Origin of the sequence: Amycolatopsis sp. NPDC004079 (assembly GCF_040610415.1) — a bacterium.
GTDB classification, from domain to species: Bacteria; Actinomycetota; Actinomycetes; order Mycobacteriales; family Pseudonocardiaceae; genus Amycolatopsis; species Amycolatopsis halotolerans.
This window is the reverse complement of sequence record NZ_JBEXMH010000026.1, coordinates 54,890-111,443: the sequence shown is the minus strand read 5'-3', so window position 1 is coordinate 111,443 and position 56,554 is coordinate 54,890. Positions and strand designations below refer to the sequence as shown.

Here is a 56,554-nt window from a genome sequence, read left to right as displayed (position 1 = left end):
CCGCGGCGTCCCCGAGAACTTCTTCCGCAAGGTCGCGGCGCCGACCACGAAGTAAATGGCCCCGGGGATGACCGCGTAGACCAGGATCGTCTCGACAACGTTCACGCCGGTGAGCGTATCGGATGCCTTCCGGAGCCACCGCGCGACACCGCGAGCGGCCGTGACCGTTCGTCGTCGCTGAGGCGCCGTCCGCCGCTTGGCCCGCCGTCGCTGGAACGTTGGGGCGAAGGGCTGCGGGCCGAAAGATGGCAACTCGCCGTACAGGCGGCCGTACCGGGCGATACCGGCTTGTCGGAACCTTGAAATCCTCGTAGCTTTTTCACCTGTACGGGCCTTGCGCCCGCCTCCCCCGCCCCAGCCCGTTACGCACCGGTTCCAGGAGGACACCTCATGCAGAGCGTCCAGCCCCCCGCTCAGGCGATCGCCGAGACCATTTCGTCACCCAGCGAGACCGGATTCGTGCCCGGAACGCGGGTCACGTCCGGCACCAGGGTTACGCGGGGCACTCGGGTCACCCGCGGAACCCGGGTCACCGCGGGCACTCGCGTGACAATGGGTACCCGGGTCACCATGGGAACTCGAGTCACCAGGGGCACCCGCGTCACCCGCGGGACCCGCGTCACGGCCGGAACTCGCGTCACGATGGGCACCCGCGTCACGCGCGGGACCCGGGTCACGCGCGGCACTCGCGTCACGGCAGGCACCCGCGTCACCTGCGGCACGCGGGTCACGCGCGGCACTCGCGTCACGCGCGGCACCCGGGTCACGATGGGCACCCGCGTCACCTGCCAGGCCGACTACAGCCTCGCCGCCTGAGCAAACAGGCGCGGCCAGCACCGGATCAGGGACGTCGAGCACGATCCATCGGCTCGCCCCGGCCGCCGCACAGGCAGCCGGGGCGCCGACGTGTCCAGGTCCAGGCGGCTAGGCCGCCGACCCGAGATACGGCCGCCACAGCGGATCGGCCTCTTTGGAATGCGCCAGCAGCCGCCAGTGCGGGCCGTGCGGAGCGCGCGGCACCACGCGCAGGCGCCAGCCGATCTCCGACAGCAGCCGATCCGCCTTGCGGTGGTTGCATTTCGCGCAGCAGGCGACGCAGTTGGTCCAGCTGTGCGGACCGCCCTTGCTGCGCGGGACGACGTGGTCGATCGTCTCGGCCCGGCCGCCGCAGTAGGCGCAGCGGTGCCGGTCTCGGTGCATCAGCCCGGCCCGGGTGAGCGGCACCTGCGCCCGGTAGGGCACCCGCACGTACGTGCTGAGCCGGATCACCGAGGGAACGGGCAGCGACACCGTCGCGGCGTGCAGTTCGACGCCGCCCGGATCGCCGTGGACGACCTCCGCCTTTCCGCACATGACGAGCACCACCGCGCGCCGCATGGGCACCGCGGTCAGCGGCTCGAAAGTGGCGTTGAGCAGGAGGACCCGGCGCCGCCCCCATGCCGGGGCGACCGGATCGCGGGCTCTACGCTGTCCGGGCGGACGGGAAGCTCCCCCTGGACGGGTCCCTGGCCCGGACGGGACGGAGCCGCCGGATGCGGACCCTCCCGGGCAGGCACGCAGGATCGCCTCCGGCGGCAGCTCGGCCATGGCTTGGCCGGCGCCGCCGAGGGGGACGGGTTGTCGGTCTGGCACTCGACCACCTCCACCGGTGCAGGCATAGTCGACCACACATCAGGGCCCCGGCGCACGCGTGTTCTGTGACGTGTCACATACCCGCGATCCCGCGGCCACCCCGCGGCCGCCTGCGCGCCGCCGGGGCGAAGAAACGAGAAGGGACAATCTCCACCAGTGAATGCCGTGCTCAGCGCTCCACCCGCCTGCATCTCCGAGACCGGGTCTTGGTGCGCCCAGGTCTATTCGGTCACGCACAACGAGTGGCTCGCCGCGTCGGCGGGCTGGCTCCTCACGAAGCCGCTGAAGATCATCATGATCCTCGTCATCGCCTTCCTGGTGCGATATCTCACCAAGCGGCTGATCGACCGGGTCACCACGCTTCCGGCCTCGGGCAGCGGCGGCAAGATCCCGGCGCTGTTGAGACCGCTGCGCGAACGCGCGCCGGACATGCTCGGCACCGCGGTGACCGAACGCCGCAGGCAGCGCGCCAAGACGATCGGCTCGGTGCTGAAGTCCGGCTCCACGTTCCTGATCTACGGCCTCGCGTTCATCCTCGTGCTGGGCGAACTGGGCATCGACCTGGCCCCGATCATCGCGTCCGCCGGGATCGTCGGCGTCGCGCTCGGGTTCGGCGCGCAGAACCTGGTCAAGGACTTCCTTTCCGGGATGTTCATGATGATCGAGGACCAGTACGGCGTCGGCGACGTCGTGGACATCGGCGAGGCGACCGGCACCGTCGAGGCGGTCGGCCTGCGCATCACCACGCTGCGCGACCTGAAGGGCACCGTCTGGTACGTCCGCAACGGCGAGGTGCTGCGCGTCGGCAACTCCAGCCAGGGCTTCGCCTACGCCGTGGTGGACGTCCCGCTGAGCTACTCCGCGGACGTCGACAAGGCGACCGAGGTGCTCAGCGGCGCGGCCACGAAGGCGGTCGAATCGGACGCGCTCTCGGCGAACGTGCTGGAGCCGCCGGAGCTGCTCGGCGTCGAACAGGTCACGCCGGAGGGAATCCTGTTGCGCCTGACGGTCAAGGTGCGACCGGGCAAGCAGTGGGCGGTGCAGCGGAAGCTGCGCGGGCAGCTGCTCGGCGCGCTCGAAGAGGCCGGTTTCGAACCGCCGCTCGGCCGGCTCCTGTCGTCCATGCAGGACAAGCAGTCGGGCGCGCAGCGCAGCTGAGGCAGGGCAAGATGGAGGTGTGTCTGTGAGCGAGCCGGAACCGGCGAACCTGTACGAGGCGGTGGGCGGCGAACCGACCTTCCGCCGGATCATCAAGCGGTTCTACGAGGAAGTGGCCCGCGACGAGGTGCTGCGCCCGCTCTACCCGGAGGAGGACCTCGGCCCGGCGGAGGAGCGGTTCCGGCTGTTCCTCATCCAGTACTGGGGCGGTCCGCACACCTACTCCGACCAGCGCGGCCACCCCCGCCTGCGGATGCGGCACGCGCCGTTCAAGATCGGCCCGATCGAACGCGACGCGTGGCTGCGCTGCATCCGGATCGCGATCGACGAGGAGAACCTCCCCGAACCGTACCTCGGCCAGCTGTGGGCGTACCTGGAAATGGCCGCGCACAGCATGATGAACAGCTTCGTCTGATGAGACGCAAGGTCGCGGGACGGCGGCCGGACCGCCCGCGGCCGTCGTGGTGGTCGGACGCGGTGTTCTACGAGATCTACGTGCGGTCGTTCGCCGATTCGGGCGAGGACGGCATCGGCGATCTCGAGGGCATCCGCAGCAAGCTCGGCTACCTGGAGCTGCTGGGCGTCGACGCGCTGTGGCTGACGCCGTTCTACCCGTCGCCGATGGCCGATCACGGCTACGACGTGGCGGACCCGCGCGGCGTCGACCCGATGTTCGGCACCCTCGGCGACTTCGACGTGCTGCTCACCGAGGCGCACCGGCGCGGCATCCGGGTCACCGTCGACGTGGTGCCCAACCACACGAGCAACCAGCACGCGTGGTTCAAGTCCGCGCTGGCCGCCGGACCGGGCAGCCCGGAGCGGGAGCGCTACCACTTCCGCGCCGGCCGCGGTCCCGGCGGGGCCGAACCGCCCAACAACTGGGTCAGCGTGTTCGGCGGCCCGGCGTGGACGCGGGTGCCGGACGGGCAGTGGTACCTGCACCTGTTCGCGCCGCAGCAGCCGGACCTGAACTGGGCCAACCCGGACGTCCGCGCCGACCTCGAACGCACCCTGCGGTTCTGGCTCGACCGGGGCGTCGACGGGTTCCGGATCGACGTCGCGCACGGGATGGCCAAGCCCGCCGGACTGCCCGACATGGATCCCGGCACGCCCGCGCACGGCGGCGGCGCGCTCGGCGATCCGCGGTTCGACGACGACGGCGTGCACGAGGTGCACCAGCTGATCCGCAAGGTGCTCGACGAATACCCGGACGCGATGGCCGTCGGCGAGATCTGGGTGCAGGACGAGGAACGGCTGGCGCGCTACCTGCGGCCGGAAGAACTTCATCTGGCGTTCAACTTCCGCCTGGTGCTCACGCATTTCGACGCGGACGCGATGCGCACGTCGATCGAACGTTCGCTGGCGGTGCCGCGCGCGGCGGGCGCCCCGGCGACCTGGACGCTGTCCAACCACGACGTCTGGCGCGCGGCGAGCCGCTACGGCGGCGGCGCGGCCGGGGTCCGCCGGGCGCGCGCGATGGCGCTGGTGGAACTCGCCCTGCCCGGCGCGGTGTACCTGTACCAGGGCGAAGAGCTGGGCCTGCCGAACGCCGAGCTGCCGCTGGAGGCGATGACCGACCCGCGCGCCCGCTCACAGGGCCCGGAGTTCAGCCGCGACGGGGAGCGCGTGCCGCTGCCTTGGGAGGGCACGCTCCCGCCGTACGGGTTTTCGCGCACCGCGCAGACCTGGCTGCCGATGCCCGCGGACTGGGCTCCGCTCACCGTGGAACGGCAGCTCGAAGACCCGGAATCGACGCTGTCGCTGTACCGGCGCGCGGTGGAGCTGCGGAAACACCATCCGGCGTTCCGCGGCGGCGACGAACTGGAGTGGTACGGCGCACCCGCGGGCTGCTTCGCGTTCCGTCGCGGCCGGGGCGGGTTGGTCTGCGCGCTGAACACCTCGGCCAGCTCGATCGCCCTTCCGCCGGGCGAAGTGCTGCTGACCAGCAGCCCGCTGGTCGACGGCAGGCTCGCGCCGGACTCGGCGGCCTGGCTCGGGTAGCCCGCCGCGCTACCGTCGCGCGGGTCCGTGAGGGGAACCTTCACGGACTCTGAGTCCCTCAGGGTTCCCCTCACGACCCGCGCACGGGCGAAGATTCCAGCAGCGGCTCAGGCGGATCAGACCCGAGCGCCCGCCTCCAGGCCGAGCATGGCGAGCAATCCCCGCAGGTCGTCGACGTCGTGCGCGTGTTCGGCGACGGTGCGGGCGGCGTGTTCCTGCTGGACGCGCAGGTCTTGTTCGGCGGAGACCCGGGCGCGGGCGAATTCACTGGTTTCGGCGGACAGCGGACGTCGTTCCGAGCGCATGTCGCTCCTCGTCGAGGTGGAAGGGGCCACCGGCGGCACCGCGGGGGCAGGTCCGCCGGGGACGGCGCCGGCTCGAGCGCCGGCGCACGGTGAGACTTCTCGACGCTGCTGACGCTACTCCCCGCCCCCGACCTGCCCGCGAGCCCGTCCCCCTTCGCGCGTCGCGGCGTCCACAGTGGACCCGCGGAGCGGCAGCCCTGGTGAGACCGGCTCCGGCGTGCTTTACTGATTGCGGTCGTGTTTTGTGTTCGTGCGGTGGGTACGTCCCGCAGCCACGCTCGCAAGATGTAGCGGGCGTGGTGTTTCTCTTTTCGGAAGGCACACCGTCGGTTGCCGGCCCGGGTGTCGAGGTGGCATCCGCTGTTTAGTCCGATGGAGATAGTTTTTATGACGCAAGGCACCGTGAAGTGGTTCAACGCCGAAAAGGGCTTCGGGTTCATCAGCCCGGACGACGGCAGCGCCGACGTCTTCGTGCACTACTCGGAGATCCAGGGCAACGGGTTCCGCAGCCTTGAGGAAAACGCGCGCGTGGAGTTCGAGGTCGGCCAGGGCCAGAAGGGCCCGCAGGCCACCGGCGTCCGCGCCATCTGAGTTCCGCTGGTGTTTCCCCTGGTGCGGAAGGCTTTCCGCACCAGGGGGACCCTCGCCGGAGCGGACTTTCCGCCCACGGCAACCGATTTCGATCCACCCCCTGGTGCGCGCCGGTGAATTCACCCGGCCGCGCAAGGTCTTCCGCTTCCCGGGAACCCGGGCCGAAGATCACCCGTTGACCAGAGCAGGTCGCGACTGGCCTTGAGGCCCTCCCCTGCCTGGCCAGTTCGCAACGCACGGCGCATCCCCTGTCCGGCGGCTCCCCCCTTGCCCCGGACACCCGCCGCGGCACCGGCCTCGGCCCCGCAGAGCGCGGCGGCCGGACCAGCTCGAGTAGGAGCGTTACCCATCGACACCCAGAGCACCGTCCAGCGTCCCCCGAAACAGCCCCAGCCCATGCTCGACGGCCGCAAGACCGGCACCGAGGCATTCCTGGTGAAGCTCTTCGCCGTCGTCCCCCTCCTCGCGGTCGCCGCCGCGGTGCCGCTGGCCTGGGGCTGGGGCCTCAGCTGGCTGGACGTGGGCCTCGCCGCCGCGTTCTACTGCGTGAGCGGCCTCGGCATCACCGTCGGCTTCCACCGGTACTTCACGCACGGCGCGTTCCGCGCCCGCCGCGGGCTGCGGATCGCGCTCGCCGTCGCGGGCAGCATGGCCATGCAGGGACCGGTGATCGACTGGGTCGCCGACCACCGCCGCCACCACGCGTACTCCGACCGCGACGGCGACCCGCATTCGCCGTGGCGCTTCGGCTCGACGCCCGCCGCGCTCGCGAAGGGCTTCTGGCACGCGCACATGGGCTGGCTGTTCGGCCGCGACCGGACGAACCCGCGCCGCTTCGCCCCGGACCTGCTCGACGACGCCGACCTGAAGCGGATCGACCGGCTCTTCCCGGTGCTGACCCTCGCGACCCTGCTGGGGCCCGCGCTGCTGGGCGGGCTGATCACGATGACCTGGTGGGGCGCGCTGACCGCGTTCTTCTGGGCCGGGCTGGTCCGGGTCGCCGCGCTGCACCACGTGACCTGGTCGGTCAACTCGCTGTGCCACCTGATCGGCGAGCGCCCGTTCGAGGCGCGCGACCGTTCGGCGAACTTCTGGCCGCTGGCGATCGCGTCCTTCGGCGAGTCCTGGCACAACTCCCACCACGCCGACCCGACCGGAGCCCGGCACGGCGTCGGCCGCGGACAGCTGGACATCTCCGCGCGGCTGATCTGGATGTTCGAGAAGTTCCGCTGGGCCTCGCACGTGCGCTGGCCCCGCGCCGAACGGCTCGCCCGCAAGCTCAAGGCCGCCTGAGCCCGCCGAGGCGAGGTTCGCGGTCTGTGAGGGAATCAGAGTCCCCCGCACGGACCTCAAGTCAAGACAGCAGTGACTCCTCAGGCCCTGCGGACCCGCTCCTCGAGCCGGGTCCGCAGGTCACCGTGGCTCGACACCGCGAGCACCGGCCCCGGAGTCCCGGCCTTCTCGGCCGAGCTCACCACGTCCGCGACGAACCGGCGTACCCGTTCCGGCGCGGGTGTCACGTCGCCGCCCAGCTGGGCTACCTGCTGCGGGGACTCGGCCGGCGTCGTCTCCACCGCCACCGACCAGCCGTGCCGCATGGTCCACAGCAGCATCAGGTCCCGGCCGGGGAACCGCGGGGACCGGCCGCTCAGCGCGACGTACGCGGTGATCGTGTCGGTGACCTCGCACGACGTGCACTCCACCGAAACTCCGACCGCGGCGGCGACCTCGCGCACATAGGCGGCCAGTGCCTGCCGCAGCACCTGCGGGTCGTCGGCGGTGGGCAGGGACATCGGGCGTTCCGGGCCGGACAGGAGCATGGGTCTCCTCTTCCGCCGCCGCTTCCGCTTCGCGCAGAAAGCGAACCGGGGTCGTCGAATCGCGCGAAGGCCGGCGGTCGCGATGATCGGGGTCGCACCGGATCGGGCATCCGGCAGCTGGACCGGACTCCGACTCTACCCGCTGGGACAACCCCGGAGCCGAGATCAACCCGTCTGGCCGCCGCCCAAGTCGCTCGATTGGCCGCCGCTGTCGGCGAAATCCGCGATCGACGTCGCGATCCACGCGGTGGACAGTCCTGCTTGGACACACGGCGCGGCCTCGCCCCGGTTCCCAGAAGCCAAGATCAACCGCCGACATCGCCCGTCTGGCCGCCGTCAGCCGAGTCCGCGATCGAGGTGGCCACCCAAGCGGCGAACAACCCCGCCTGCACATAGGGCGCGGCCTCGCCGACCGCGCGCACTACCGATCGGGCACGGCCAGGCCCAGGCTCCGCCTCCGGAGCGGGATCAGCGTCCGCAGGCCGGTCGGTGCGCCACGGCGTCTCCTCGGCCCGGACCTCGGCGAGGAAGTCCGCGGTCGGGTCGCCGTCGGGTTCGGTCATCCGTTCACGATGACACCCCCAGGCGGCGCCCGCCAGCAGAGTCGCCTCAGAACAGCAACGGCAGCAACGCTTGGCGCCGCTTGAGCACCGCGCCGTAGCGGGCGTCGAGGCGCAGCCACGAATCGGTGGCGGTCACGCGGACCACGTCGCCGTCGATCGACGAATCGAACAAACCCATGCCGGACAACGCGAACAGGCACCGCATCTGGACCTTCACCTCGAGGTCTCCCCCGGTGACGGTGAGCACCGCCTGGTCCATCAGCGAAGCGGGCGGCGTGCCGTTCGGCCCGGCGTTGTCGCGGGCGAGCGCGACGCCGCGGTCAGCCAGCTCCGACACCACGCCGACCGGCAGCTCGTCGACCTTCTGCCAGCGGTCCGACACCGGAAGCTCGGCGTGCCACAGCAAATCGCGCGCCGGACCCGGGTCCATCACTTCGCCGCCCGCGACGGCGAGCGCCGCGAGCAGTTCGTTGCCGGACACCGTGACGTCCGAGGGCGTCACCGTCCCCGCCACCGCGCGGGTCGCGAGGACCTCGAACGGCGTGGCCGTCCACGCCTCGACGACGTCGTCGCCCCGGCGGCGCAGCCGGACGGCGGTCGTGCCGTCCAGCCGCACCGCGCGGGCGACGAACGCGCTCAGCGTCTCCCGGTCGCCCGGATCGGGGATCCGCAGCTCAGGCATCGGCCAGCACCCGCTTGAGGAATTCCGATTCCTCGTCGCTGAACCGGCGCGGCCGGAGCTCGACCGTGTTGTACGGGGCCAGCACGGTCTCCGCGGTGACCGCGACCGGATCGGCCGCGTCCGGGCCGGTCCGCACGACGTACCCGAGCGTCACCGTCGAGGCTTTCAGCTCGGCGAGCGTGATCTCCACGCGCACCGAGCGGCCGGGCGTCGCGACGATCGGCGCGCGGTAGTGCACGGCGAGCTTCACGACCACGACGCCCTTCGGCAGCTCGGTGAGCCCCGCGCGCTCGGCTTCGCCGAACAGCACGGGCACCCGGGCCTCTTCGAGCAGCGTCACCACGTTGGCGTGGTTGACGTGCCCGTACACGTCCATGTCCGACCATCGCGGCTGGACGTGGGAAACGAATGTCACCGCACCGTGCTCCGGATCTGGCGCGCGGCCACGGACAGCGTCGCGAGGTCGAGCCGCCCGGAACGGGTGATCTCGTCCAGCGCCACGCGCGCCCGCGAAAGCCGCGACGCGTTGGCCTTCTCCCATTGCTCGATCTGCTCGTCGACGGACAGGTCCTGGTCGCTGTGCCGCAGTGCGTCGAGCGCGATCGCGCGCAGGGAACCGTACACGTCGTCGCGCAGCGAGAGCCGGGCGAGGGCGTGCCAGCGGTTGCCGCGTTCCAGAGCGCTGATCTCGGTGAGCATCTTGTCGATGTCCAGGTGGTCCGACAGCGCGTAGTACAGCTCGGCGGTGTCGGCCGGGGTGTGCGTCGCGTCGAGCCCGACCTGCTGCTCGGCCAGCTCCGCCACCTCGACCACGTCGAGCAGGCCGTAGCTGTGCAGCAGCAGCGCGATCCGGCGGGCGAGACCGGCGGGCACGCCTTCCTCGACCATCCCGGCCGCGTCCTGCTCCACCGACTCCAGTTCGCGTCCGCGCAGCAGCTCGCCCAGCTTCGGGCCGAGCTCCGCGAGGACCGGGCCGAACCGGTTGATCTCGGCCAGCGGCGCGAGCGGCTGCGGGCGGTTGGTGAGGAACCAGCGCGCGGCCCGGTCGAGCAGCCGCCGCGTCTCCAGCACCATCCGGTCCGCGACCGCGGTCGGCACCACGTTGTCCAGCGCGTCGATCTCGGCCCACAGCTTCGGCAGGTCGTAGACGTGCGTGACCACCGCGTACGCGCGCACCGCGTCGGTGGCGGTCGCGTTCATCTCCTCCATCAGGCGGTAGACGAACGAGATGCCGCCGCCGTCGACCAGCTCGTTGGTGATCAGCGTGGTGATGATCTGGCGGCGCAGCGGGTGCTGCGTGATCGCCGCGGCGAACGGCTCCCGCAGCGGAGCCGGGAAGTACTCCGGCAGCCTGCGCGTGAACACCTCGGATTCGGGCAGGTCGGAGGCGAGCAGCTCGTCCTTGAGGTCGAGCTTCACGTGCGCGAGCAGCGTCGCCAGCTCCGGCGAGGTCAGGCCTTCGCCCGCCTTCTCCAGCGCGCGGAACTGCGACGGGCTCGGCAACGCCTCCAGCTTCCGGTCGAACGCGCCCTTCGCGACCAGCGCGGACACCTGCCGCGCGTGCACCGACACCATCGGCCCGGCGTGCGCCCGGCTGACGCCGAGCACCGCGTTCTGCCGGTAGTTGTCCGCGAGCACGAGCGAGCCGACCTCGTCGGTCATCTCGCCGAGCAGCTCGTTGCGCCGCGCGTGCTGCAGTTCGCCGCCCGCCACCAGGTGATCCAGCAGGATCTTGATGTTGACCTCGTGGTCGGAGCAGTCGACGCCGGCCGAGTTGTCGAGCGCGTCGGTGTTGATCTTGCCGCCGCTGCGGGCGAACTCGATCCGGCCGAGCTGGGTCAGGCCCAGGTTGCCGCCCTCGCCGACGACCTGCACGCGCAGCTGGTTGCCGTTGACGCGGATCGCGTCGTTGGCCTTGTCGCCCGCCGCGGCCTGGCTTTCGCTCTCGGCCTTGACGTAGGTGCCGATGCCGCCGTTCCACAGCAGTTCGACCGGGGCCAGCAGGATCGCCTGGATCAGGTCCATCGGCGCGAGCTTGGTGACGCCCTCGTCGAGGCCGAGCGCCGCGCGGACCTGCGGGGTGATCGGGATGGTCTTGGCCGAGCGCGGGTAGATCCCGCCGCCCTCGCTGATCAGCGAACGGTCGTAGTCGTCCCACGAACTGCGCGGCAGGTCGAACAGCCGACGCCGTTCCGCGAAGGTCGAAGCGGCGTCCGGGTTCGGGTCGAGGAAGACGTGCATGTGGTTGAACGCCGCGACCAGCCGGATGTGCTCGGACAGCAGCATCCCGTTGCCGAAGACGTCGCCCATCATGTCGCCGATGCCGACGACCGTGAAGTCCTCGGTCTGGGTGTCCTTGCCCAGCTCGCGGAAGTGCCGCTTCACGCTCTCCCACGCGCCCTTGGCGGTGATGCCCATGGCCTTGTGGTCGTAGCCGACCGAACCGCCGGAGGCGAACGCGTCGCCGAGCCAGAATCCGTACTGCGCCGAGACCTCGTTGGCGATGTCGGAGAACTTCGCGGTGCCCTTGTCCGCCGCGACGACCAGGTAGCTGTCGTCGGCGTCGTGGCGCACCACGTCCGGCGCGGGCACGGTCTCGCCCTCGACGCGGTTGTCGGTGAGGTCCAGCAGACCGGAGATGAACATCCGGTAGCAGGAAATGCCCTCGGTGAGCTGGGCGTCGCGGTCGACCCCGGCGTCGCCGGTGGCCCGCGGCGGACGCTTCACGACGAAGCCGCCCTTCGCGCCGACCGGCACGATCACCGCGTTCTTCACCGCCTGCGCCTTGACCAGGCCCAGGATCTCGGTGCGGAAGTCCTCCTGCCGGTCCGACCAGCGCAGGCCGCCTCGGGCGACCTCGCCGAACCGCAGGTGCACGCCCTCGACGCGCGGCGAGTACACGAAGATCTCGTACTTCGGGCGCGGCTCGGGCAGCTCCGGCACGCCGCTCGGGTCGAGCTTGAGCGCCAGGTACGGCCGAGGGTTCCCGTTGGCGTCGCGCACGTGGTAGTTCGTGCGCAGGGTCGCGTTGATGACCGCGAGCAGCCGGCGCAGGATCCGGTCCTCGTCGAGGCTCGTGACCTCGTCGACCATCGAGGAGATCTCGGCGGTCAGCGATTCCGCGTGCGTCTTCCGGTCCACATCGGACAGTTGCGGATCGCAGCGGGTTTCGAAGAGCCGCAACAGTTTCGTCGAGACCTCGGTGTGCTTGACGAGCGTGTTCTGGATGTAGGCCTGGGAGAACGGGCTGCGCGCCTGCTGCAGGTACCGCGAGTAGGCCCGCAGCACCGCCGCCTGGCGCCAGGTCAGCCCGGCGCGCAGCACGAGCGCGTTGAGGCCGTCGACCTCCGCCTCGCCCTGCCACGCCGCGTGGAACGCGTCCTGGAACCGCTCGCGCAGCTCGTGCGCGGCCGTTTCGTCGGCGTTTTCGAGGCCCTTCTTGTCCACGCGCAGGCCGAAGTCGTAGATCCAGCTGGCCCCGCCGTCCTCGCGGAACAGCTCGTACGGCCGCTCGTCCACCACCTCGACGCCCATCGCCTGCAGCACCGGCAGCACCTTGGACAGGGTGACGCCCTCGCCGCGCAGGTAGAGCTTGAACCGCCGCTCGCCGGGTTCGGCGTCCGCGGGCAGGTAGAACGACAGCGCGAGGTCGCCCTCGTCCGCGAGGGTGTCGAGCTTGGCCAGGTCGGCCAGCGCCTCCTCGGCGGTGAAATCTTCCTTGTACGCCTCGGGGAACACCGCGCCGAAGCGCTGCCCGCGGTCGACCGCGGACTCCTCGCCCATCATGCCGATCGGGCCGCCGTCGCCGGCGCGCTCGCGGCGTTCGGCGATGATCGCCTCGACCAGCCGGTCGTCCCAGCTGCGCACGACGGTGTTGAGCCGCTCCTGGATCCGCAGCGTGTCCGGCTCGACCGCGTTCGACGGGTCGGTGTGCACCATGAAGTGCACCTGTGCGAGCAGCGTCTCGCCGACGCGCGCGCTGTACTCCAGTTGCGTGCCTTCGAGTTCTTCCAGCAGCACTTCCTGCATCGCCAGCCGCGAGCGCGTGGTGTAGCGGTCGCGCGGCAGGTAGACGAGGCAGGAGTAGAAGCGGCCGTACGGGTCGCGGCGCAGGAACAACCGCAGCCTGCGGCGGTCCGAAAGCGTGATCGCGCCGGTGGTGGTGGAGTACAGCGAATCGGTGTCCGCGGAGAACAGGTCCGCGCGCGGCCAGTTCTGCAGGACCTCCAGCATCCGCTGGCCGGAGAACGACTCCATCGGGAACCCGGCGCGGTGGATCACCGCGCGCACGCGCTGGCCGACCACCGGGATGTCGAGCACGTTCTCGTGCAGCGCGGTGGTGGTGAACATGCCGAGGAACCGGTGCTCGCCGGTGACCTTGCCGTGTTCGTCGAACGTCTTCACGCCGACGTAATACGGATAAACCGGACGGTGCACCGTGCTCGGCGCGCTGGCCTGGGTGAGCACGAGCAGCGACGGCGCGAGCGCGTCGACCGAGCTGTCCGGACCCGCGGTGAGGCTGCGCGCGGCCAGGCTGTCCTGGCGCAGCACGCCCAGGCCGGACGCGAGAACCGCGCGCAGGGCGGGCTCGTCGCTGTCCGGCTGCGGGCTGTCGACCAGCTCGTACTTGCGGTAGCCGAGGAAGGTGAAGTGGCCGTCGGCGAGCCAGCGCAGCAAGCGCGCGCCCTCGACGACCTCGCCCCCGCCGCCGGGCAGCTTCGGCGGGTTCTGTTCGAGGGTTTCCGCGAGCGAGCAGGCGGTCTGCGCCATCTTGTCGGCGTCCTCGACGACCTCGCGCACGTCGCCGAGCACCGACGACAGCCGGTTGTCCAGCTCGCGCGCCCGCTGCGGGTCGGTGACGAGGTCGATTTCCACCAGCATCCACGACTCCGCGGACGCGCCGGCGGGCGGATCGGCCGGGTCGGCGTCGAGGTGCAGGCCCTCCAGCTCGCCGGTCAGGCCGCGGCTCACCACGACGATCGGGTGCACGATGCGCTGCACCTGCACGCCGTCGCGGGCGAACTCCGCGGTGACGCTGTCCACCAGGTAGGGCATGTCGTCGGTGACGACCTGCACGACAGTCGCGTCGCGCGTCCAGCCGTCCTCGGCGGTGGTCGGGTTCAGCAGGCGGACCGCCGGGCGTCCGGGCATGCGCTTGTCCGCCAGCTGCAGGTGCGAACGCACCGCGCCGACGAGCGCGACCGGATCGTCGCCGACGATCTCGTCGGCCGGGATGTGCCGGTAGTACAAGCGGATCAGATCCGCGATCTCCGGCGCCTGCGCCGCGGCGGTGTCGATCAGCTCGTCCCGGATCTGTTCCGGGCTGGCCGTGCGGCGGGCGGCGCCGGCTTCGGTGCCGACATCGGGCGGGGACGAGACTCCCGTCGAGCTCATTGAGCAACTCTCCAGTGTGCGAGACCGAGATGCGTCCGTCACCACAACGTGCCGGACATCCCTCACCCTAATCCGCCCCGAGGCGCCCCCGTGCGCGGCTGGGAAAGACTTAAGGTTCGTTTCCGGGGTCCCCGGCGGCGGCGTCGCGCGGGATCGGTTCAGCTACCGACGGGTTCGGCGCGGGCGGCTTTCGGCAAAAGGCTTGGCACGAGGCCGGAGGACGTGTTTCGGCGGCGCGGCGGTGGCTTCGGGATCGGTTCAGTGCTCGTATCGCCCGCGGCGGGAACGGAAAAGGTTGCCTCCCCCTCCTGCGAGAATTCCCACCCGTACGGGCTAATTCTTCCGTTGCGGAGGACGGAGGCCGGTGGGCTGGGAGGAGCAACCGGGTTTCCAGGATGGGGCAAGTCCGGGGCGCGCGCAGATCGGCGGGTCCGGGTGGCTTGTGCCGCATGATCTCGGCGCGTCCAGCCAGTGACTGGGAAAACCGCTTGGCACAGCGCGAAAATCGGCGGGCGACCGAAGCCGGGGCGGGCCGCATGTGCTCACCTCCGCGGAAGTCCGTGAGGGGAACCCTGCGGGATTCTGATTCCCTCAGGGTTCCCCTCACGGACCTTTCGCGACAACAGAGCCACGCACCCGCCTCGCCAGCCGGTGCACCCCACATGCCTGGCCCAGCACCGCCGCGCACCGCACTACTGAGAAACCCCAATGTGGCGTTGGGTGCGTGTGGCGCACCGAATGCCACATTGGGTGCATGTGACGCACCCAATGTGGCATTGGGGCGCAAGCAGGGTCAGGACAGGGCGGCGAGGGAGTCGAGCAGGATTTGCAGGCCTTCGCCTGCTTCGGCTTCGGTGAGGGTCATGGGCGGTCCGATGCGCAGGACGTTTTTGTGCAGGCCGCCCTTTCCGATGAGCAGGCCGCGCTTTTTTGTTTCTTCCAGCATTTGTTTCGCGGCGACGGTATTCGGCGTCGTGGTGCCGGGTTCGATCAGTTCGACGCCGATCATCAAACCCTTGCCGCGTACCTCGCCGACAAAGGGGCTGTTCGCCGCGCGCAGGCCCCGCATCAGCTGGTCGCCGCGGGCTTTGCAGTTCGCTTGCAGGTCGTGGTCGTCGATGTAGTCCAGGACGGCCAGCGCGCCCTGCATGGACACCGGGTTGCCGCCGAAGGTCGAGAAGGACTCTGCTGTGAAGCAGTCCATGACGTCGCCTCGGGCGACCACGCCGCCTACTGCCAGGCCGTTCCCCAGGCCCTTCGCGAAGGTCATCATGTCCGGCACCACGTCGTGGGCCTGGATGCCCCAGTAGTGGTCGCCGGTGCGGCCCCAGCCGGTCTGGACCTCGTCGGAGACGAACAGGATGCCGTGGTCGTCCAGGACTTCCTTCATCGCCTTGAACAGGCCGTCCGGCGGGGAGCTGAAGCCGCCGACGCCCTGGATCGGCTCGGCGATCAGGCAGGCGACATCGCCCGCGGTGGCGGTCTCCAGGAGTTCGACCAGGTCGGCGACGCAGGCGTCGATGTAGGCCGCGTCGGGGAGGTCCCGGAAGGGGCTGCGGTAGCGGTAACCGCCGTGGACGTAGTTCACCTTGATCGGGCTCAGGGACGACGCGGACCAGCCGCGGTTGCCGGTGATCGCGACCGTGCCGAACGAACGGCCGTGATAGGAGTTCCGCATCGCCAGTACCTGGTTGCTGCGGCGGTACTGGGTGGCGAGCATCAGCGCGGTGTCGTTGGCCTCGCTGCCGGAGTTGGTGAAGAACACCTTGGCGTCCGGGATGCCGGACCGTTCCGCGATCCGCTCGGCCAGCTCCACCTGCGAGCGGATCAGGTACAGCGTCGAGGTGTGCAGGACGCCGGTGTCCAGTTGCTTGCGGACGGCGTCGCTGATCGCGGAGATGTCGTAGCCCATGGCGTTGGTGAGCACGCCGGCGAAGAAGTCGAGGTAGGTGCGGCCGGCGGAATCGGTGAGACGGCGATCCTGCGCGTGCACGATTTCGATCGGCTCGTCGTACAGCAGGGACATCCAGGACGGGAGCACCGCGCGGTGGCGCGAGAGCAGGTCGTCGGTCATGTGAGTTCCCTCCGCTCCGGGTTCTAGCGAGTATGGGGAGCGCGGGAAACGGGCGACAACGATCAGACTGTCGGGTTGTCTTCGGGGCGCCGCACAGTGTGTACGGGAAACCGCGTCGAAGTCGTGGCTGGCCTGCGACTACCCTTCGGTGCGTGATTGACCCCAGGACTCTGCGCGAAGACCCGGAAGCCGTGCGCGCGTCGCAGCGTGCCCGTGGCGAGGACGAGGGAGTGGTCGACAAGCTGCTCGACCTCGACACGCGCCGCCGCTCTGCGATCGCCACCGCCGACAAGCTGCGGGCCGAGCAGAAGTCCGTGTCCAAGCAGGTGCCGAAGGCCTCCCCGGAGGAGAAGCCCGCCCTGCTCGCCCGTGCCAAGGACCTGTCGGCGCAGGTCAAGGCCGCTGAGATCGAGCAGAACGAGGCCTCGGAGGAGTTCGACCAGCTCTTCCGCATCCTGCCGAACCTGGTGCACCCGGACGCGCCGATCGGCGGCGAGGACGACTTCGAGGTGCTGAAGACCGTCGGCGAGGTGCCGTCGTTCGACTTCGCCCCGCGCGACCACCTCGAGCTGATGGAAGGCCTCGGCGCGCTCGACATGGAGCGCGGCGCGAAGGTGTCGGGCTCGCGGTTCTACTTCCTCTCCGGCGTCGGCGCGCAGCTGCAGCTGGCTCTGCTGAACATGGCCGTGGCGCGCGCGATGGCGAACGGCTTCACGCCGATGATCACGCCGTCGCTGGTCCGCCCGGAGATCATGGCGGGCACCGGCTTCCTCGGCGCGCACTCGTCGGAGGTGTACCGGCTGCGCGACGACGACCTGTACCTCGTCGGCACGTCGGAGGTCCCGCTCGCGGGTTACCACTCGGACGAGATCCTCGACCTCGGCGCCGGTCCGCGCCGCTACGCCGGCTGGTCGTCCTGCTACCGCCGCGAGGCCGGGTCGTACGGCAAGGACACCCGCGGCATCATCCGCGTGCACCAGTTCGACAAGGTCGAGATGTTCGTCTTCGCGAAGCCCGAGGACGCCGAGTCCGAGCACGAGCGGCTGCTGGGCTGGGAAGAGGACATGCTGGCCGCGATCGAGGTCCCGTACCGGGTCATCGACACCGCGACCGGCGACCTCGGCACGTCCGCCTACCGCAAGTACGACTGCGAGGCGTGGGTCCCGACGCAGGAGACCTACCGCGAGCTGACGTCGACGTCCAACTGCACCACGTTCCAGGCCCGCCGGCTGTCGGTCCGCTACCGCGACGACAACGGCAAACCGCAGACGGCCGCCACGCTGAACGGCACGCTGGCGACCACGCGCTGGATCGTCGCGATCGTGGAGAACCACCAGCAGCCCGACGGTTCGGTCCGGGTGCCGGTGGCGCTGCGTCCGTTCCTCGGCGGGCTCGAGGTGCTGGAGCCGGTCAAGCGCTGAACTTCGCGAAGGCGAGACAACCTCAGATGGAATCCCACAGAGCCCTGGTCCCTGCTCTGCGCAAGGCGGGTCCACTGGCCACAGTGGACTACGCCTTGGCTTTCGCGGTGCTCGCGACCGCGGGCTGCCTGCTCTTCACCGCGGAGAAGGGGACGCACGCGTCGTTCCGGTTCGGGCTGATCTCGATCGGCGGCGCGGCGTTCTGCCTCGTCGTCAACGGGGTCATGCTGGTCCGGGGGAGGGACCGGCGGCCGATGTTCCGGTCCGCGGACGCGCAGTTCCTCGCGACGCTCCGCCAAGGCGCGCTGCGAATCTGGCTCTTCGGGCTGCTGCTCGCGGCGATCGGCTCCGGCGTCGTGCTGCTGGTGCCGAACTCGCATCCGCTCCGGCCGCAGGTGAGCGGAACCACGATGGCCATCGCGATCGGCGCCGCAGCAGTGGTCGTGGTGACGTCCGGGGTGTCCGCGCTCGTCGTGCGGCGCGCGGTGCCGAAGCCGCCGGGTTGATCCTTCCCGTTCCGCAGGTGCCGAACCGCACTGGTCAGTAGGGTGCGGTTCGGAGGAGGCAGCTGATGAGGTTCAAAGGAGCGGCGGTCGCCCTGGCGGCGGTCGCGATGCTGCTCGCCGGGTGCACGCAGCAGGTGAGCGGCGTGGCTTCGCCGGTGCCGGGGCAGGGGCCGGTCACGCCGGTCGTCGACCCGTGCGCGCTGCTCGACGCGAAGCAGCTCGCCGGGCTCGGCTACAAACCGCCGGGCAGGTCGGTGAAGGCCAGCAAGGCGCAGCGCGCGCCCGCGATGTGCCTGTGGACCGCGACGGATACCGAGCACACGATCGTCATGTCCGTCGGCTGGTCGGTGGACCTGAGCCTCGACGACTACCTCCAGGGCGCGATCAAGAAGGCCGACCCGGTGCAGCTCGGCGGTTTTCCGTGGACGCGCTACGCCGGGTTCATGGGCGGCAGCTGCGACCTGTACACGACGCTCGGGCCGAAGTCGTTCGCCTTCGTGAGCGTGTCCTTTTCGGACGAAGCGCAGGCGTGCGAGCGCGCGAAGAAGGTGATCCCGCAGGCGGCCGCGCATCTGCCGGGCGGGCAGCCCGCGCCGCCGATCGCGCCGAGCACCCCGCCGGAAGGCACCGCGCCGACCGGGCCGCTCGCGTCGGTCAATCCGTGTCAGCTGCTGAAGCCGGAGCAGGCGCAGCAGCTGAAGATGGCGCCGAACGGCGAACTGGACAGCTCCAAGGTCATCTCGCCGAACGTGACCTACTGCCTGTGGAAGGACACCGACGGCGACGGCGGGCAGAAGCCGTTCGAGGTCTGGGTCGGCCCGGACGTGCCGCTGAAACGCTGGCCCGGCATGGACGTCGCGCCGACCGAGCAGATCGACGCGAACGGCCGGAAGTGGTCGCTGTTCCCGAACTTCAACGATTCCGGCGGCGTGATCTGCGCGGCCGGGCTCGCGGTTTCGGACACCGCCTCGATCCAGATCGTCAGCGGGCAGCTGGCGGACAAGAACAAGGCGTGCGACGTGATCAAGGCCGGAATCCCGATGGTGTCGGGGAATCTTCCTGGCTGAACCGTCTACATGGGACGGTTCAGTCGGTGACCTGGTCGGCGATGTACTTCGCGATCTCCAGCGCGCTCGTCGCCGCCGGGCTCGGCGCGTTGAGCACGTGCACCTGGTCCTTTGTGGACTCGATGAGGAAGTCGTCCACCAGGGAACCGTCCGGCCGCAGCGCCTGCGCCCGCACGCCGGAACCGTGGCGCACGATGTCGTCCTCGGTGACCGCGGGCACGAGCTGCGCGAGGCTGGCGGCGAAGCGTTTCTTCGAGAAGGACCGCAGCACCTCTTCGAGGCCGGTCGGGTAGGCGTACTTGCGCGCGAGCTTCCACGCGCCGGGGAAGCGGGCGACGTCGGCGAGATCCTTGACCGACACGTCCGCCCAGCGGTAACCCTCGCGGCGCAGCGCGAGCACGGCGTTCGGGCCGGCGTGGACGCTGCCGTCGAGCATGCGGGTCAGGTGCACGCCGAGGAACGGCAGCGTCGGGTCCGGCACCGGGTAGATCAGGCCGCGCACGAGGTGGCGACGCTCCGGCTTCAGCTCGTAGTACTCGCCGCGGAACGGCACGATGCGCGCGCTCGGCGTGAGACCGGCCAATTCGGCGACGCGGTCCGCGTGCAGGCCGGCGCAGTTGACCAGCGCGTCCGCGTGCAGCACCTCGGAACCGGTGGCCACCTCGACGCCGCCGCCGCGAGCCGGGCGGATGCCCAGCGCGGGCGTGTTCAGCCGCAGGTCCGCGTCCGCCTCGTCGAGCAGCCGCACGAGCGCCGCGCACACCGCCGGGAAGTCGATGATCCCGGTCGACTCGACGCGCAGCGCGGCGACGCAGGACACCTCCGGCTCGTACTCGCGCGCCTCCGCGGGGGTGATCCGCTTGGCGGGCACGCCGTTGGCCTCGGCCCGCTCGGCGAGCGTGTCCAGGGCGGGGATCTCCTCCTCCCGCGTGGCCACGACGAGCTTGCCGCACACCTGCACGGGCACCCCGTACTGCCGGGCGAAATCCACAATGGACCGGTTGCCGCCGACCGACATCCGCGCCTTGAACGAGCCCGGCTTGTAGTAGAGCCCGGCGTGCACGACATTGGAGTTGTGCCCGGTCTGGTGCGCAGCCCAGCGAGCTTCCTTTTCGAGCACCGTCACGTCCTGACCGCGCTGGGACAGCTCCCACGCGACCGACAGCCCGACGATTCCCCCACCGATCACAACTACGTTCCGCACGGCAGGGAAGGCTACGCGCTCCGGTGCGGCGCTGCGTACCCCCCGACGGCGTGGTACCCGTTCACTGAACCGGGGACAATCCGGCCAACGCGAGCCGTTGATGCGGTTCGAGCTGCTTACCGGCGGTGTAAGCGGCGGTGAACCCGTCGGCTCCGAGCGCCTTCTCCGCGGCTGCGGTGACCTGCGCGACATCGTGCCGACCGGGCACGGCGGCCCCGCGCACCGCGGCTGCCGCGCCGAGCAGCGCGGCGGCGTCGGCGAACCGGCCCTCCTCGGCGAAGACCCCGGCGACGCCCTCGAACGCGGTGGCCAGCGACCCGTGGTCGTGCCAACGATGCGCGGTCTCGACCCCCAGCCGCATCCGGCGACGGGCGTCCTCCGGGCGGTGCTCGGCCACGTCGATCCAGCCGAGCGCGATCGACGCGAGTGCCCGCACCATGGCGGCCGAGAACGAGTCCGCGGCGCATTCGGCAAGCGCTTGCTCGGCGAGCGCCCGTGCGCCGGCCAGATCGCCAGAGCGGCGGGCGAGGCCGGACAAGCCGACGTGACCGCTGCCTCGCGTCTCGGGCATGCCGGTGCGGTGGGCCAGCTCAACGGTTCGCTCGTAGTCCGCTTTCGCACCGTCGAGATCGCCGCGCAGCGCTCGGCTGTCGCCGCGACGGCACAGCAGGTCCGCGTAGTCGTCGGTCGCGCCGAGCGTCTGCATGAGCGACAGGGACTCGGTCATCGCGGCGAGCGCTTCCTCGTGACGGCCGCGCAAAACCAGCAGCTGCGAAAGGTGGTCGAGCGCCATCGACAGCCCCCAGCGTTCGCCGAGCGCCCGATAACGCGCTTCGCCTTCTCGCAGGCCGCGTTCGGCTTCGTCGAGTTCCCCGGCGAGCACCGAGCGCAGACCGTCGCCCATCGGCACGAGTGCGGTGAGCCACGGGTCGGGGTGGTTTTCGAGCCCGGACAGCCGAAGCCGCGCGTCGTCGTCCTCCGGCGGTCCGAGCACGACGCCGGACAGCATGAGCATCATCGGATGCTCCGGGGTCCAGGAACTGTCCACTAGGTACTGCTCCACATAGGACCGATAGTTCGCCGTCTCGGCGGCTTCGGGGGCACCGGCCATCGCGGTCAGCAGGCACATGAGGAATTGCTCGCGGTGTCCTTCCGGCGGTGCCGCTTGGCAGTGGCGCACGATTTCCATCGACAGCGCCGCGCCTTCGTAACGTCGTCCGCGCAGCCACCAATACATCGACAGCGCGGTGGCGATCCGCAGGGCAGTCGACGGATCCGCCGCGGCCGACCATCGGAGCGCGGCCACGATGTTGTCGTACTCGGCGTCGATTTTCCGCAGCCAGTCGAGCTGTTCCGCGGTACGCAGCTTCGGGTCGGCTTCTTCGGCGAGCCGCAGGAACGCTTGTGCGTGCGCGTGCCGGAAGCGTTCGGTCTCGCCTGCGGCGTCGAGCTTTTCCGCGCAGAACGCGCGGATCGTCTCCAGCATTCGGTAGCGCCCGCTCGAAGGTTCGACGAGCGACTTGTCGGCGAGTTCGGGGAGCAGGTCGATCGGGACATCGCACACCTGCTCGGCGTACGCGAGCGTCGCGCCGCCGGTGAAGACGGTCAGCCGGCGGGCGAGGCGGCGTTCGTCGTCATCGAGGAGGTCCCAGCTCCACTCCACGACACCGCGGAGCGACCGGTGCCGTTCGTCGGCGGTGCGGCTGCCTCGGGCGAGGAGTTGGAAGCGGTCGTCGAGTCGCGCGGCGATGTCGGCGACGGGCAGCGTGCGCACTCGGGCGGCGGCCAGTTCCAGGGCGAGCGGGAGGCCGTCGAGCGCGGTGCAGATGCGCACGACGTCGGCCGCGGTTTCGTCGGTCAGCCGGAATGCGGGGTCGCTGGCCCGAGCGCGGTCGAGGAACAGTCGTACCGCGGGATAGGTCTCCACGGTGGGTGCGCCGGGCGGCGGGACGGCGAGGCGGGGGATCGGCGCGAGCTGTTCGCCGGTGATGCCGAGCGGTTCCCGGCTCGTCGCGAGGACGCGCAGCCCGGGGCAGGCGGGCAGCAGTTGCGCGACCAGCCGTGCTGCGGCGGCGATGACGTGCTCGCAGTTGTCCAGCACCAGCAACGTCGCCTGGTCGCGCAATGCCGACACAAGCCGTTCGACGGGATCCTGGCGACCGCGAGCACCCTCCCGCAGACCGAGCGCGCTGAGGACGGCCTGCGGAACGTCGTCGGCGACGTGCGGGGCCAGCTCCACGAAGACGCACGGACCCGCGTCCGCCGCGGCTTCGATGGCCAACCGGGTCTTCCCGGTCCCGCCCGGACCGAGCAGCGTGACGAGCCGAGCCTGCCGCAGGAGATCCGCGACCCGCTTCAGTTCGTCGTCCCGGCCGACGAAGCTCGTGAGCTGTGCGGGCAACGGCGTCGCGGCGTTCGCGGACTCGCCGCGCAAGGCGGCCAGATGCGCTTCGGTGAGGTCTGGACCAGGGTCCGCGCCCAGTTCGTCGGCGAGCGTGCGGCGGGCGTCCTCGAACGCGGCCAGTGCTTCGGCGGTCCGACCGGCCGCGTGCAGTGCCCGCACCAACTGGGCCTGCGACCGTTCGCGCAGGGGGTTCTCGGCGACGGCGGTACGCAGTTCGTCGAGGACGTCCGCAGCGCGGCCGAGCGAGATTTCCGCGTCGACCCGGTCGGCTGCTGCTTCGGCGCGCAGCTCGCCCAGCCGGGTGGTTTGCATCTCAGCGGCCGGGACGTCCGCGAACGCCGGTCCGCGCCACAACGCCAGCGCCTCGCCGAGCAGATCGCTGGCCCGCGTCGGGTCGCCCGCGGCCAGCTCTCGACGGCCTTCACCGGCCAGTCGTTCGAACCGGTGGGCGTCCACTTCGTCCGGTTCGATCCGGAGGCGGTACCCCGCCGAGGTGAGTTCGATCGGCAGTTTCAGCGCGCTCCGCAGCCGCGAGACCTGCGATTGGAGCGCGTTCGCCGCGCCGTCCGGCGGGTCCTCGCCGTAGAGCCCGTCGATGAGCCGCTCGGCGGACACGAACCGCCCGGCGTCCGCCGCGAGCAAGGCCAGCAGTGCCCGGCCTCGCGGGCCGCCGACGGCGACCGTCCCGCCCGCGCCGTCCCACGCGACGACGGCCCCCAATACCCCGATCCGCATTCCGCGAGCCTATGCCCGGATCGGGTGTTTACCCGTGGGTTCTGTCCCCGAAACAGGCGTCGAGCGCGACTTCTATACACTTTGGCGCGACCCCGCGCAATGCGGGACACCCCGATGCACAGGAGATCTACAGTGGGCGAACCCGTCCTGCTCGGGAAGCCGACCGTCGGCGACGAAGAGCTCGCAGCCGTCGCCGAAGTGTTCCGTTCCGGCTGGCTCGCCGGCGCGGGCCCGGCCTGCCGTCGTTTCGAGGAGCGGTTCGCGAAGCTCACCGGCACCGCGCACGCTCTGACCACCAGCAACTGCGGCTCCGCCCTGTTCCTGGGCCTGAAGGTGCTCGGCGTCCAGCCCGGCGACGAGGTGATCGTCGGCGACTACACCTTCCCGGCGACCGGCCACGCCGTGCTGCAGGCCGGCGCGAAGCCGGTCTTCGCCGACATCCGCCCGGACATCTTCAGCGCCGACCCGGCCGCGATCGAAGCGCTCATCACGCCGCGCACGGTGGGCATCCTCGCCGTCGACGTCGCGGGCCAGCCCGGCGACTTCGACGAGTACCGCGCGATCGCCGACAAGCACGGCCTGTGGCTGTTCGAGGACGCCGCCTGCTCCGCTGGCGCGACCTACCGCAACCGCCCGGCGGGCAGCCTCGCCGACCTGGCCGCGTTCTCCTTCCACGGCCGCAAGGGCATCACCGCGGGCGAGGGCGGCGCGCTGGTCTCGAACCGCGAGGACCTGATCGCGCACGCGCGCAAGATCCACACCTACGGCATCGAGCCGGCGTTCACCCGCGAGGGTTCGCAGGAACTGCCGATCCCGACGTTCCACGAGCTCGGCTGGAACTTCCGGCTCTCAGACATCCAGGCCGCGATCATGGGCGTGCAGCTCGACCGGCTGCCCGACCTGCTCTCCGCCCGCCGCTCGGTCGCCAAGCGCTACCACGAGGCGTTCGAGGATGTGGACGCGCTGACCGTGCCGGTCGAGGCTCCGGACCGCGAGCACCCGTGGCAGGCGTACTTGATGACGGTGGCCCCGGAGATCAGCCGCGACGCGCTGGCCCTGCGGATCCGCGAACAGGGCGTGCAGTGCAACTTCGGCACCTACGCCTCCCACTTGCAGCCGGTGTACGGCGAGCAGCAGCCGCTGCCCGTCTCCGCCGACGCTTTCCGCCGCCAGCTGGCGATCCCGATGCACGCGGAACTCACCGACAGCGAAGTCGAGCGCGTGGTCGCCACCGTGCGCGAAGCCGTGTCCGCTCTTTCCTGACCCGCCGACCCTCCTGAGGAGAACCCATGTCCGACAAGAAAGTTTTCTTCACCGGCGCCGGCGGTTTCATCGCCTCGCACGTGATCCCGATCCTGCTGGAAAAGGATTACACGATCCGGATCTTCGACAACATGACCCGCGGCGACCGTGACCGCGTCAACGAGTTCGTCGCCACCGGCAAGGTCGAACTGGTCGAGAAGGACGTGCGCTACGGCGTCGGCGTCCGCGAGGCCATCCGCGGCTGCACGCACGCGATCCACTTCGCCACGGTGTCGATCAACAAGTCGGTCGCGGACCCGGGCGAGTCGATCGACATCAACATGGTCGGCAACAACAACGTCTTCTCGGCCGCGGCCGACGAGGGCGTCGAGCGCCTGGTGTTCGCCTCCACCGCCTCGGTGTACGGCGAGCCGGAGCGGCTGCCGATGCACGAGGACGACAAGCTGAACCCGCTCACCCCGTACTGCATCTCGAAGCGCGCGGGCGAGGACATGCTGGGCTTCTACGAGCGCACCAAGGGCCTTTCCTGGAACGCGCTGCGCTTCTTCAACGTGTACGGCCCCGGCCAGAAGATCGAGGCGTACTACACCTCGGTCATCAACCACTTCATCCAGCGCCTGCGCGCCGGCCAGCCGCCGATCATCGACGGCGCGGGCGACCAGTCGATGGACTTCGTGCACGTCACCGACCTCGCCAAGGGCGTTGTCGCGGCGCTGGAGTCGGAGCAGTCGAACCTGCCGATCAACATCGGCACCGGCATCGACACCTCGATCGCCACGCTGGCGAAGATCCTGATCGAGGCCGTCGGCGTCGACGTCGAGCCGGTGTTCAACAAGCGCGACGTCCTCGTCTCCCGCCGCGCCGCGGACATCACCCGCGCCCGCGAGGTGCTCGGCTGGGAGCCGACCATCACCGTCGAAGAGGGCATGCGCGCCTTGGTGCGGGACTCCGAGTGAGTACTTCCGTCGGCGCGTCTTCCGAGGGGAATGCGTAATGAGCACTGCGGGCCCGGCAGAAGGAAAGCCCATGCGGATCGTGGTGGTGAACAACTTCTTCCCGCCGCGAGTGGGCGGAAGCGCGCACATGTCGGCTTCGCTGGCCGCCGAGTACGCGGCCGCCGGGAACGAAGTGCTGGCGATCACCGCTGCCTACGGTGACGCGCCGGCGGAAGAGGAGCGCGACGGATACCGCGTCGTGCGCCTGCCCGCAGTGAAAATGCCGCAGCTCGGCCTGTCGATCGACTTCGACATGACGTTCGCGTCGATGCGGCCGGGCAACTGGCGGCGGCTGTGGAAGCTGCTGAACGAGTTCAAACCGGACGCGGTGCACCTGCACGGGCAGTTCTTCGACCTGTCCTGGATGGTCGGCATCTACGCGCGCCGGCACAAGCTGCCCGTTCTGCTGACCATCCACACGCTGCTGATCAGCGAGAACAAAATGTACGGCCGGGTGTTCCGCGCGCTCGACGCGATGCTGGTCAACCCGGTGCTGAAGTACCTGCGCCCGCGCTACATCATCCTCGACAAGCAGGGCGTGGACTACTGCGTCCAGCGCTACGGCACGAGCGACGACAACTCCGAGTACTTCCCGATCGCGGTGGACACCGGGCATTTCGCGAAGCCGGTGACCAAGGACGTGCGCGCGGAACTGGAAATCGGGGACGCGCCGCTGATCGTGTCGCTCGGGCACGTGATCCCGCTGCGCGACCGGCTGCCGCTGATCGAGGCGCTGCCCGCGATCCTGGAGCGGCACCCCGGACTGCGCGTGGTGGTCGTCGGGCGGGTGTATCACGACGCTTTCCAGCAGCGGGCCAAGGAACTGGGCGTTTCCGACGCGCTGATCGTCACCGGCGCGGTGCCGAAGGCGGACGTGCCCGCGTACTTCGCGGCCGCGGACATCGTCACGCACGACCTCAACGGCGGCTGCGGCACCGCGTCGCTCGAGGCGATGCTGTCCGGAACCGCGACCATCGCGTCGGTCACCGAGGACAACTACCCCGGCATCGAACTGCACAACGGCGAGAACATCCTGCTGGTGCGGCCCAACGATTCCGAGGCGGTCGCGACCACCGTGCTGTCCCTTTTGGACGATCCGAAGGAACGCGCGCGGATCGCGGAGCGGGAGGCGTCGATGGTCCGGGACAACTTCGGACTGGACGTAGTGACCGAGGAACACCTGCGGGTGCTCACGAAACTGGTGGCGGACAACTGATGTTCTTCGACGACGAGCGCAGCAACCGGCTGCGCCCGATGATCCTGAACGACCTCGTCACGCAGTACATGAACGACGCCGAGCGGGCCAAGTTCTTCGGTCTGCCGGAGTCGTGCCGCGTGCGGGAACGGGCCAAGATCGTCAGCCCGGACAACCTCGCGATGGGCGAACACTGCTGGGTCGGCGAGGGCGCGGTCCTCGACGCGAGCGGCGGGCTGGAAATCGGCGAACACACCAGCATCGGGCTGAATACCTTGGTGTTCACGCATTCGAGCTGGCTCGCGAACATGGCGCTGGAAAACCATTCCGGCAGCGACCTGATCGAACGCAAGCCGGTGAAAATCGGCAAGGGCTGTTTCATCGGCGGCCTCGTGGTGATCATGCCCGGCGTCACGATCGGTGACTTCGCGACGGTGCAGCCGAACTCGGTGGTCGCGAAGGACGTCCCGGCGCGCTCGCTGGTAGCGGGCAACCCGGCGCGGGTCTTCCAGCGCTACGACGAGGAATACATCGAGTCGGAGGTCAAGCGGGTCCGCGAGGAAAACGCCCGCCGCCGCGCGCTGTCGGATGACCCGTCGGGCTGGGGCTCTCCGTCGGGTGACTTCAGCGGGAAGTGACTCGGACACGGTGCGTCACGCGCTGGCGGATGCTCCGGGTAACATGGGACACTGCTCTCAGTCACTTTCGGTGAAGGAGAAGTCATGAGTGTCCTTGAATGGCCTCACCACCTCCTGACCCTTGACGACTGGGCGGACCTTCCGGCGCACCCGGAGGTTCGGGTCGAGGTCGTCGAAGGGGTCCTGTCAGTGTCGCCGCGTCCGATGTCGCTCCACCAGCTGATCATCAGCAGATTGCCGTATCTGCTGACGATGCAGCTGCCGCCGGAGTTGGTGGCGGTCGGAGAATTCGAGACGGTACTGGCCGACGTCCCGCCGACGGTCCGGGTGCCGGACGTGGTGGTCGCGCCGTCGGACCTCATCGAAGCGAACATCCCGCGGATCGGGGCCGGCGACGTTTCACTGGTGGTCGAGGTGCTTTCGCCTGCCACCAAGGACGTCGACCAGGGCGCGAAGCTGTTCGAGTACGCCGATGCGGGTATCGGGGATTACTGGATCGTCGATGTGGACCCGCCGGTGAGCATGATCGCGTACCGGTTGATCGACGGCGATTACGAGAATTTCGGCGAGTATTCGGGCGCGGTGGAGCTGGAGATCGCGGGGGTTCCGGTGAAGTTCGATCTGAACTCGTTGATCGATCCGCGCGCGCAGCGCTGACTCTCGCGTCTTGCTGGCTTTTGCTGATTGGGAAGATTTTCCGGAGAACCCAGAGGCTCGGGTCGAGGGCGTTGACGGGGTTCTTGTCCCGTCGCCGCGTCCGATGTGGTTTCACCTGCGGTCAGTGACGCTGCTCCTGTGCGAGAGCTCGCTGACGATCCGCGTCCCGGATGTCGTCGGGTACGAAGCACGTCGACCAGAGTGTGAAGCTGTTCGAGTATGCAGATGCGGGTATTGAGCATTACTGGATCGTTGACTTGGATCCGCCGGTGAGCATGATCGCGTACCGGTTGATCGACGGCGATTACGAGAATTTCGGCGAGTATTCCGCCAGCGTCGAGTTGGAAGTCGAGCCCAACGCTGACCCCGAGCACCTCCCCGAACACCATGCGTCGCCATTGAGACAAGACTGACCAGCCATTACATCGACGCACGTCTCCCGCCCCCGTAACCTGGACAGTGACGCCGAGACCGGGAAACAGGGGTGGGATGGTGCGCGGGGACGACGAGTTCGCCGACTTCGTGCGGTCCTGTTCGGCCCGGCTCACGCACGCGGCCTACCTGCTCACCGGCGACCGGCACCAGGCCGAGGACGCCGCGCAGACCGCCTTCACTCGCACCTACGCCGCCTGGCCCCGAGTCCGGCGGAAGAATCCCTACGCCTACGCCCGCCGCGTGCTGGCCAATCACGTCATCGACATCTGGCGCCGGCCGATCCGCGAATACGCCACCGAGGAGATGCCGGAACCGCCGAAGGTTCCCGACATCTCGCACGCCGTCGCGGATCGAGAATGGCTTTCCGACGCATTGGCCCGGCTCACCGCCCGTGAACGCGCGGTAGTCGTGCTCCGGCATTTCTTCGATTTGCCGGAGCATCAGGTCGCCGAGGAATTGGGCGTGTCCGTTGGCACCGTCAAGAGCACCAATTCCCGCGCGCTGGCGAAGTTGCGCGTTGACGGCGACGCGCTGGTCGGGGAGGTGAGCGCGTGACCGACGAACTCGACCGGTTGCGCGCCGCGCTTCAGGAAGCGCCCGCGGAACCCTTTGCCGAGCCCGATCTCGACCGGATTATCAAAGACGGCGGCCGGATTCGGCGTAGGCGACGGTTTCTGACTTCCTCGGGCGCGGCGGTGGCTGTGGTCGCCGTGGTGTTCGGTGCGGCTTGGTTGCGTTCGCCGGGCGGTGCGCCGGAGCAGGTGCACGCGGCGGCGGCACCGCCGCCGATGGTGACGAGTGTGGCTTCGTCGACACCGGTCCCGGCACCGACGTCGGCTGAATCGAGGCCGCTCGGCGAAGTGATCTCCACCGGCACTTACACCGACGGCGCGGAACTTGTCTTCTACGCGACGCAAATCGACGACCCGGACAACCTGCCCGCTGTCCAATTCGGGGTGATGGCCAGCTTGTACGAGCCGGACGGAAACCTGCGTCCGCTCTACCTCGCCAACGAATCCGACGGCAAGGACCGCTCTTTCGGCTTCCACGCGACGTCAGGCGGCACGACCGTCGCGGACATCTGGGTGCCTGTGTACGGCTATTTCAGCGGGCCGGCCGCCCGCATCGAGACCACAGTGGACGGTCGCACGATCCCGGCGCACACGGCGCGCTGGAGCGAGGACCCCGGGGTGGTCGTGTTCTGGTTCGACCAGGACGACGTGCCGTCCGCCGAGAGGGCGACCCCGCTGGTCGCCTACTCCGCGGACGGCAAACGCCTCACCAAATAATCAGGCGGCCTCAGCCAGGACCTGCGCCACAACCTCGTGCGACGGCAGGATCAGCGCGCGCTCGACGTCCGCGTCGACCTTGCCCTCCAGCAGATCCACGAACCGGTCCAGCTGGGTCGCCAGCGGCTCGCGCGCGGTGACCAGCTCCGGGATCTCGATCACGGTCTGCTGCCGGTAGCCGAGACCGTCCGCGGTGACCGAATCGTGCGAGATGTGGCGGTAGATCGTCACGTCGCGGCGCAGCAGGTCGATCTCGACCATGCGATCCAGTTCGGACACCATCAGCGACCGGACCTTGCGCTGCGCAAGCCGCGAAGCCGACACGGTGGCCAGGCCGGTGGGGAAAGACAGCACCGTCTCGATGGTGTCCTCGGCCCCGGTGACCGACTGCGGGTGGAAATACCCCGCGCTGGAGGTGACCCGGCCCGGCGTGGCCCCGCCGAAGAACTGGATCGCCAGGTCGACGTCGTGCACCAGCAGGTCCCACGCGACACCAGTCTTGATCCGCGGCGCGTACGGGCCGTGCCGGCGCGCCATCAGGTGCACCGGTTCGTTCACCAGTGCCCGCGCGGTCATCACGGCCGGGTTGTAGCGCTCCAGGAGCCCGCACATCAGCGGGACGTCCTTTTTCGCCGACAGGGCAACGATTTCCTGCGAGAACTCAAGGCTGTTGCACACCGGCTTCTCGACCAGCATGGGCTTGCCCTGGCCGAGAATCTCCTGTGCCAGCTCGTAATGCACCTCGGTGGCCGAGGCGAGCACCACAGCGTCCACATCGGACAGTGAGCCGATTTCCGGTGTCCACTGGGTTTCGTAGCGGTCGGCGACCGCGCGGCCCGCTTCCTCGCGCGGGTCGATCACGCGGGCCAGGTCCACCCGGTCGTTCTGCGACAGGACGCGCGCGTGCAGCGAGCCCATGTTGCCGGTGCCGACGAGTGCGATGCGATGGGTCATGCGCCGAGTACCTCGCGAACAGTCTCGATGATCTGGTCCACTTCGGACTCGGTCAGATGCGGGTGTACCGGCAGCGAAAGCGCTTGCGCGGCAACGGCTCCGGCCACCGGGAAGTCCTCGACCCGGGCGTCCGGGATCAGCGGGTGCCCGCGGTAGCACTCGTAGTCGAAGACGATCTTCGGGTAGTAGATCCCGTTGCCGATGCCCCGTTCGGTCAGCGCGGAGGCGAACTCCTCGCGCGAGAGCATCGCGTGCGGGCCGACCAGCACGGTGTACTGGTGCCACACGTGTTCGCGGCCGGGCAGCACCTGCGGCACCTCGAGGCCCGGCGTGCCGGCGAGGCCCTCGGACAGCCGCTTCGCGTTGGCCTGCCGCGCCGCGGTGAGCTGGTCGAGCTTCTCCAGCTGCGGGATGCCGACGGCGGCGTGCAGGTCGGTCATCCGGTAGTTGTGGCCGGCCATCTCGTACTGGTAGCGGGCCTTCATGCCCTGGTTGCGCATCACGCGCAGCTTGTCGGCGAGCGCGTCGTCGTCCGTGGTGATCACGCCGCCCTCGGCGGTGGTCACGTTCTTCGTCGCGTACAGCGAGAAGCAGCCGATGCCGTACGAGCCGGCCTTGCGGCCCTCGAACGAGGCGCCGACCGCCTGCGCGGAATCCTCGACCACGTGCAGCCCGTGCTCCGCGGCCAGCGGCGCGAGCTTGCCCATGTCGGCGGTCTGCCCGTACAGGTGCACCGGCATGAGCACCTTGGTGCGCGGGCCGACGGCGGCCGCGACGGCGTCCGGGTCGATCGCGAAATCGTCGCGGCGGATGTCGGCGAACCGCACGGTCGCGCCGGCTTCCAGGATCGCGTTCAGCGTCGCGACGAAGGTGAACGGCGAGGTCACGACCTCGTCTCCGGGCTGCAGGTCGAGTGCCTGCAGTGACGCGACCAGCGCGGTCGTCCCGTTGTTCACGGCGATGGCGTGTTTCGTTCCGGAGACGTGTGCGAACGCGTCCTCGAAACGCTTTACCATCGGGCCCTGGGCGATAGCGCCGGATCGCAGCACTTCGACGACCAGGTCCTCCGCAGCACGGACGTCGACCACGGTAATGGGGATCATCTGCAGTCTCTCGCTCTCGGCGGGCACTTTCGGCGCGTCCGGTACAGTCTTGCCTCGGCATGGCACGAGCCCCGAGTTCGGTGCAGTCAGCACAGACGCGGGCGTCACGATACTCGCCGACCACAAGTGGGCTTCCGGCTACCGTCCCGGCTCCGGCGGGAACTGAACAGGTAAGGCTGAGAACACGCGAATGAGCAGCGCACGAATCCTCATCACCGGCGCCGGCGGATCCGCCGCCTACAACTTCCGGGACGCGCTCGCGGTCGCCGGAAACGACTACGAGGTCGTCGGCACTGACGTGAAGCCCTTCCACCTCGAACTTCTCGACGTCGAGGCCAAATACCTGGTCCCGCCGGTCAGCGACCCCGGGTACGCCGACGCGATCAACCGCGTCATCGAAGCCGAGCGCATCGATTTCGTGCACCCGCAGCCCGACGTCGAGGTCGGCTACCTCGCGGAGAACCGCGACAAGCTGAACGCGCCGACGTTCCTGCCGGACGCGCGCGCGATCGCGTTGTGCCACGACAAGATGGCGTTCAACGCGCACATGAAGGCGAACGGCGTCTCGGTGCCCGAAGCCATCAAGATCGACTCGCCGGACGACCTCAAGGGCGGGCTCGAGGAGCTGCTGAAGATCAACCCGCGGGTCTGGCTGCGCGCCATCCGCGGCGCCGGCTCCCGGGGCAGCCTCCCGATCAACTCCTTCTACCAGGGCGACGCCTGGATCGACTACTGGCGCGGTTTCCGCGGTCTCGACTACGGCGACTTCATGGCCAGCGAATACCTGCCGGGCGAGGAGTTCGCGTGGCAGAGCCTGTGGCACGAGGGCGAGCTGATCACCTCGCAGGCGCGCTCCCGCATCGAATACATCTTCGGCAACCTGACCCCGAGCGGGCAGAGCTCGTCGCCGTCGGTGGCCAAGACGGTCAACCGCGACGACGTGAACAAGATCGGCGAGTCCGCGGTGCGCGCGGTGTCCGACAAGCCGCACGGCGTGTTCTGCGTGGACATGAAGGAGAACGCCGCCGGGGTGCCGATGGTCACCGAGATCAACGTCGGCCGCTTCTTCACCACCAGCAACTTCTTCGCGCACGCCGGGCTGAACATGCCCGACATGTACATCCAGCTCGGCCTCGGCAACGAGCTGCCCGAGCGGCCCGAGGTCTACAACCCGCTGCCCGACGACCTGTACTGGGTCCGCATGATCGACATGGGCTATCGCTTGGTCAAGGAAGGCGAATGGGCGTCGAAGCGGATCTGACCGGGCGGAAGGTGCTGGCCTTCGACTTCGACGGCACGCTGTTCCGGCTGCCGGTCGACTTCGGGGGCCTGCGCGCCGAGCTGGGACTGTCCGCTGAGGACAGGCTCGGCGAGCTGTTCCAGCGCTGGCTCGACGAAGGCGACACCGCCCGGCTCGACGTCGTGACGCGGTTCGAACGCGCCTCTGTGGCGCAGGGCGAATTCACTGACGGCGCGCGCGAACTGCTGGCGGAGCTGCCTTCCAGCTACCAGCTCGCGATCGTGACGAGGAACTCACGGCTGTGCGTCGAGGACGCGCTGGGCAACCTCGCCAGGGGCCTGCACGTCATAGGGCGGGAAGACGTACGCCGGCTCAAGCCGGATCCCGAGGGCGTGACTGTGGTGCTCCGGCACTTCGGCGCGGCTCCGGAGGAGGCGGTGCTCGTCGGCGACACCTTCCACGACGTGGAGGCCGCGCATGCAGCGGGCGTGCTCAGCGTGGTCGTGCGCAACGACTCGCTGAAGTTCCGCCCCGAGGGCGCGGACCATTACGTCGAGACGCTGCGTGAACTGCTGCCCGCACGCGCGGGCTGAAATCCCACGGTTGGTACCGTCGATAGTGGTCACCAGCCCCCATTCGAGAAGGAAGTGCCGGGTAGACATGGCTGTGCAGGACAAGCTGAAGGAAGTCTTCATCGACGCTCTCCAGCTCGACGACGGGGTCGACGTCGAGAACCTCAAGTACCGCGACATCGAGGCGTGGGACTCGGTCGGCCACATGGCTCTCATCGCGGCGATCGAGGACGAGTTCGAGATCGAATTCGACACCGACCAGGTCATCGACATGAGCAGCTTCAAGGTGGCCGTGGACATGGTCAAGGAGCTGCAGGAGAAGGCGTGAGCACGTTCGAGGGCAAGGTCGCCCTGGTCACCGGTGGTACCAGGGGCATCGGCCTGGCCACCGTCCGGGCGCTCGCCGAGGCCGGGGCCACCGTGGTGCTCACCGGCCGCGACGAGACCGCCGCCAAGGAGGCCGCCGCTTCGGTCGGGCCCTCGGTCAGCGGCCGCGCGCTCGACATCACCGACGCGAAGGCCGTCGCCGCACTGGTCAAGGAAGTGACCAAGGAGCACGGCAAGCTGGACGTCGCGGTCGCCAACGCCGGGATCATGGAGGGCGGCCTGCTCGGCATGATCCGCCCGGACGACGTCGACCGGACGCTGTCCACGAACGTCGCGGGCACGCTGCACACCGTGCAGGCGGCCGCGCGAGCCATGATGCGCAAGAAGACCGGCGCGATCGTGGTGCTGGCCTCGGTGGTCGGCGAATACGGCAGCGCGGGCCAGACGGTTTACGCGGCCTCGAAGGCGGCGGTCGCGAACATCGCGCGCTCGGCGGCGAAGGAACTCGGCCGCTCCGGCATCCGCGTCAACGCGGTCGCCCCCGGGGTGATCGAAACCGCTCTCACCGAAAGCCTGAGCGAGGACGCCCGCGCCTCGAACGTCGCCAAGACCCCGCTCGGCCGCCTCGGTCAAGCCGCGGAGGTCGCGGCGGTGATCCGGTTCCTGGCGAGCGACGAGGCGTCGTTCGTGACCGGGCAGGTTCTGGGGATCGACGGAGGCTTGGTGCTGTGACTCTGGTGGGCGCGGGTTCCCGGCTGGTCGACGTGGCCGGGGGCCGCACGCTGGACGACGCGGAACTGTCGGCCGAACTGCGCCGGAAGACGGACGTGCTGGCCGCGCTGCCGGTGGGCGTCGTTTTCGCGCGGATGTCGGTCGACCTCGACAGCGTGCTGACCTACCTGGGCGCGTTCGAGGGCGGCCGGGCGATCGCGCTGATCGACCCGGCGTTGGACGCCGACGTGCTGACCGGGCTGGTCGAGCGGTTCCGTCCGGCGGCCGTGCTCGCGGCCTCCGGTGACGCTCCGTCCGGGTACACCACCCGCGGCTCCGACTGGGTGCGCGACTCCGCCGACGGCGTCGAGCCGCATCCTGACCTGGCCGTACTGCTGCCGACCAGCGGATCCACCGGCAACCCGAAGCTCGTGCGGTTGTCTCGCGAAGGGCTGCTGGCCAACGCCGAGGCCATCGCGCAGGTGCTGGGGATCGACGCGGACGAGGTCGCGCCGACCTGTCTGCCGCTGCACTACAGCTACGGCCTTTCGGTACTGAATTCGCACCTTTTACGCGGCGCGACTGTGGTTATCGAACCGTCTGGCGTTTTGGGACGCGGATTCTGGGGTGCGGTGAAGGAACACGGCGTGACTTCGCTGTCCGGCGTGCCCTATCACTACGAAATGCTGCGTCGGCTGAAGTTCGATCCGGCCAAGTATCCGACCCTGCGCACTCTGACCCAGGCGGGCGGGAAACTGCGGGACGAGCTGGTCACGGAATTCAACGACAAGATGCTCGCGGTCGGCGGCCGGATGTACGTCATGTACGGCCAGACCGAGGCGTCCCCGCGGATGACCACGGTGCCCGCCGAACGGCTCGCGGACAAGATCGGCTCGGCCGGTCCGGCGCTGCCCGGCGGCGCGTTCGCCATCCGCCGGGACGACGGCGAGGAAACCACGCATCCCAAAATTGTCGGTGAGGTCCTTTACCGTGGACCCAACGTGATGATGGGTTATGCCGAGGACGAAGCCGGGCTGAGCGCGGGCGACGAATACGGCGGAACGCTGGCCACCGGGGATCTCGGGTATCTCGACGACGAGGGGTACCTGTACATCACCGGCAGGCTCAAGCGGATCGGCAAGGTGTTCGGCAACCGGGTCAGCCTGGACGACCTGGAGCAGGCCGTGCGCACCGCCGCGGTGGGCATCGACGTGGTGGCCGCGGTGGCGGCGGGCGACAAGGTCGTGCTGTTCGCCGAGCTGCCCGAGGGCGACGGCGCGAAGGCGATCTGCAGGGACGCGTCCCGGGCGCTGGCGGAGCGGCTGCACCTGCACGCCAGCGGGTTCGACGTGCGTCCGATCGACACGGTGCCGCTGCTGGCCAGCGGCAAGATCGACTACCGGTCGCTGGAAGGACGGGTATGAGTGTGTTCACGCGCTCGCAGGCGGAGCGAGAGGCGGCGCTGCTTCCCGAGCTCGCGCAGCTGACCGCGCACCACCGGGCGAACTCCGCCGGGTACGAGCGCATCCTGTCCTCGCTCGGGTTCGCGCCGGACGCGTCGTTCGGCGCGATCGCCGACCTGCCGTGGCTGCCGGTGCGGATGTTCAAGACGCACGACCTGAAGTCCATTCCGGACGCCGAGGTCTTCAAAACCCTCACGTCCTCGGGAACGACCGGGGCGGGTGCGTCGCGGATCTACCTGGACAAGGAAGCGGCGGCCGCGCAGACGAAGCAGCTCGGCGCCACCCTGCAGGAGGTGCTGGGCGGCGAGCGGCTGCCGATGCTGATGGTCGACACCATCGGCATCATCAAGAACCGCCGGTCGTTCTCCGCGCGCGGCGCGGGCGTGCTCGGCATGGCGAACTTCGGCCGCAAGCACACCTACGTGCTGGACGAGAACGACAAGCCGGACGTCGAGGCCGTGCGGAAGTTCCTCGCCGAGTACGGGGACCGGCCGTTCCTGATCTTCGGCTTCACCTTCATGGTGTGGCAGTACCTGTACGAGGTCGCCCGCGAACACAAGCTCGACCTGTCGAACGGCATCCTCATCCACTCCGGCGGCTGGAAGAAGCTGATCGACCGCGCGGTCGACAACAGCGAGTTCCGCCGCCGGTTCGCCGAGGACACCGGCCTCACCCGGATCCACAACTACTACGGGATGATCGAGCAGATCGGCACCGTGTTCCTCGAAGGCCCGTCCGGGAACTCCTTGTACTGCCCCGATTTCGCCGACGTCGTGATCCGTGACCCGGAGACGTGGGAAGAGCAGCCGGTCGGCAAGCCGGGCGTCATCGAGGTGGTGAGCACGCTGCCGCGGTCGTACCCCGGACACGTGCTGCTCACCGAGGACCTGGGCGTCTACAACGGAATCGACGACGGCGACTGGCCGGGCAAGCACTTCTCCGTGCTGGGCAGGCTGCCGAAGGCCGAGGCCCGCGGGTGCTCGGACACGTTCACCGGAGCGGCCGCATGAGTGCGTTGGAACAGCGTTTTCCGCTGGGCGACTCGGTTTCGGCCGACGCGCTGCTGGACGAACTGCGCGAGGAACCCTCCGGCGGCAGGTTGACCGTCGGCGATCCGCGGGTGGTCGAGTTCGTCACCAAGTTCGCGCGCAAGCTCCTCGCGCCCGCGCTGGCGCGCCGCTTCCCGGAGCTGGCCTCGCTGGGTTTCTTCCTGCGCAAGGGAGAACTCGCGAAATCACTGTCCACTTTGGAAACGAGTGGTGATTCGCTGCGCTTCCCGCGCGGTCTGGTTTTCCACGTGCCGCCGGCCAACGTGGACACCATTTTCGTGTACTCCTGGGCGCTGTCGGCGTTGGCGGGCAACAGCAACGTCGTGCGCGTGTCCTCGCGCTCGGCCGGTGCCGCCGAGGCCGTCCTGGAAGCGCTGAACGCGGCGCTCGAAGACGTGTCACCGGAAACCGCGGCCACCATCCGGGCCACCCAGCGCATGGTCACCTACGACCGCAGCGACGAGGTCAGCGGCGCGTTGTCGCTGGCCGCGGACCTGCGGGTGATCTGGGGCGGCGACGCTTCCGTCGCCGCGCTGCGGAAGTACCCGCTGGCCCCGCACGCGCGCGACCTCACGTTCCCGGACCGCTCGTCGTTCGCGATCGCGTCGGTGCGCGGCTGGCAGGAGGCCGCGCCGGAGCAGCGCCGGGCCGCCGCCGAGGGGTTCTACAACGACTCGTACTGGTTCGACCAGGCCGCCTGCTCGTCGCCGCGCGCGGTGTTCTGGGTAGGCGACGCGTCGGGCGCGCGGGCCGCCGGGAGTGAGTTCCGCGAGCTGCTCGCCCAGGTGCTGGTGGCGAAACAGCATGTCACCGAGCCGGCGATGGCCGTGCAGAAGCGAGTGTCGGCGTACGGCGCGGCGGTCGACGGGCTGGTGTCGTCGATCCGCTTCGACGGCAACGCGCTGGCGACGCTCGAGCTGGCCGACGCCGCGGTAATGCCGCGCGAATGGCTGGGCGCGGGCACGTTCGCGAACGCCTCGGTGGCGTCGCTGGACGAATTGGTGCCGATCGTGGCGCGCAAAGACCAGACGGTGAGCCAGTTCGGGTTCACCCGCGAGGAACTGACCGGATTCGTGACGGCACTCGCCGGACGCGGGGTGGACCGGGTCGTGCCCTTCGGGTCGGCCCTCACGTTCGCCGGGGTCTGGGACGGCTACGATCTGCTGTCCGAGTTCAGCCGGCTGGTCACGGTGCAGGCCTGAGGAGCTGAGAGGCAGTGACGACCGTTCGTACGCAGAGCCCGGGGGACGACGCCCCGTCCACTGAGGACGCCCCGACCACCGGAAAAGCCCGCAAGTCCACCAAGGCGCGGGTGCTCGACGTCGTGCGCTGGGTCGCCATCCTGTTGGTGATCGGCTTCGCGGCGAAGAGCCTGGCGTCCAACTGGGACGAGTTCTGGCGCACGCTGGACGACGTCGCCTGGCAGTCGTCGGTGCTCAGCCTGGTGGCGCTGATGGTGTCGATCCTCGTGTCCGTGTGGGGCTGGCAGATCCTGGTCGACCACCTCGGCGACAAGCCGGTCGGCTACGCCCGCGGCGCGCAGATCTGCCTGGTCGGCTCGCTCGGCAAGTACGTGCCCGGTTCGGTGTGGGCGTACCTGCTGCAGATGGAGCTGGGCCGCAAAGCGGGCCTGGCCCGCGCCCGCATCTTCACCGGCTCGCTGATCCAGCTCGGCCTCGGCGTGGTGTCCGCGCTGGTCGTGTCGCTGCTCGCGGCCCCGGCGCTGTTCAGCAACAGCCCGCGCGCGATGTGGCTGTTCGTGCTGATCCCGGTCGGTCTCGCGCTGCTGCACCCGCGCATCCTGACCTGGGGCACGTCGCTGGTACTGAAGATCCTGCGCCGCCCGCCGCTGGCCGAACCGCTCGGCTGGGGCGTGGTGCTCAAGGCATTCGGCGCGTCCATGGGCGCCTGGGTGTTCCAGGGCGTGCACCTGTGGCTGCTGGCGAACTCGGTCGGCGCCCCCGGCTTCAACGGCCTGATCCTGTGCATCGGCGCGATGGCAGTCGCGATGACGGTCGGTACGTTCGCGTTCATCCTGCCCAGCGGGGTCGGAGTCCGCGAGGTCGCCCAGGTCGCGGTCCTCACGGCGAGCGGCCTGACGGTCGGCCAGGCAACGGCGTTCGCGGTGGCTTCGCGAGTGATGTTCACGGTGGCCGACTTGCTGACGGCTGGATTTGCCGCGCTGGCGGCTAAGGTGGCTGCTCGGCGTACGGAAGCTGTTGACGCGGCCTGACTTTTAGACTGAGGAAAAGGGGCCGTCCGATTCGGACGGCCCCTTTCTTATGCTTCAGTACAGAAATTCAGCTCACGCGACAAACCGGCACGAGTCCGGTGCCGCGGTTACGTGGATCTCGGTGTTCCAGCCGGTGCCGACCGGGATGCCGCCGCCGTCGGAGGCGGAGGGCCCCCAAGAGTCGGTGTTGGGCGAGTACCGGTACCACCGCAGAACCGGGCCGACACTGCCGTCGAACGGGCTGTGCCCGTAGGAACCGCGGCCGTAGATGATGTCGGCGCCGGGGGAGAAAAGCTCGCTGAAGCCTTGCCAGCCGGTGCCCGCGGATTTGTCGCGTTGCAGCCAGGTGTGGCTGGCGTAGTCGTACTGGAAGCGGTACAGGGCGCCAGCGGGGGTACGGGCGTAGAACACCCCGTCGCCGGCACCGGTGATCGAGTCGAACCGGCCCCAGCCGGTGTCGATCGTTTCCCCGTTGGGGTTCTCCCAGCTGCGCGCGGTGTTGTCCCAGCGGTAGAAGCGCAGCTGACCCTGCGGATCGATGACGATGATCCGGCCGGTGGTGTCCACGGTGACCCGGTTGCTGCCTTCGGCGGCGAGGTACGGCTGCCATCCGCTTCCGATCACGGAGCCGTCGGACCAGCCGTTCGCCGTCCACACCCAGTGCGCGAGCGCTCCGTTCGGGATCGGGTCGCTCGCCCCGTTCGAGCGGTGGATGTCCCAGACCGTGTTGTTCGTGCCGGCCAGGGTGCGGCCGAACCAGGCCGAGCCGACCCCGGAGGACGGCACCTGCCAGCCCGCCCGTCCGTCGACGGGTGTGTTGTGGACGTAGTGATACAGGCCGCCGTCGGTGCGCACGCTCCAGATCGAGGCACCATTCGGGCAGCTCACCGGGGTCGGGACGGTGTTTTGCCGGATCCAGTCGGCGAGGTCGTCGACCCGGGCTTCCGTGCTGCCCTGGCGGGTTTCGGTGACCGCGAGGCAGCCGTGTTGCCAGGACCGGCTGTTGACTGCCACGACCTCGACCTTGTCGCCCACTGTGCGCAGGGCCGGTCCGCCCGAATCGCCGAGGCAGGTGTCCGCGCCGTTGGCCGAGGTCATCGCTGCTTCGGTCGGGTTCACCGACGACACGGCGAATGCCGCCGTCGACGGCCGCGCGGGGACCCATTCGGTTGCGGTGCGGCCGAAACCGGCCAGCTGGAGCGTTTCTCCGTTCTTCGGCGCGGTGGTGCTCACCGGGACCGGCGTGATTCCGGTGGCGGGCTTGTCGAGTTTTGCCACCGCGACGTCGCGGTCGGTTCTGCTGACCACGCGGACGATCTTGGCGGTGGTCCCGGCTCCGGTGCTGACGTCGACGGCGCCGACGCTGACCGTCGCGTTCTCCGTCGGAGTCCCGTTGGCGTCGGCGGTCAGGCAACCCTTCGAGGTGATGACCCAGGACGGGTCGATCAGTGCGGCCGAGCACGCCTTGGCGGGGGTTGAGACACGGGCGAGGTAGCTCGCCGTGCCGAGGGGCACGGTGGTGCCGCCGGACACCGCGTTCGCGGGCACGGCGGCGAGGGTTCCGCCGGTAAGCAGAGCGAACGACAGCGTCGCGAGTCTGGTGGTTTGTCTGTGCATCGGAGTCCTCCGAGGTCCGGATCGGCTCTGGCGGTGGTCGCTCACGGGACCAACCGGCACGAGTCCGGTGCCGCGGTCGCGTGCAGGTCGGTGTTCCAGCCGGTCGCGATGCTGACGCCGTTCGCGTTCACCGGCAGCCAGCTGTCGGTGTTCGCGGAATAGCGGTACCAGCGCAGGATCGGGCTGTTCTTGCCGTCCCAAGGGCTCGGGCCCCAGGAACCGCGGCCGTACAGGATGTCCGCGCCGGGGGAGAAGATTCCGGTGAACCAGTTCCATCCGGTGCCGACCAGCTTGTCCCGCTGGGTCCACTTCGCCGCGGCGAAGTCGTACTGGAAGCGGTACAGGTCGCCGTTCGGCGTGCGGGCGTACAGCACGCCGTCGCCCGCTCCGGTGATCGAGTCGTACTTCGTCCAGCCGGTGTCGAGGACCTGGCCGCTTCCGTTGACCCACCAGTTGGCCGCGTCATCCCAGATGTAGACGCGCAGCTGGCCCTGGTCGTCGACCATGAAGATCCGGCCGGCCTGGTCGACGGTGACACGGTTCTGGTACTCCGGCGTGAGGTAGCGGGCCCAGCCGTCGCCGACCTGCTTGCCGCCGGTCAGGTTCGTGCCGTCCCACTTCCACATCTTCAGCGAGCCGTTGCCGAACGGGTCGCCCGCGCCGTTCGAACGGTGGATGTCCCAGATGACGCCGTTCTTGCCCGCGATCGGACGGCCGAACCAGCCGTTGCCGCTCGACTTGGTCGGCTCGGTCCAGCTCGGGGTGCCGTTCGCCGGGTCGTTGTGAATGTGCCGATACAGGTTGCCGTCGGACAGGTCGTCCCAGATGACCGCGCCGTTCGGGCAGCTCACCGGGGTCGGGACGGTGTTCTGCCGAACCCAGTCGGCGAGGTCGTCGACCCGCGCTTCCGTGCTGCCCTGGCGCGTCTCAGTGACCGCGAGGCAACCGTGCTGCCAGGACCGGCTGTTGACTGCCACGACCTCGACCTTGTCGCCCACCGTGCGCAGCGCCGGTCCGCCCGAATCGCCCAGGCAGGTGTCCGAGCCGGTGGCGGACGTCGTCGACACCTCGGTGGCGTTCACCGACGAGACCGAGAACGACGCGATGGACGGTCGGGCGGGGACCCATTCCGTTGCGGTGCGGCCGAAACCGGCCAACTGCAGGGTGTCGCCGCTCTTCGGGGCGGTGGTGGCCAACGCGACCGGCGTGATTCCGGTGGCGGGCTTGTCGAGTTTCGCCAGCGCGACGTCGCGGTCGCCGCGGCTGACCACGCGGACGACCTTGGCGTTCGTCCCGGCTCCGGTGCTGACGTTGACCGCGCCGACGCTGATGGTCGCGTTTTCCGTGGGAGCGCCGTTGGCGTCGGCGGTCAGGCAGCCTTTCGAGGTGATGACCCAGGACGGGTCGATCAGCGCGGCCGAGCATGCCTTGGTGGGAGTGGAAACGCGGGCGAGATAGCCGGACGTGCCCGTGGGCACGGTGGTTCCGCCGGAGACCGCGTGTGCCGGGAGCGAGGTGAGCACGCTGCCGGTGACCAGGGTGGCGGAAAGGGCCAGAATTCTGCTGGTTCTTCGAGGCACAGACGTTTCTTCCTTCACCGTGCGGTAATTGACTGCGGATGCGTTGTCCATAGACTGAATGGCGCAATTTCGGCTACTGTGTCGATGCTGGCTTCCCCCTCGAAGTCGTCCGCGTGAGCCAATCTTTTTCGATTGACCGGACTGACTATCGATGGGCGTGCGCAGGCATTACCCGGAAGAACCGTGACGCGGAACACTGTGCCGGTCAGCGGGAAACGGCAGCATAAAAAACCAGCGGCAGGATTTCGGAAAATCCTGCCGCTGGAATCGAATACGCTCAGCGATTCAGCTGGTAAATCACCGCGTCCGCATTGCGGTAGACCTCTTTCAGGAACGGCAGCCCGTCCAGTCCGATCAGGCCTTCATTCGCGTACGCGGGCTTCGGCGGCGCGGCCGGGCGGCCCAGGATCACCCAGTGGACGTTGAGCCGCTCCGCCGCGGCGCGAACCGCCGGGTTCGTTCCGTAGTCGCGGAAGTGCGCGGCGAGCAGCACCGCGTCCGACGGCGGGTTGGAGCCGTCGTCGTGGGCGGCGACGGTGCGGACACCGCTGAGCGCGTAGGTCCACGGGGTGCCGTCGTACCGGTCGTTCATCGCCCACTGGCCGGGCTTCGCCAGCTTGCCCAGCTCCACCATCGCGCGTTCCTCGCCGGGCGTGATGTTCTGGCTGCGCGGGTCGGGGCTGTGATAGCCGCCAGCGATCACTTCGCTGTTGGTCCGGGTGTACAGGCCCTTCGTGACTCCCACGAAGGCGAGTAGCACCACCGCGGCGAGCGCGGCTGGCGGCACGCGCGAGGGCAGCCGTTCCTTCAGCCATTCGTGCAGCGCCGCGACGCCGTGGCCCGCGATGAACGACAGCGGCACGATCGCCATCGTGATGAACCGGTACGGGTCGTCCCACCACGGCCGTGACAGCGCCATGACCAGCGGCGAGTCCGAGGACGCCACCGCCATGTAGAGCAGGCCGGTGATCAGCGCGGTCAGCCCGATCCAGCGCAGGCCGCCCAGCCTGCGAAAGAAAATAAAACCGACGAGCAGCGCCGCCGACAGCCAGATTTGCGGATGCGGTTCGAAGTGCTGGAATCCGAGCAGCGCGCCGAGCGCGGTCGTCGCGCGCCACTCGCTCGGCCAGCCGAGATAGCCCCAGCTGCTCGCCTGTCCCAAAGCGCCGAACAGCTGCATCGACGCCACGAGAACCGACACCGCCGCGATCGGCAGCAGCGCCAGCAGGTCCTTGCCGATCGAACGCCACCGCTCGATCCAGCGCTGCACCAGCAGCGGCCCGGCGAACAGGATCGCCCCGAACAACGCGGACGAGTGGACGCACAGCAGGCCGATCGCCCCGAGCATCAGCACGAAGCCGGTGTCCAGCGCGACCCGGTCGAGGTAGCGGCGCAGCACCACGGCGGCCAGCGGGGTGAGCGCGATGCCCACCAGGAACGGGAACAGCGGGCCGCGGTTCATCGACTCGTACAGACCCATCACCGGCGCGGCCGACGCGAGCGCGACAGCCCCGGCCAGCACGGCGCGGCCGCGGAACGCCCGCACCATCACCGCGAGCGAAAGCGCCAGCAAGCCCGGCAGCAGCGCGGTGTTCACGTCGAGGGTCAGCGGGATCGAGCCGCCGCTGAGCGTGTACTGCACGGAGGCGAGCAGGTGGTAGGCGTTGGGGTAGAAGGGCGGTGAACCGTCGCCGTACCAGTTCAGCTTGCTCATGCCGAAGAGGCTGCCGTCGCCGCTTTCGGCGATGTAGCGGATGCCGTTGGCGGCGTACGGCGCGTCGCCGCCCTGCGCGATCGCGCCGAGGTGACCCATGCCATGAACCGCGGTGTAGAACCCGATCGCGGTGGCGAGGACGACACACGCGCCGACCGCCCAGTTCGCCCGCGGCTCCCAGGCCCGCGGTTCCGGCTCGTGCGGCCACCGGCGCACGGTGAGGCGCCGGAGTCCGAACGCGACAGCCGCGAAGATCACCGTGGTCAGTGCCAAGGTCCAGGTGTTGAAGGGCAGCCCGATCGCCGCCGTCCACGGACCCGCGAGGCCGGCGATGGCGTAGCTCAGCAGCGGCGTCAGACCGGCGAGCAGCCAGCCGCGCAGACCGGCGGCGAGACCGGTGATGAGCCCGGGGATTCCGAGCACGAGCAGACAGCAGATGATGCTGACTGCCACGGACAGCAGGGTGGGTTCGCTCGGCACAGTCTTCCTCAGGTCACGGGACATCCGCCGGCCCCCGCCGTGGCGGATTGGAATCAAGCCCCAGACTAGCGGTCACCCATATACACCCGAACGGCTGATGTCGGCGGAGCGCGGCCGCGCGCTTGACTGGAACTGGTGAGGAGCGGTCCGCCAGGGGTCGGCCGGACGGGTGAGGGGCGCGGGAGGCTGGGGGCGCGTGGTTTACGCGGTCGTGGGGGGATGGCTGGCGCTGGCCGCGCTGGTCGTCGCTGCTTGGCGGCGGATAGGACACGACCGGCGGTGGCGCGTCGGGGTTCTTCTTCTCGTTCTCGCGTTTTCGTTGTCGCATCAGCTGTTGTTCGCCACCGCCACCGAGGACGCGTACGTCAGTTTCCGGTACGCGCAGAACATCGCTGACGGCGTTGGGCCCGTTTTCAACACTGGCGATCGCAGCGAAACGTACGCGAATTTCCTCTGGCTCGTGGTGATCGCATTGCCGCGTGGGGCATTCGGTGCGGAAGTGCCGTCCGCGGCCGTCGTATTGAGCGGCGCGGCCGCGTTGGCGTGCGTGGTGCTGGCGTATTTCCTCGCCAATCGGATTGCCGCGCTCGCGTTGCCGGACGGGGTCGAGCCCCGGCGAGCGGTCGGGGTCGCGGCGGCATTGCTGACCGCCGGGGCGAACGGGCTCGCGGTGTACGGGCTTTCGGGCACTGAGCTGCCGATGTTCGCGTTGCTGGTGCTTTGTGTCTCGTACGCGTTGGTGGCGGGCCGGCCGTTGGTCGCCGGGGTGCTGGTGGCCAGCGCGGTGATGACGCGGCCGGAAGGGCTCGTGCTGGCTGTCGTCGGCGCGGGGTGGCTCGTTTTCGCCGCGGCGCGCGGGCGGCACACCTGGTGGGCACCGGTCGGGTTTGTGCTGGGCGCGCTGGTTTTCCTGGCTCCGTGGACGGCTTGGCGGATCACCTATTACGACCGGTTCGTGCCCGACGCGAGTCTGCCGCCGGGACCGGACTGGTCGTACCTGGGCGGCTTCGCCTTGGCGCACTTGGGGTTTCTCGTCCCGGCCGTGGTCGTGGCGGGCTTGGTGGCGAACCGGGGACGCGCGGCGGAAGCCCGGCCCGCGTTGTGGCTGCTGCTGGCGCTCGCTGTCGGGCACACCGCGTTCGTGGTGCTCTTCGAGGAGGATCCGGGACTCTCGTGGCGGCTGCTCGTGCCGGTACCGCCGTTGCTGGCGGTCGTCGCGGTGGCCGGATGCGGCGTCCTCACCCCGGTGCCGAGGCCGCGGGCGGTTTCCCGAGCGGTCCCGGCGGTCACCGCGGCGCTTGCCGGGGTCGCGGTGTCGGTCTCCGTGCTCAGCCCCGAGGTGCTGGAGCGCGTCCAGGCCTGGAGCACGCAGGGAGCGCAGCTGGCCGAGGTCGGCGACTGGCTCGCTCGTTACCTGCCGCCGGGGTCCGTCGTGAGCGCCGGATCGCCGGGGCTGCTCGCGAGCCGCGCCGGTTCGCAGGTGCTGGTGGTCGGGCTCGACGCGGAACGCTCGACGCTCGCCGTGCCCGGCCGTTCGGGCTACGCCAGCCGCCAGGATTGTGCCGACGACCTGCCCGCCTGGTACCGCGTCGCGACCTTCCGGCGCACCGGGACGCCGTTCTGGATCTCGGTCTACCCGCGCGCCGACGACGCGAGCCGGCTCGTCGACGAGCTCGACCGCGCCCCGGACTTCCACTACGTGTCCTGCCCCTGAAGTGTGGCGGAGCCGACCCGCGCGACCTACCGGCGGGAAACCTACGGTCCCGTAGCCTTGGCGCATGGCTGACTTCGTGTACCCGCCCGTCCTGGTTGCCGCGCGGCTAATGTTCCGGCTGCTCGACAACCGCCTCCGGGTGACCGGCGCCGAGCACGTGCCCGCCCGCGGCGGTGCGGTGCTCGCCTGCACGCACGTCAGCTACCTGGACTTCATCTACTGCGGCCTCGGCGCCCGTCCGGCCAAGCGGCTGGTGCGGTTCATGGCCAAGCAGGAGATCTTCAGCAACCCGGTCGCCGGTCCGCTGATGCGCGGCATGCACCACATCCCGGTGGACCGCGCCGCCGGGCAGGCGTCCTACGACGAGGCGGTGGCGCGGCTGCGCGCGGGCGAGGTCGTCGGCGTCTTCCCGGAGGCCACGATCAGCCGGTCGTTCACGGTGAAGGACATCAAGACCGGCGCGGTCCGGATGGCCGCCGAGGCGGGGGTTCCGGTGATCCCGATGGCGCTGTGGGGCACGCAGCGGCTGTGGACGAAGGGCCGCCCGAAGGACCTCACCCACCGGCACGTGCCGATTTCGGTGGTGATCGGCGAGCCGATGAGCCCCGGCCCGGACGACTCGTGCGAGGCGCTGACGACCGACCTGCGCGCCCGGATGTCGGAGCTGCTGGAGAAGGCGCAGGCGGAGTACCCGGAGGCCCCGGAAAGCGACGCCGAACGCTGGTGGATGCCCGCGCACCTCGGCGGCAGCGCGCCGACGCCCGAGGAAGCCGCGGCGCTCGACCGTCGCTCCTGAGCGTTGCTCGCGCCCCAATGCCACTTTGGGTGCGCTGAACGCACCGAACGCCACATTGGGTGCGTGGGATGCACCCAATGCCACATTGGGGTGTTCTCAGCAGCGGGGTGTGCGGCGGGACCGTTGACCGGGGGCGAGAACCTCCGCGCGCTCCTGAACTCGCGTGGGGGCGTTTAGAACCAGCGCTCCAGCACCTGCGCCACCCCGTCCTCCGCGGCCGGTCCGGTCACCTCGTCCGCCACGGCCAGCACCTTCGGGTGTCCGTTGGCCATCGCGACGCCGTGGCCGGCCCACTGCAGCATCTCGACGTCGTTGGGCATGTCGCCGAAGGCGATCACCGACGACTGGGGCACGTCGAAGCGTTCGGCGATGTCCGCGAGCCCGGTCGCCTTGGTCACGCCGTGCGCGGACAGTTCGATCAGCCCGCCGGTGGACGAGTACGTGACGTCCACCGCGCCGTCGAGCACCGCGTTCACCGCTTCGGCCATCTCTCCCGACGCCATCCCCCGACGGCTGACCAGCAGCTTGATCGCGGTTTTCCCGAGCACCTCGGCGCGCGGCGCGATCCGGCTCTCCTCGTCGCCCCACGGGTTGTGGTACTCCGGCTCGATCACGAAATTGCGCAGTTCGTGGTCCACCGACCCGGTGCCGATCCGTTCCGCGGCCAGCCGGCAGCCGGGCAGCGCCTTGTCGAGCGCGGAGGCCAGGTCGTGCAGCAGGACCGGCTCGAGTTCGCCGTGCACCGCGACCACCGAATCGGCTCCGATGTCGAGCAGCACGGCGCCGTTGGCGCACACCGCGTACCCGGTCAATCCGAGCGGCTGCGCGATCGGCGCGATCCAGCGCGGCGGGCGGCCGGTGCTCAGCACGAACGGCACGTCGTCGGCCAGGACCCGCTGGACGACCGCCACCGTGCGCGGAGTCACTTTTTCACTGGGGCCGAGCAGGGTGCCGTCGACATCGGACGCGATCAACCGGGGTTTCTCCACGCGTCCCATTCTCCCGGTCGCCGCCCGTTCGAGCGAATGTCAGTGCTGGACGTTACGGTCGGCCTCGTGCGAGCAGGCATCGTAATTCTTCCTGAAGACCGCTGGTGGGCGGCTGAGCCGAAATGGCGCGCGGCCGAGGAGTACGGCTTCGACCACGCGTGGACCTACGACCATCTGGGCTGGCGATCGCTGGTCGACGGACCGTGGTTCTCCGCCGTGCCCACCCTCACCGCGGCGGCCATGGTCACCTCCACGATCCGGCTGGGCACCTTCGTCGCCTCGCCGGTCGCGCGGCATCCCGTGCCGTTCGCGCGCGAGCTGATCACCCTGGACGACGTGTCCGACGGGCGCTTCGTGCTGGGCGTCGGCGCGGGCGTGGACAGTTCGCGCTACGACGCGCAGGTGCTCGCCGCGCCGGAGCTGACCGCGCGGCAGCGGGTCGACCGCTTCACCGAGTTCGTGGAAGCCCTCGACGGGCTGCTGATGACCGACAACTTCGACTTCTCCGGCGAGTACTACTCCGCGCGCGGCGCGCGGAATCTGCCCGGCACGGTGCAGCGCCCTCGGCTGCCGTTCCTGGTCGCGGCGAACGGCCCGCGCACGATGACGCTGGCCGCGCGGTTCGGGGCGGGCTGGGTCACCACCGGTCGCGGCGGAGCCACCCTCGACGAATGGTGGACCGGTATCGAGGAGCTGGTCCGCACGTTCGACCAGCGGCTCGAAGCGGCCGGTCGCGAGCCGGCGGGCATCCAGCGGTACCTGAGCCTCGACGCGGCGCCGGTGTTCTCGCTCAGCAGCGTCGCGGCGTTCCGCGAGGCCACCGAACGGGCCCGCGAGCTGGGCTTCACCGACGTAATCGCGCACTGGCCGCGTTCGAGCGGGCCGTACGAGGGCCACGAGTCGGTGCTGGAAAAGGTCGTCGAAGAGGTGCTGCCGGGCCTCAAGGCCGAGTGATGCCTCGTGACCGCGGCGGGGAGGCCGCGGTCACGAGTTTCACTTGATGATCGTGTAGATCTGCGCGCCGGGGTTGTCGTACACGAGGCGCAGGAAATCGCGGCCCCTGAGGTCGCGCAGCCCGGCCGACAGCGGCGCGTCCTTGGCGATCGAGCCGCTGCCGACGAGCACGTGGTGCACCTTCAGCCGCTGCACCGCCTCGCGAACGCGCAGGTCGAGGTCGTAATCGCGGAAGTGCAGCGCCAGGTACGCCGCGTCCGGCGAGATCGGGCCGCCGCCGTCGTAGTGGCCCGCCACCGGGTGCACGCCGGTCAGCGCGTACATCCACGCCGTGCCGTCCAGCCGGTCGTTCAGCACCTTCTGGTCCGCCGGGATGCCCATCCGGCCGAGGAAGTCCATGGCCGCGATCTCGTCCGGGCTGACCGGCGGCGTGACCTCGCCCTCCGGCCCGTTGTAGTACAGGAACGACACCGCGGTGGCGTTCGCGGTCCGGTAGAAACCGCCGGTGAACACCGCGGTCAGGGCCACGACGACCGCCGCCGCGGCGACCCCGAGCCGGGACACCACCTTCGGCCGCGCCTTCGCCCAGCTGACCGAGCGGATCAGCTGCGCGATCCAGCGCTGCAGCTCCGCCATGCCGTGCCCGGCGAGCAGGCACAGCGGGATCGCGGCCAGCGCCATCAGCCGGAACCGGTCGTTCCACCACGGCCGCGACAGCGAGATCACCAGCGGCGACGCGCCGTAGGACGTGACCAGCACGAACAGCCCGGACAGCCCGATCGCGGACACCATCAGCCAGCGCAGCCTGCCGAGCGAGCGGAAGCTCAGCACGCCGACCACCAGCAGCACGGTGAGCCAGAGCTGCGGCTTGTGCAGCACCTGCTGGAACGTGGCGAGCATGTTCAGCGCCGACATGACCGGCAGGTCCGAATTCCACGGCTGGTACGGGTACGCGCCGTTGGTGAAGCCGATCGCGCCCAGGATCTGCAGTGCGGCGAGCGCGAGCCCGATCACCATGACCGGCACCGTGCGCACGATGTCGCCGCCGATCACGCGCAGCCCGTTGCGTCCTTCGGGCACACCGTCCACCTGAAGCCCGCGAAGCGACCGATACCAGCGCTGCAGCACCAGTGGCGCCGCGAAGAGCGTGCCGCCGAATAGTGCGCTCGAATGCGCGACGAGCAGGCCGTCCACGGTGAGCGCGAGCACTAGGCCGGTGTCGACGCCCGGGCGTACGAGGAAGCGTTGCAGCGAGACCACCATGAGCGGTGTCAGAACCACGCCCAGCGCGTACGGCAGCAGTCCGCTCGACACCGACTCGTACGCACCCGTGGTAGCCGCGGCAGCGATGAGAGCCGCGCAGCCCGCGAAGACCGCACGGCCGCCCATCTGGCGGACCAGAGCGACCATCGACAGCGCGAAGATGCCCGCGACCGGCATGGTCACGGCGTTCAGCGTGACCGGGATGCTCGTGCCGGAGATCTGATAGACCAGCGCGGCGACCAGGTGATAGCCGTTCGGGTAGAACGAGCCGTCCGGGTACCAGTTGATCTTGCTCATGCCGATGAGCGAGCCGTCGCCGGTGTCGGCGATGTAGCGGATGCCGTTCGCGTGATAGACGGTGTCCCAGCGCTGGAAGACCGCCGTCGTCCCGCCGCGCGCGGACAGCACCACGGCGATCGACAGCGCGGTGGCCACCACGACGCACGCGGCGACCGACCAGTGCGCGCGAGTGCTCCAGACGACCGGGGGCTCCTCCGCGCCGGGCTTGATCCAGCCGCGCACGAGGCACAGTCTGCGGATCCCCCACGCGATCCCCGCCAGCAGCAGCGTGCAGGCCGCGGCGGTGAGGACGTTGTAGCGGAGGCCGACGGCCGCCAGCCACGGCCCGCCCAAGCCGGTGACGGCGTAGCTGAGCAGCGGCGCTAGTCCGGCCAGGGCCCAGCCGCGCACTCCCGCGGCCCTCCCGATGATGCCGCCCGGGACCATCAGCACGGCCAGGTAAGTGGCGACCGCGCCGAAATAAGTCCAGAAGGTGTCTGGTGCAGGCATGCTTCTCACTTGTGTAGTGCGGGTAAAACCCGGCGGGATGCCGAGGTCGGTTCGGGAGGCGGTCGCACGACTGCGTACCCTGAGCGCCCGTGAGCGAGCACACGAACTCCGCCAAGATTACTGAAGACGACTTTCGCGGTTACGACCTCGTCGTCGTCGGGTCCGGTTTCTTCGGCCTGACCATCGCCGAACGGGCCGCGGCCGAGCTGGGCAAGAAGGTCCTGGTCCTCGAGCGCCGCCACCACCTCGGGGGCAACGCCTACTCCGAGGTCGAGCCCGAAACGGGCATCGAGGTGCACCGCTACGGCGCGCACCTCTTCCACACGTCCAACAAGCGGGTGTGGGACTACGTCAACCGCTTCACCGAGTTCACCGGGTACCAGCACCGGGTCTTCGCCCGGGTGCAGGACCAGGTCTATTCGTTCCCGATGAACCTCGGCCTGATCAACCAGTTCTTCGGCAAGTCGCACACGCCGGACGAGGCGCGCGAGCTGATCGCGAAGCAGGCCGCCGAGTTCCGGACCGAGGACGCGCAGAACCTCGAGGAAAAGGCGATCTCCCTGATCGGCCGCCCGCTTTACGAGGCGTTCATCCGCGGGTACACCGCGAAGCAGTGGGAGAACGACCCGAAGAACCTCGGCACGAACATCATCAACCGGCTGCCGGTCCGCTACACCTTCGACAACCGGTACTTCAACGACACCTACGAGGGTCTGCCGGTCAACGGCTACACCGCGTGGCTCGAGAAGATGGCCGAGCACGAGAACATCGAGATCCGGCTGAACGTCGACTACTTCGACGTCCGCGAGCACATCCCGGCGGGCACCCCGACCGTCTACACCGGGCCGCTGGACCGCTACTTCGACTACTCGGCGGGCCGGTTCACCTGGCGCACCGTCGACTTCGAGTCCGAGGTCGCGCAGAGGGGCGATTTCCAGGGCACCTCCGTCGTGAACTACAACGACGAAGAGGTCCCCTACACCCGCATCATCGAGTTCCGCCACTTCCACCCGGAGCGGGACTACCCGAAGGACAAGACGGTCATCTTCCGCGAGTACTCGCGTTTCGCGAAGGAAGACGACGAGCCGTACTACCCGATCAACACCGCCGAGAACCGCGAGAAGCTGGAAAGCTACCGCGAGCTGGCGAAGACCGAGGCGCGCGAGAAGAACGTGCTGTTCGGCGGACGGCTGGGCACGTACAAGTACCTCGACATGCACATGGCGATCGGGTCGGCGCTGTCGGCGTTCGACAACAAGATCGCCCCGCACCTGACCGACGGTGCGCCGATCGACGGGTCGATCGATGCTTGAGAAAGACACCCCGCGCGGTGAAGTGGCTGTGCTCTCCCGCACCCAAAAGGTGCTGAAGAAGCCCGGCACGGTGCAGGTCGCGCGGGGAATGTCGCTGTTCGGGGAGCACAGCGCGGGATGGTTCGCGCTGGGCTTGCTCGGAGCGGCGGTGGACCGTGACCGGCGCAAAGACTGGCTGGTCGCGTCGGCCGGAGTGGTGGGCGCGCACGCCGCGTCGATCGCCGTGAAGCGCGTCGTGCGGCGGCGCCGTCCGGACCATCCCAGCGTGGAGGTTCTGGTCGGCACGCCGAGCAAGCTGAGCTTCCCGTCGTCGCACGCGACGTCGACGACAGCGGCGGCGGTGCTCTACTCCGGATTGACCGGGCGTAACCTGGTCCCCGCCCTGGTACCGCCGATGCTCGCCTCGAGGCTGCTGCTCGGCGTTCACTATCCGACAGACGTTCTGGCCGGAGCCGCCCTGGGAGGCGTCGTCGGCGGTCTGATCCGACGGAAGCTGACCAAGAAGCGATGAGCGAAACGACCGACGAGCGAACCGAAAACGCGTCCGGTACGGCCGAATCCGCGGAAGCGATCGAGCCGGCTGCCGAAAAGACCGACGTGGCCGAGAAGGTCGAGGAGACCGAGAAGGCCGAGAAGGCCGAAAAGGCCGAAGTCCCGGCTCCGGCCACCCCGAGCCCGGCCAGCCCGAGCCCGCTCGGTCTCGTGCTCGGAGTGATCAAAACCGCCCGGCCGAAGCAGTGGGTGAAGAACGTCCTCGTCTTCGCGGCGCCGTTCTTCGCGTTCTCCAAGGCGACGAACCGGACCGAGCTGGTCATCGACGCGCTGATCGCGTTCGTGGCGTTCTCGCTCACCGCCTCGTCGGTCTACCTGATCAACGACGCCGTCGACGTCGAGTCCGACCGGGCTCACCCGACCAAGCGCAACCGCCCGATCGCGGCGGGCATCGTGCCGGTCCCGGTGGCGTACGCGTCCGCCGTGGTGTTCTTCCTGGCCGGTCTCGCCGTGTCGTTCGCCGCGGACTGGCGGCTGGCGCTCGTGCTGGCAGTCTACGAAGCCGTCCAGCTCGGCTACTGCTTCGGGCTGAAGCACCAGCCGGTGGTGGACCTGGCGATCGTCGGCTCGGGCTTCCTGATGCGCTCGGTCGCGGGCGGTGTCGCGGGCGGCATCGCGATGTCGCAGTGGTTCCTGCTCGTCACGGCGTTCGGCTCGCTGTTCATGGTGGCGGGCAAGCGGTACGCGGAAATCATGCTGTTCGAGCGCACCGGGGCGAAGATCCGCTCGTCGCTGAAGAAGTACTCGGCGAGCTACCTGCGCTTCGTGTGGGCGACGTCCGCGGCGATCCTGATCATGTCGTACTGCATGTGGGCGTTCGAGATCCGCCAGGCCGAGCACAACTCGGTGTGGGCCGTGGTGTCGATGATCCCGTTCGTGATCGCGGTGCTCCGCTACGCGGTCGACGTGGACGGCGGTACGGCCGGCGCGCCGGACGAGATCGCCCTGAAGGACCGCGTGCTGCAGGTGCTCGGCGCGACCTGGGTCGTGACCCTGTTCCTGTCGTTCTACCTGTGAACGGCGCGCGGATTTAGACAGCTGAGGTTCAGCTTCTCCACAGCATCGACGGTCACCCTCAGGGGTGGGAGCCGGGACACCCCGCCTCCCACCCGCTCAGCCCGGAGGACCGACGATGAACGACAACGAGAACCCCTCGCCCAGTGAGCCTTCGGGCACTGGCGGGACCGGCGGGCCCGCGGGGCAGGAGCCGACCGAGCAGTTCGGCCGGACCGGGGACCTGGGCGGGGCTGCCGCGGCTTCGGCTGGTCAGCCGGGGTCGGCTGAGGAAGCCACGCAGCCGAGCCAGCCGGTGCCGTCCGTCGAGCAGACCAGCCAGCTGCACCAGCCCGGTCCGTCCGCCGAGCAGACAGGCCAGCCCGTTCCGTCCGCCGAACAGGCGGGCCAACCCGCGTCGTCCGCCGAGCAGGCGGCTCAAGCGGGCCAGCAGGCCGCTCAGCAGCCGCCTCAGCCCGGCGCATTCGCCCAGCCCGGCCCGTGGGGCATGCCGCTGCCGCCGCCGAAGCAGAGCGGCTTCCGCCGGTTCGTGGCCCACCGGGCGACGCAACTGGTCGCGGTGGGAGTCCTGGGACTGGCCGTGGGCGGCGGAATCGTCGGCGGCGTCATGGCCGCGACACACCACCCCGGCATGAGCCAGCACCAAGGCGGCCACCGCTTCACCGACGGCGGTCCCGGCCAGCGCCACCGCGTCCCGAACGGCCAGAACGGCGGCAACCAGAACGGCGGCAACCAGAACGGTGGCAACCAGAACGGCGGCAACCAGAACAACGGCCCCGGGTTCGGCAACGGGAATGGCGGCAACACCGGCTCTGGGAATTGATCGAGCCTTTCGCGCAGAATCCCTGCCCTCAGGACCTCATTCGCCCAGCAGGGCGGGGTACAAAACCGTCGGATGCGCGGACAGCCCGGCTTTCGCGGTCGCGCTGTCCGCGTCCGCGATGATCTCGATTTCCCCCGCTTCCAAGCCGTCCAGCGCGAGCCGGACGACCTCGGCCGGGTCGTTCTTCGGGATGTCGAAGCCCGCCATCATGTCGGTGTCGGTGCTGGCCATGACCAGGCCGCTGACCAGCGTGCGCTGAGCCAGCAGTTCCAGCCGTACGGAGTTGGTCATGCTCCACGCCGCCGCTTTTGACGCCGCGTATCCCGCCGAGCCCTGGTAAGCCACCCAGGAAAGCGCGGACAGCACGTTCAGAACCGCGCCATCTTTCAGTCCTGGCGCGAATGCGCGGATTACTTGCAGCGGGCCGAAGAAATTCGTCTCCATTTCCCGGCGAATCTCGGCCAGGTCGCCGGTCACCAGGTCGGTGAAGCTGGCGATTCCGGCGTTGTTGATCAGCAGGTCGACGTCCGGGGCGGCGGCCGCGGCGGCGGCGACCGAGCCGGGATCGGTGACGTCTAGCCGCAAGGGCACGGCACCGTCGAGGTCGACGGGGCGGCGAGCGGTGGCGTAGACCTTCGCCGCGCCGCGCTCCAGCAGGGCGCGGACGAAGTAGGTGCCGAGTCCGCGTCCGGCACCGGTGACCAGTGCGGTTGAGCCTGCGATCTGCATGAGGTTCTCCTGGGAAAAGCCGTCGGAAGGGGACAACAGCTATCCTGGATCCTGACGTCGGTGTCAGGTTCTCGTGTTTGTTGTGCGGATCACGGCGGAGGCTTGCGGATGCGGATCGGAGAGGTGGCGGAGCGCGCCGGGGTCAGCGTGCGTTCGCTGCGCTACTACGAGCAGCAGGGGCTGCTGGAGTCGACGCGCACGTCCGGCGGGCAGCGCCGGTACGGCGACGACGCGGTGTCGTGGGTGGGGCTGATTCAGCAGCTCTACGCGGCTGGGCTGTCCAGCGCGACGATCCGCGAGTTGATGCCGTGTCTGCACGCGGGCGTCAGCACGCCGGAGTCGCGCGATCGGTTGCGCACGGAGAAAACCCGGCTGGACGAGTACATCTCCGGTCTCGAACGCACGCGGGAGCGGCTGGAAGCGATGATCGAATTGGCGGAGGCGCCGAATCCGCATTGCCCGGTCGTGCTGGGGCGATGATCAGAGCGCCCCGGATGTTTCGTTCAGAATCTTGACGATCGCCCGCGGGTCGCCGGGGATGAGTTC

53 protein-coding genes (2 of these 53 cut by a window edge) are annotated in these 56,554 nt (G+C 69.5%); 33 read left to right on the top strand and 20 right to left on the bottom strand.

Features of this window, described 5'->3' with window-relative positions; translation table 11 throughout:
* Positions 1-105, bottom strand: partial view of a hypothetical protein gene (locus tag ABZX37_RS25815; RefSeq protein ID WP_037814055.1) — the start only. 150 nt of this gene lie to the left of the window's left edge; the window shows 105 of its 255 coding nt (coding positions 1-105); the start codon lies at positions 103-105; the stop codon falls past the left edge of the window.
* 285 nt (positions 106-390) lie between these two features.
* On the opposite strand from ABZX37_RS25815, the gene ABZX37_RS25810 reads away from it, so the two are divergent.
* A complete protein-coding gene (locus ABZX37_RS25810) occupies positions 391-816 on the top strand; it encodes a hypothetical protein (RefSeq protein ID WP_354743619.1) in 426 nt (141 codons plus the stop codon).
* Between the two features lie 108 nt (positions 817-924).
* Here ABZX37_RS25810 and ABZX37_RS25805 read toward each other — a convergent pair whose 3' ends face one another.
* Entirely contained in the window at positions 925-1,377 is a 453-nt protein-coding gene (locus tag ABZX37_RS25805) for an HNH endonuclease (RefSeq protein WP_050788293.1), read from the bottom strand.
* A 411-nt stretch (positions 1,378-1,788) separates the two neighbouring features.
* On the opposite strand from ABZX37_RS25805, the gene ABZX37_RS25800 reads away from it, so the two are divergent.
* The 3 genes from ABZX37_RS25800 to ABZX37_RS25790 are packed head-to-tail and all read left to right on the top strand — an operon-like array spanning position 1,789 to position 4,791.
* Entirely contained in the window at positions 1,789-2,790 is a 1,002-nt protein-coding gene (locus ABZX37_RS25800) for a mechanosensitive ion channel family protein (RefSeq protein ID WP_354743617.1), read from the top strand.
* A gap of 19 nt (positions 2,791-2,809) precedes the next feature.
* Positions 2,810-3,205, top strand: a complete 396-nt coding sequence (locus tag ABZX37_RS25795; RefSeq protein ID WP_354743615.1) for a globin — start codon at positions 2,810-2,812, stop codon at positions 3,203-3,205.
* Entirely contained in the window at positions 3,205-4,791 is a 1,587-nt protein-coding gene (locus tag ABZX37_RS25790; RefSeq protein WP_354743613.1) for a glycoside hydrolase family 13 protein, read from the top strand. The genes ABZX37_RS25795 and ABZX37_RS25790 overlap by 1 nt, the downstream gene beginning before the upstream one ends.
* 116 nt (positions 4,792-4,907) lie before the next feature.
* On the opposite strand, the gene ABZX37_RS25785 is transcribed toward ABZX37_RS25790, so the two are convergent.
* Positions 4,908-5,096, bottom strand: a complete 189-nt coding sequence (locus ABZX37_RS25785; RefSeq protein WP_354743611.1) for a hypothetical protein — start codon at positions 5,094-5,096, stop codon at positions 4,908-4,910.
* Positions 5,097-5,483: 387 nt separating this feature from the next.
* Between ABZX37_RS25785 and ABZX37_RS25780 the strand changes: the two genes are divergently transcribed.
* The gene (locus ABZX37_RS25780) at positions 5,484-5,687 is read left to right on the top strand and encodes a cold-shock protein (protein ID WP_037814060.1); all 204 of its coding nucleotides are present in this window, start codon (positions 5,484-5,486) and stop codon (positions 5,685-5,687) included.
* A gap of 396 nt (positions 5,688-6,083) precedes the next feature.
* A complete protein-coding gene (locus ABZX37_RS25775) occupies positions 6,084-6,980 on the top strand; it encodes an acyl-CoA desaturase (protein WP_354743609.1) in 897 nt (298 codons plus the stop codon).
* A gap of 80 nt (positions 6,981-7,060) precedes the next feature.
* Here ABZX37_RS25775 and ABZX37_RS25770 read toward each other — a convergent pair whose 3' ends face one another.
* The 6 genes from ABZX37_RS25770 to ABZX37_RS25745 form a co-directional block, all read right to left on the bottom strand.
* Positions 7,061-7,507 (bottom strand): DUF6292 family protein, encoded by a 447-nt coding sequence (locus ABZX37_RS25770; protein WP_354743607.1) that lies wholly within the window; start codon positions 7,505-7,507, stop codon positions 7,061-7,063.
* Between the two features lie 305 nt (positions 7,508-7,812).
* The gene (locus tag ABZX37_RS25765; protein ID WP_354743605.1) at positions 7,813-8,070 is read right to left on the bottom strand and encodes a hypothetical protein; all 258 of its coding nucleotides are present in this window, start codon (positions 8,068-8,070) and stop codon (positions 7,813-7,815) included.
* A 46-nt stretch (positions 8,071-8,116) separates the two neighbouring features.
* Entirely contained in the window at positions 8,117-8,752 is a 636-nt protein-coding gene (locus ABZX37_RS25760) for a hypothetical protein (protein ID WP_354743603.1), read from the bottom strand.
* A complete protein-coding gene (locus tag ABZX37_RS25755; RefSeq protein WP_354743601.1) occupies positions 8,745-9,167 on the bottom strand; it encodes a thioesterase family protein in 423 nt (140 codons plus the stop codon). The genes ABZX37_RS25760 and ABZX37_RS25755 overlap by 8 nt, the downstream gene beginning before the upstream one ends.
* Positions 9,164-14,146: an NAD-glutamate dehydrogenase gene (locus tag ABZX37_RS25750; RefSeq protein WP_354743599.1), complete on the bottom strand. Its 4,983-nt coding sequence runs from the start codon at positions 14,144-14,146 to the stop codon at positions 9,164-9,166. Before ABZX37_RS25750 ends, ABZX37_RS25755 begins: the two co-directional genes overlap by 4 nt.
* Positions 14,147-14,939: 793 nt before the next feature.
* Positions 14,940-16,220, bottom strand: coding sequence for an aspartate aminotransferase family protein (locus ABZX37_RS25745; protein WP_354743597.1), 1,281 nt, complete (start codon positions 16,218-16,220; stop codon positions 14,940-14,942).
* 152 nt (positions 16,221-16,372) lie between these two features.
* Between ABZX37_RS25745 and serS the strand changes: the two genes are divergently transcribed.
* The 3 genes from serS (at position 16,373) to ABZX37_RS25730 (ending at position 19,214) form a co-directional block, all read left to right on the top strand.
* The gene (gene serS, locus ABZX37_RS25740; protein ID WP_354743595.1) at positions 16,373-17,641 is read left to right on the top strand and encodes a serine--tRNA ligase; all 1,269 of its coding nucleotides are present in this window, start codon (positions 16,373-16,375) and stop codon (positions 17,639-17,641) included.
* A 26-nt stretch (positions 17,642-17,667) separates the two neighbouring features.
* A complete protein-coding gene (locus ABZX37_RS25735) occupies positions 17,668-18,147 on the top strand; it encodes a hypothetical protein (RefSeq protein WP_354743593.1) in 480 nt (159 codons plus the stop codon).
* A gap of 65 nt (positions 18,148-18,212) precedes the next feature.
* On the top strand, positions 18,213-19,214 hold the full coding sequence (locus ABZX37_RS25730) for a DUF3558 family protein (protein WP_354743591.1): 1,002 nt from the start codon (positions 18,213-18,215) through the stop codon (positions 19,212-19,214).
* Positions 19,215-19,233: 19 nt separating this feature from the next.
* Here ABZX37_RS25730 and lhgO read toward each other — a convergent pair whose 3' ends face one another.
* Together lhgO and ABZX37_RS25720 are read right to left on the bottom strand one after the other, a co-directional pair.
* On the bottom strand, positions 19,234-20,520 hold the full coding sequence (gene lhgO, locus ABZX37_RS25725) for an L-2-hydroxyglutarate oxidase (RefSeq protein ID WP_354743630.1): 1,287 nt from the start codon (positions 20,518-20,520) through the stop codon (positions 19,234-19,236).
* A complete protein-coding gene (locus ABZX37_RS25720; RefSeq protein ID WP_354743589.1) occupies positions 20,480-23,557 on the bottom strand; it encodes a BTAD domain-containing putative transcriptional regulator in 3,078 nt (1,025 codons plus the stop codon). The genes lhgO and ABZX37_RS25720 overlap by 41 nt, the downstream gene beginning before the upstream one ends.
* 132 nt (positions 23,558-23,689) lie before the next feature.
* Here ABZX37_RS25720 and ABZX37_RS25715 point away from each other — a divergent pair, with 132 nt between their 5' ends.
* The 8 genes from ABZX37_RS25715 to ABZX37_RS25680 all read left to right on the top strand — a co-directional run bounded on the left by ABZX37_RS25715 (position 23,690) and on the right by ABZX37_RS25680 (position 30,029).
* Positions 23,690-24,820, top strand: a complete 1,131-nt coding sequence (locus ABZX37_RS25715; RefSeq protein ID WP_354743587.1) for a DegT/DnrJ/EryC1/StrS family aminotransferase — start codon at positions 23,690-23,692, stop codon at positions 24,818-24,820.
* Positions 24,821-24,846: 26 nt separating this feature from the next.
* A complete protein-coding gene (locus tag ABZX37_RS25710; protein ID WP_354743585.1) occupies positions 24,847-25,776 on the top strand; it encodes an NAD-dependent epimerase/dehydratase family protein in 930 nt (309 codons plus the stop codon).
* Positions 25,777-25,846: 70 nt separating this feature from the next.
* Positions 25,847-27,031, top strand: coding sequence for a glycosyltransferase family 4 protein (locus tag ABZX37_RS25705; protein ID WP_354743583.1), 1,185 nt, complete (start codon positions 25,847-25,849; stop codon positions 27,029-27,031).
* Positions 27,031-27,648 carry an acyltransferase gene (locus ABZX37_RS25700; protein WP_344281814.1) on the top strand — a complete coding sequence of 206 codons (618 nt, stop codon included), beginning with the start codon at positions 27,031-27,033 and terminating at the stop codon, positions 27,646-27,648. Before ABZX37_RS25705 ends, ABZX37_RS25700 begins: the two co-directional genes overlap by 1 nt.
* A gap of 84 nt (positions 27,649-27,732) precedes the next feature.
* A complete protein-coding gene (locus tag ABZX37_RS25695) occupies positions 27,733-28,305 on the top strand; it encodes a Uma2 family endonuclease (RefSeq protein ID WP_354743581.1) in 573 nt (190 codons plus the stop codon).
* Positions 28,306-28,508: 203 nt separating this feature from the next.
* Positions 28,509-28,718 carry a hypothetical protein gene (locus ABZX37_RS25690; protein ID WP_354743579.1) on the top strand — a complete coding sequence of 70 codons (210 nt, stop codon included), beginning with the start codon at positions 28,509-28,511 and terminating at the stop codon, positions 28,716-28,718.
* Positions 28,719-28,794: 76 nt separating this feature from the next.
* Positions 28,795-29,295, top strand: a complete 501-nt coding sequence (locus ABZX37_RS25685) for a SigE family RNA polymerase sigma factor (RefSeq protein WP_344281808.1) — start codon at positions 28,795-28,797, stop codon at positions 29,293-29,295.
* Entirely contained in the window at positions 29,292-30,029 is a 738-nt protein-coding gene (locus tag ABZX37_RS25680) for a hypothetical protein (protein ID WP_354743577.1), read from the top strand. The genes ABZX37_RS25685 and ABZX37_RS25680 overlap by 4 nt, the downstream gene beginning before the upstream one ends.
* Here the strand turns inward: ABZX37_RS25680 and ABZX37_RS25675 are convergent, their stop codons facing one another.
* Both ABZX37_RS25675 and ABZX37_RS25670 read right to left on the bottom strand, forming a co-directional pair.
* Positions 30,030-30,983, bottom strand: a complete 954-nt coding sequence (locus tag ABZX37_RS25675; RefSeq protein ID WP_354743575.1) for a Gfo/Idh/MocA family oxidoreductase — start codon at positions 30,981-30,983, stop codon at positions 30,030-30,032.
* Positions 30,980-32,086 (bottom strand): DegT/DnrJ/EryC1/StrS family aminotransferase, encoded by a 1,107-nt coding sequence (locus ABZX37_RS25670; protein WP_354743573.1) that lies wholly within the window; start codon positions 32,084-32,086, stop codon positions 30,980-30,982. Before ABZX37_RS25670 ends, ABZX37_RS25675 begins: the two co-directional genes overlap by 4 nt.
* Positions 32,087-32,276: 190 nt before the next feature.
* On the opposite strand from ABZX37_RS25670, the gene ABZX37_RS25665 reads away from it, so the two are divergent.
* The 8 genes from ABZX37_RS25665 to ABZX37_RS25630 all read left to right on the top strand — a co-directional run bounded on the left by ABZX37_RS25665 (position 32,277) and on the right by ABZX37_RS25630 (position 39,681).
* Positions 32,277-33,347, top strand: coding sequence for a hypothetical protein (locus ABZX37_RS25665; RefSeq protein ID WP_344281796.1), 1,071 nt, complete (start codon positions 32,277-32,279; stop codon positions 33,345-33,347).
* Positions 33,326-33,919, top strand: coding sequence for an HAD-IA family hydrolase (locus ABZX37_RS25660; protein WP_354743571.1), 594 nt, complete (start codon positions 33,326-33,328; stop codon positions 33,917-33,919). The genes ABZX37_RS25665 and ABZX37_RS25660 overlap by 22 nt, the downstream gene beginning before the upstream one ends.
* A gap of 67 nt (positions 33,920-33,986) precedes the next feature.
* Positions 33,987-34,226, top strand: a complete 240-nt coding sequence (locus tag ABZX37_RS25655; protein WP_344281790.1) for an acyl carrier protein — start codon at positions 33,987-33,989, stop codon at positions 34,224-34,226.
* Positions 34,223-34,957, top strand: coding sequence for an SDR family NAD(P)-dependent oxidoreductase (locus ABZX37_RS25650; protein WP_354743569.1), 735 nt, complete (start codon positions 34,223-34,225; stop codon positions 34,955-34,957). Before ABZX37_RS25655 ends, ABZX37_RS25650 begins: the two co-directional genes overlap by 4 nt.
* Positions 34,954-36,360: an AMP-binding protein gene (locus ABZX37_RS25645; protein ID WP_354743567.1), complete on the top strand. Its 1,407-nt coding sequence runs from the start codon at positions 34,954-34,956 to the stop codon at positions 36,358-36,360. The genes ABZX37_RS25650 and ABZX37_RS25645 overlap by 4 nt, the downstream gene beginning before the upstream one ends.
* Entirely contained in the window at positions 36,357-37,409 is a 1,053-nt protein-coding gene (locus tag ABZX37_RS25640) for an acyl-protein synthetase (RefSeq protein ID WP_354743565.1), read from the top strand. The genes ABZX37_RS25645 and ABZX37_RS25640 overlap by 4 nt, the downstream gene beginning before the upstream one ends.
* On the top strand, positions 37,406-38,650 hold the full coding sequence (locus ABZX37_RS25635) for an acyl-CoA reductase (protein WP_354743563.1): 1,245 nt from the start codon (positions 37,406-37,408) through the stop codon (positions 38,648-38,650). The genes ABZX37_RS25640 and ABZX37_RS25635 overlap by 4 nt, the downstream gene beginning before the upstream one ends.
* Positions 38,651-38,664: 14 nt before the next feature.
* Entirely contained in the window at positions 38,665-39,681 is a 1,017-nt protein-coding gene (locus ABZX37_RS25630) for a lysylphosphatidylglycerol synthase transmembrane domain-containing protein (RefSeq protein WP_344281775.1), read from the top strand.
* A gap of 72 nt (positions 39,682-39,753) precedes the next feature.
* On the opposite strand, the gene ABZX37_RS25625 is transcribed toward ABZX37_RS25630, so the two are convergent.
* From ABZX37_RS25625 to ABZX37_RS25615, 3 genes are all read right to left on the bottom strand, one after another.
* Positions 39,754-41,298 (bottom strand): tachylectin-related carbohydrate-binding protein, encoded by a 1,545-nt coding sequence (locus ABZX37_RS25625; protein WP_354743561.1) that lies wholly within the window; start codon positions 41,296-41,298, stop codon positions 39,754-39,756.
* A 41-nt stretch (positions 41,299-41,339) separates the two neighbouring features.
* Positions 41,340-42,929 carry a tachylectin-related carbohydrate-binding protein gene (locus ABZX37_RS25620; protein ID WP_354743559.1) on the bottom strand — a complete coding sequence of 530 codons (1,590 nt, stop codon included), beginning with the start codon at positions 42,927-42,929 and terminating at the stop codon, positions 41,340-41,342.
* A 226-nt stretch (positions 42,930-43,155) separates the two neighbouring features.
* Positions 43,156-45,045, bottom strand: a complete 1,890-nt coding sequence (locus tag ABZX37_RS25615) for a DUF6541 family protein (RefSeq protein ID WP_354743557.1) — start codon at positions 45,043-45,045, stop codon at positions 43,156-43,158.
* Positions 45,046-45,268: 223 nt separating this feature from the next.
* Between ABZX37_RS25615 and ABZX37_RS25610 the strand changes: the two genes are divergently transcribed.
* Both ABZX37_RS25610 and ABZX37_RS25605 read left to right on the top strand, forming a co-directional pair.
* Positions 45,269-46,786, top strand: coding sequence for a hypothetical protein (locus ABZX37_RS25610; protein WP_354743555.1), 1,518 nt, complete (start codon positions 45,269-45,271; stop codon positions 46,784-46,786).
* Positions 46,787-46,850: 64 nt separating this feature from the next.
* Positions 46,851-47,582 (top strand): lysophospholipid acyltransferase family protein, encoded by a 732-nt coding sequence (locus tag ABZX37_RS25605; protein WP_354743553.1) that lies wholly within the window; start codon positions 46,851-46,853, stop codon positions 47,580-47,582.
* Between the two features lie 173 nt (positions 47,583-47,755).
* Here ABZX37_RS25605 and ABZX37_RS25600 read toward each other — a convergent pair whose 3' ends face one another.
* Positions 47,756-48,580, bottom strand: a complete 825-nt coding sequence (locus ABZX37_RS25600) for an HAD family hydrolase (protein WP_354743551.1) — start codon at positions 48,578-48,580, stop codon at positions 47,756-47,758.
* Between the two features lie 57 nt (positions 48,581-48,637).
* On the opposite strand from ABZX37_RS25600, the gene ABZX37_RS25595 reads away from it, so the two are divergent.
* The gene (locus ABZX37_RS25595; RefSeq protein ID WP_354743549.1) at positions 48,638-49,525 is read left to right on the top strand and encodes an LLM class flavin-dependent oxidoreductase; all 888 of its coding nucleotides are present in this window, start codon (positions 48,638-48,640) and stop codon (positions 49,523-49,525) included.
* A gap of 39 nt (positions 49,526-49,564) precedes the next feature.
* Here ABZX37_RS25595 and ABZX37_RS25590 read toward each other — a convergent pair whose 3' ends face one another.
* The gene (locus ABZX37_RS25590; protein WP_354743547.1) at positions 49,565-51,577 is read right to left on the bottom strand and encodes a DUF6541 family protein; all 2,013 of its coding nucleotides are present in this window, start codon (positions 51,575-51,577) and stop codon (positions 49,565-49,567) included.
* 89 nt (positions 51,578-51,666) lie between these two features.
* Here ABZX37_RS25590 and glf point away from each other — a divergent pair, with 89 nt between their 5' ends.
* The 4 genes from glf (at position 51,667) to ABZX37_RS25570 (ending at position 55,279) form a co-directional block, all read left to right on the top strand.
* Positions 51,667-52,890 carry a UDP-galactopyranose mutase gene (gene glf, locus ABZX37_RS25585; RefSeq protein WP_354743545.1) on the top strand — a complete coding sequence of 408 codons (1,224 nt, stop codon included), beginning with the start codon at positions 51,667-51,669 and terminating at the stop codon, positions 52,888-52,890.
* Positions 52,883-53,401: a phosphatase PAP2 family protein gene (locus ABZX37_RS25580; protein ID WP_344281746.1), complete on the top strand. Its 519-nt coding sequence runs from the start codon at positions 52,883-52,885 to the stop codon at positions 53,399-53,401. Before glf ends, ABZX37_RS25580 begins: the two co-directional genes overlap by 8 nt.
* Positions 53,398-54,459, top strand: a complete 1,062-nt coding sequence (locus ABZX37_RS25575) for a decaprenyl-phosphate phosphoribosyltransferase (RefSeq protein WP_354743543.1) — start codon at positions 53,398-53,400, stop codon at positions 54,457-54,459. The genes ABZX37_RS25580 and ABZX37_RS25575 overlap by 4 nt, the downstream gene beginning before the upstream one ends.
* Positions 54,460-54,574: 115 nt before the next feature.
* The gene (locus tag ABZX37_RS25570; protein WP_354743541.1) at positions 54,575-55,279 is read left to right on the top strand and encodes a hypothetical protein; all 705 of its coding nucleotides are present in this window, start codon (positions 54,575-54,577) and stop codon (positions 55,277-55,279) included.
* A 36-nt stretch (positions 55,280-55,315) separates the two neighbouring features.
* On the opposite strand, the gene ABZX37_RS25565 is transcribed toward ABZX37_RS25570, so the two are convergent.
* Positions 55,316-56,008 carry an SDR family oxidoreductase gene (locus ABZX37_RS25565; RefSeq protein WP_354743539.1) on the bottom strand — a complete coding sequence of 231 codons (693 nt, stop codon included), beginning with the start codon at positions 56,006-56,008 and terminating at the stop codon, positions 55,316-55,318.
* 108 nt (positions 56,009-56,116) lie between these two features.
* Here ABZX37_RS25565 and ABZX37_RS25560 point away from each other — a divergent pair, with 108 nt between their 5' ends.
* Entirely contained in the window at positions 56,117-56,488 is a 372-nt protein-coding gene (locus ABZX37_RS25560) for a MerR family transcriptional regulator (RefSeq protein WP_354743537.1), read from the top strand.
* Here ABZX37_RS25560 and ABZX37_RS25555 read toward each other — a convergent pair whose 3' ends face one another.
* Positions 56,489-56,554, bottom strand: the final stretch of a protein-coding gene (locus ABZX37_RS25555) for an ESX secretion-associated protein EspG (protein ID WP_354743535.1). The gene runs 645 nt beyond the window's last position; only the last 66 of its 711 coding nucleotides appear in the window; its start codon lies beyond the right edge, outside the window; the stop codon is at positions 56,489-56,491.

Coding starts and splice junctions, on each gene's coding strand:
- ABZX37_RS25770 (WP_354743607.1), bottom strand. CDS start 7,507: ATGCTCCTGTCCGGCCCGGAACGCCCGATGTCCCTGCCCACCGCCGAC.
- ABZX37_RS25780 (WP_037814060.1), top strand. CDS start 5,484: ATGACGCAAGGCACCGTGAAGTGGTTCAACGCCGAAAAGGGCTTCGGG.
- ABZX37_RS25735 (WP_354743593.1), top strand. CDS start 17,668: ATGGAATCCCACAGAGCCCTGGTCCCTGCTCTGCGCAAGGCGGGTCCA.
- ABZX37_RS25765 (WP_354743605.1), bottom strand. CDS start 8,070: ATGACCGAACCCGACGGCGACCCGACCGCGGACTTCCTCGCCGAGGTC.
- ABZX37_RS25560 (WP_354743537.1), top strand. CDS start 56,117: ATGCGGATCGGAGAGGTGGCGGAGCGCGCCGGGGTCAGCGTGCGTTCG.
- ABZX37_RS25600 (WP_354743551.1), bottom strand. CDS start 48,580: ATGGGACGCGTGGAGAAACCCCGGTTGATCGCGTCCGATGTCGACGGC.
- ABZX37_RS25810 (WP_354743619.1), top strand. CDS start 391: ATGCAGAGCGTCCAGCCCCCCGCTCAGGCGATCGCCGAGACCATTTCG.
- ABZX37_RS25695 (WP_354743581.1), top strand. CDS start 27,733: ATGAGTGTCCTTGAATGGCCTCACCACCTCCTGACCCTTGACGACTGG.
- ABZX37_RS25775 (WP_354743609.1), top strand. CDS start 6,084: ATGCTCGACGGCCGCAAGACCGGCACCGAGGCATTCCTGGTGAAGCTC.
- ABZX37_RS25605 (WP_354743553.1), top strand. CDS start 46,851: ATGGCTGACTTCGTGTACCCGCCCGTCCTGGTTGCCGCGCGGCTAATG.
- ABZX37_RS25675 (WP_354743575.1), bottom strand. CDS start 30,983: ATGACCCATCGCATCGCACTCGTCGGCACCGGCAACATGGGCTCGCTG.
- ABZX37_RS25665 (WP_344281796.1), top strand. CDS start 32,277: ATGAGCAGCGCACGAATCCTCATCACCGGCGCCGGCGGATCCGCCGCC.
- ABZX37_RS25580 (WP_344281746.1), top strand. CDS start 52,883: ATGCTTGAGAAAGACACCCCGCGCGGTGAAGTGGCTGTGCTCTCCCGC.
- ABZX37_RS25720 (WP_354743589.1), bottom strand. CDS start 23,557: ATGCGGATCGGGGTATTGGGGGCCGTCGTCGCGTGGGACGGCGCGGGC.
- ABZX37_RS25565 (WP_354743539.1), bottom strand. CDS start 56,008: ATGCAGATCGCAGGCTCAACCGCACTGGTCACCGGTGCCGGACGCGGA.
- ABZX37_RS25570 (WP_354743541.1), top strand. CDS start 54,575: ATGAACGACAACGAGAACCCCTCGCCCAGTGAGCCTTCGGGCACTGGC.
- ABZX37_RS25785 (WP_354743611.1), bottom strand. CDS start 5,096: ATGCGCTCGGAACGACGTCCGCTGTCCGCCGAAACCAGTGAATTCGCC.
- ABZX37_RS25705 (WP_354743583.1), top strand. CDS start 25,847: ATGCGGATCGTGGTGGTGAACAACTTCTTCCCGCCGCGAGTGGGCGGA.
- ABZX37_RS25745 (WP_354743597.1), bottom strand. CDS start 16,220: ATGACCGACGACCTGCTCTCGCGCCACCGCGCGGTGCTCCCGTCCTGG.
- ABZX37_RS25805 (WP_050788293.1), bottom strand. CDS start 1,377: ATGCGGCGCGCGGTGGTGCTCGTCATGTGCGGAAAGGCGGAGGTCGTC.
- ABZX37_RS25750 (WP_354743599.1), bottom strand. CDS start 14,146: ATGAGCTCGACGGGAGTCTCGTCCCCGCCCGATGTCGGCACCGAAGCC.
- ABZX37_RS25635 (WP_354743563.1), top strand. CDS start 37,406: ATGAGTGCGTTGGAACAGCGTTTTCCGCTGGGCGACTCGGTTTCGGCC.
- ABZX37_RS25625 (WP_354743561.1), bottom strand. CDS start 41,298: ATGCACAGACAAACCACCAGACTCGCGACGCTGTCGTTCGCTCTGCTT.
- ABZX37_RS25640 (WP_354743565.1), top strand. CDS start 36,357: ATGAGTGTGTTCACGCGCTCGCAGGCGGAGCGAGAGGCGGCGCTGCTT.
- ABZX37_RS25685 (WP_344281808.1), top strand. CDS start 28,795: ATGGTGCGCGGGGACGACGAGTTCGCCGACTTCGTGCGGTCCTGTTCG.
- ABZX37_RS25620 (WP_354743559.1), bottom strand. CDS start 42,929: ATGGACAACGCATCCGCAGTCAATTACCGCACGGTGAAGGAAGAAACG.
- ABZX37_RS25760 (WP_354743603.1), bottom strand. CDS start 8,752: ATGCCTGAGCTGCGGATCCCCGATCCGGGCGACCGGGAGACGCTGAGC.
- ABZX37_RS25790 (WP_354743613.1), top strand. CDS start 3,205: ATGAGACGCAAGGTCGCGGGACGGCGGCCGGACCGCCCGCGGCCGTCG.
- ABZX37_RS25655 (WP_344281790.1), top strand. CDS start 33,987: ATGGCTGTGCAGGACAAGCTGAAGGAAGTCTTCATCGACGCTCTCCAG.
- ABZX37_RS25730 (WP_354743591.1), top strand. CDS start 18,213: ATGAGGTTCAAAGGAGCGGCGGTCGCCCTGGCGGCGGTCGCGATGCTG.
- ABZX37_RS25575 (WP_354743543.1), top strand. CDS start 53,398: ATGAGCGAAACGACCGACGAGCGAACCGAAAACGCGTCCGGTACGGCC.
- ABZX37_RS25660 (WP_354743571.1), top strand. CDS start 33,326: ATGGGCGTCGAAGCGGATCTGACCGGGCGGAAGGTGCTGGCCTTCGAC.
- ABZX37_RS25710 (WP_354743585.1), top strand. CDS start 24,847: ATGTCCGACAAGAAAGTTTTCTTCACCGGCGCCGGCGGTTTCATCGCC.
- ABZX37_RS25590 (WP_354743547.1), bottom strand. CDS start 51,577: ATGCCTGCACCAGACACCTTCTGGACTTATTTCGGCGCGGTCGCCACT.
- ABZX37_RS25670 (WP_354743573.1), bottom strand. CDS start 32,086: ATGATCCCCATTACCGTGGTCGACGTCCGTGCTGCGGAGGACCTGGTC.
- ABZX37_RS25700 (WP_344281814.1), top strand. CDS start 27,031: ATGTTCTTCGACGACGAGCGCAGCAACCGGCTGCGCCCGATGATCCTG.